The organism is Paenibacillus ottowii (genome assembly GCF_050516475.1).
GTDB classification, from domain to species: domain Bacteria; phylum Bacillota; class Bacilli; order Paenibacillales; family Paenibacillaceae; genus Paenibacillus; species Paenibacillus ottowii.
This window is the reverse complement of sequence record NZ_CP191577.1, coordinates 2,496,781-2,554,451: the sequence shown is the minus strand read 5'-3', so window position 1 is coordinate 2,554,451 and position 57,671 is coordinate 2,496,781. Positions and strand designations below refer to the sequence as shown.

42 protein-coding genes and 3 pseudogenes (1 of these 45 running past the window's edge) are annotated in these 57,671 nt (G+C 43.4%); 32 read left to right on the top strand and 13 right to left on the bottom strand.

The window, feature by feature from the left end; all coding sequences use genetic code 11:
* The 3 genes in view from ACQQ6X_RS12075 to ACQQ6X_RS12065 are tightly spaced (at most 29 nt apart) and all read left to right on the top strand, a layout consistent with a single transcriptional unit that may run on beyond the window.
* On the top strand, nt 1-5,054 hold the 3' portion of the coding sequence (locus tag ACQQ6X_RS12075) for an amino acid adenylation domain-containing protein (protein WP_430493584.1). 2,713 nt of this gene lie to the left of the window's left edge; the window shows 5,054 of its 7,767 coding nt (coding positions 2,714-7,767); its start codon lies beyond the left edge, outside the window; the stop codon is at nt 5,052-5,054.
* Nucleotides 5,055-5,064: 10 nt separating this feature from the next.
* On the top strand, nt 5,065-17,613 hold the full coding sequence (locus tag ACQQ6X_RS12070; RefSeq protein ID WP_305165510.1) for a non-ribosomal peptide synthetase: 12,549 nt from the start codon (nt 5,065-5,067) through the stop codon (nt 17,611-17,613).
* A gap of 29 nt (nt 17,614-17,642) precedes the next feature.
* Nucleotides 17,643-18,950, top strand: a complete 1,308-nt coding sequence (locus ACQQ6X_RS12065; protein ID WP_305165509.1) for an MFS transporter — start codon at nt 17,643-17,645, stop codon at nt 18,948-18,950.
* Nucleotides 18,951-19,031: 81 nt separating this feature from the next.
* Here ACQQ6X_RS12065 and ACQQ6X_RS12060 read toward each other — a convergent pair whose 3' ends face one another.
* Genes ACQQ6X_RS12060 through ACQQ6X_RS12050 form a run of 3 tightly spaced genes read right to left on the bottom strand, consistent with a single transcriptional unit; the run spans nt 19,032 to nt 21,609 of the window.
* Nucleotides 19,032-19,730 (bottom strand): DUF4097 family beta strand repeat-containing protein, encoded by a 699-nt coding sequence (locus tag ACQQ6X_RS12060; protein ID WP_305165508.1) that lies wholly within the window; start codon nt 19,728-19,730, stop codon nt 19,032-19,034.
* A gap of 35 nt (nt 19,731-19,765) precedes the next feature.
* Nucleotides 19,766-20,701 carry an ABC transporter permease gene (locus ACQQ6X_RS12055; protein WP_305165507.1) on the bottom strand — a complete coding sequence of 312 codons (936 nt, stop codon included), beginning with the start codon at nt 20,699-20,701 and terminating at the stop codon, nt 19,766-19,768.
* On the bottom strand, nt 20,698-21,609 hold the full coding sequence (locus ACQQ6X_RS12050; protein ID WP_305165647.1) for an ABC transporter ATP-binding protein: 912 nt from the start codon (nt 21,607-21,609) through the stop codon (nt 20,698-20,700). The genes ACQQ6X_RS12055 and ACQQ6X_RS12050 overlap by 4 nt, the downstream gene beginning before the upstream one ends.
* A 146-nt stretch (nt 21,610-21,755) precedes the next feature.
* On the opposite strand from ACQQ6X_RS12050, the gene ACQQ6X_RS12045 reads away from it, so the two are divergent.
* The 16 genes from ACQQ6X_RS12045 (at nt 21,756) to ACQQ6X_RS11970 (ending at nt 37,745) form a co-directional block, all read left to right on the top strand.
* Nucleotides 21,756-23,540 carry a helix-turn-helix transcriptional regulator gene (locus ACQQ6X_RS12045; RefSeq protein ID WP_305165506.1) on the top strand — a complete coding sequence of 595 codons (1,785 nt, stop codon included), beginning with the start codon at nt 21,756-21,758 and terminating at the stop codon, nt 23,538-23,540.
* Nucleotides 23,541-24,026: 486 nt separating this feature from the next.
* Complete coding sequence (locus ACQQ6X_RS12040) at nt 24,027-24,473, top strand: tellurite resistance TerB family protein (protein ID WP_149035551.1); 447 nt, start codon at nt 24,027-24,029, stop codon at nt 24,471-24,473.
* Between the two features lie 28 nt (nt 24,474-24,501).
* The gene (locus ACQQ6X_RS12035; RefSeq protein WP_063210873.1) at nt 24,502-25,095 is read left to right on the top strand and encodes a TerD family protein; all 594 of its coding nucleotides are present in this window, start codon (nt 24,502-24,504) and stop codon (nt 25,093-25,095) included.
* 46 nt (nt 25,096-25,141) lie between these two features.
* On the top strand, nt 25,142-25,717 hold the full coding sequence (locus ACQQ6X_RS12030; RefSeq protein WP_305165505.1) for a TerD family protein: 576 nt from the start codon (nt 25,142-25,144) through the stop codon (nt 25,715-25,717).
* Between the two features lie 32 nt (nt 25,718-25,749).
* Nucleotides 25,750-26,331 (top strand): TerD family protein, encoded by a 582-nt coding sequence (locus ACQQ6X_RS12025; RefSeq protein WP_025717139.1) that lies wholly within the window; start codon nt 25,750-25,752, stop codon nt 26,329-26,331.
* Between the two features lie 101 nt (nt 26,332-26,432).
* Nucleotides 26,433-27,668 (top strand): TerD family protein, encoded by a 1,236-nt coding sequence (locus ACQQ6X_RS12020; RefSeq protein ID WP_305165504.1) that lies wholly within the window; start codon nt 26,433-26,435, stop codon nt 27,666-27,668.
* Nucleotides 27,669-27,694: 26 nt separating this feature from the next.
* Complete coding sequence (locus ACQQ6X_RS12015) at nt 27,695-28,429, top strand: TerC family protein (RefSeq protein WP_305165503.1); 735 nt, start codon at nt 27,695-27,697, stop codon at nt 28,427-28,429.
* A 166-nt stretch (nt 28,430-28,595) separates the two neighbouring features.
* Nucleotides 28,596-29,783, top strand: coding sequence for an HpcH/HpaI aldolase/citrate lyase family protein (locus tag ACQQ6X_RS12010; protein WP_305165502.1), 1,188 nt, complete (start codon nt 28,596-28,598; stop codon nt 29,781-29,783).
* 52 nt (nt 29,784-29,835) lie between these two features.
* On the top strand, nt 29,836-31,182 hold the full coding sequence (locus tag ACQQ6X_RS12005) for a phosphoribosyltransferase family protein (protein ID WP_305165646.1): 1,347 nt from the start codon (nt 29,836-29,838) through the stop codon (nt 31,180-31,182).
* Nucleotides 31,179-32,330: a cysteine protease StiP family protein gene (locus ACQQ6X_RS12000; RefSeq protein ID WP_064795732.1), complete on the top strand. Its 1,152-nt coding sequence runs from the start codon at nt 31,179-31,181 to the stop codon at nt 32,328-32,330. Before ACQQ6X_RS12005 ends, ACQQ6X_RS12000 begins: the two co-directional genes overlap by 4 nt.
* Nucleotides 32,327-33,154 carry an HAD family hydrolase gene (locus tag ACQQ6X_RS11995; RefSeq protein ID WP_305165501.1) on the top strand — a complete coding sequence of 276 codons (828 nt, stop codon included), beginning with the start codon at nt 32,327-32,329 and terminating at the stop codon, nt 33,152-33,154. The genes ACQQ6X_RS12000 and ACQQ6X_RS11995 overlap by 4 nt, the downstream gene beginning before the upstream one ends.
* Nucleotides 33,155-33,179: 25 nt before the next feature.
* Nucleotides 33,180-34,211, top strand: coding sequence for an ATP-grasp domain-containing protein (locus ACQQ6X_RS11990; RefSeq protein ID WP_305165500.1), 1,032 nt, complete (start codon nt 33,180-33,182; stop codon nt 34,209-34,211).
* A gap of 58 nt (nt 34,212-34,269) precedes the next feature.
* Nucleotides 34,270-34,947, top strand: coding sequence for a hypothetical protein (locus ACQQ6X_RS11985; protein ID WP_305165499.1), 678 nt, complete (start codon nt 34,270-34,272; stop codon nt 34,945-34,947).
* A 90-nt stretch (nt 34,948-35,037) separates the two neighbouring features.
* Nucleotides 35,038-36,138 (top strand): toxic anion resistance protein, encoded by a 1,101-nt coding sequence (locus ACQQ6X_RS11980; protein ID WP_149036200.1) that lies wholly within the window; start codon nt 35,038-35,040, stop codon nt 36,136-36,138.
* A gap of 337 nt (nt 36,139-36,475) precedes the next feature.
* A complete protein-coding gene (locus ACQQ6X_RS11975) occupies nt 36,476-37,024 on the top strand; it encodes a hypothetical protein (protein ID WP_305165498.1) in 549 nt (182 codons plus the stop codon).
* Between the two features lie 43 nt (nt 37,025-37,067).
* Nucleotides 37,068-37,745 carry a vWA domain-containing protein gene (locus ACQQ6X_RS11970; protein ID WP_305165497.1) on the top strand — a complete coding sequence of 226 codons (678 nt, stop codon included), beginning with the start codon at nt 37,068-37,070 and terminating at the stop codon, nt 37,743-37,745.
* Between the two features lie 313 nt (nt 37,746-38,058).
* On the opposite strand, the gene ACQQ6X_RS11965 is transcribed toward ACQQ6X_RS11970, so the two are convergent.
* The 4 genes from ACQQ6X_RS11965 to ACQQ6X_RS11950 form a co-directional block, all read right to left on the bottom strand.
* Complete coding sequence (locus ACQQ6X_RS11965) at nt 38,059-38,439, bottom strand: DUF3899 domain-containing protein (protein ID WP_305165496.1); 381 nt, start codon at nt 38,437-38,439, stop codon at nt 38,059-38,061.
* Complete coding sequence (locus ACQQ6X_RS11960) at nt 38,439-40,082, bottom strand: peptide ABC transporter substrate-binding protein (protein WP_149035561.1); 1,644 nt, start codon at nt 40,080-40,082, stop codon at nt 38,439-38,441. Before ACQQ6X_RS11960 ends, ACQQ6X_RS11965 begins: the two co-directional genes overlap by 1 nt.
* A 204-nt stretch (nt 40,083-40,286) precedes the next feature.
* Nucleotides 40,287-41,237 (bottom strand): ABC transporter permease, encoded by a 951-nt coding sequence (locus tag ACQQ6X_RS11955; protein WP_305165495.1) that lies wholly within the window; start codon nt 41,235-41,237, stop codon nt 40,287-40,289.
* A gap of 1 nt (nt 41,238) precedes the next feature.
* A complete protein-coding gene (locus ACQQ6X_RS11950; protein ID WP_305165494.1) occupies nt 41,239-42,165 on the bottom strand; it encodes an ABC transporter permease in 927 nt (308 codons plus the stop codon).
* Between the two features lie 321 nt (nt 42,166-42,486).
* On the opposite strand from ACQQ6X_RS11950, the gene ACQQ6X_RS11945 reads away from it, so the two are divergent.
* Genes ACQQ6X_RS11945 through ACQQ6X_RS11935 form a run of 3 tightly spaced genes read left to right on the top strand, consistent with a single transcriptional unit; the run spans nt 42,487 to nt 44,724 of the window.
* Nucleotides 42,487-43,254, top strand: a complete 768-nt coding sequence (locus tag ACQQ6X_RS11945) for an amino acid ABC transporter substrate-binding protein (protein WP_305165493.1) — start codon at nt 42,487-42,489, stop codon at nt 43,252-43,254.
* Between the two features lie 42 nt (nt 43,255-43,296).
* Complete coding sequence (locus ACQQ6X_RS11940; protein WP_017426315.1) at nt 43,297-43,956, top strand: amino acid ABC transporter permease; 660 nt, start codon at nt 43,297-43,299, stop codon at nt 43,954-43,956.
* Between the two features lie 15 nt (nt 43,957-43,971).
* Nucleotides 43,972-44,724 (top strand): amino acid ABC transporter ATP-binding protein, encoded by a 753-nt coding sequence (locus ACQQ6X_RS11935; RefSeq protein WP_063210847.1) that lies wholly within the window; start codon nt 43,972-43,974, stop codon nt 44,722-44,724.
* A 340-nt stretch (nt 44,725-45,064) separates the two neighbouring features.
* On the opposite strand, the gene ACQQ6X_RS11930 is transcribed toward ACQQ6X_RS11935, so the two are convergent.
* The 3 genes and pseudogenes from ACQQ6X_RS11930 to ACQQ6X_RS11920 all read right to left on the bottom strand — a co-directional run.
* On the bottom strand, nt 45,065-45,334 hold the full coding sequence (locus ACQQ6X_RS11930; protein ID WP_305165492.1) for a DUF6809 family protein: 270 nt from the start codon (nt 45,332-45,334) through the stop codon (nt 45,065-45,067).
* Nucleotides 45,335-45,710: 376 nt separating this feature from the next.
* Nucleotides 45,711-45,948 (bottom strand): annotated as a pseudogene (locus ACQQ6X_RS11925) (GNAT family N-acetyltransferase); the annotation flags it as partial.
* A gap of 76 nt (nt 45,949-46,024) precedes the next feature.
* Nucleotides 46,025-46,114, bottom strand: a pseudogene (locus ACQQ6X_RS11920) (AraC family transcriptional regulator); the annotation flags it as partial.
* 73 nt (nt 46,115-46,187) lie between these two features.
* Here ACQQ6X_RS11920 and csaA point away from each other — a divergent pair.
* Both csaA and ACQQ6X_RS11910 read left to right on the top strand, forming a co-directional pair.
* Nucleotides 46,188-46,520 (top strand): chaperone CsaA, encoded by a 333-nt coding sequence (csaA, locus tag ACQQ6X_RS11915; RefSeq protein WP_305165491.1) that lies wholly within the window; start codon nt 46,188-46,190, stop codon nt 46,518-46,520.
* Nucleotides 46,521-46,625: 105 nt separating this feature from the next.
* Entirely contained in the window at nt 46,626-47,099 is a 474-nt protein-coding gene (locus ACQQ6X_RS11910) for a DinB family protein (protein WP_305165490.1), read from the top strand.
* Nucleotides 47,100-47,228: 129 nt separating this feature from the next.
* On the opposite strand, the gene ACQQ6X_RS11905 is transcribed toward ACQQ6X_RS11910, so the two are convergent.
* Nucleotides 47,229-48,167, bottom strand: coding sequence for a DMT family transporter (locus ACQQ6X_RS11905; protein WP_305165489.1), 939 nt, complete (start codon nt 48,165-48,167; stop codon nt 47,229-47,231).
* 109 nt (nt 48,168-48,276) lie between these two features.
* Here ACQQ6X_RS11905 and ACQQ6X_RS11900 point away from each other — a divergent pair, with 109 nt between their 5' ends.
* The 6 genes and pseudogenes from ACQQ6X_RS11900 to ACQQ6X_RS11875 form a co-directional block, all read left to right on the top strand.
* Nucleotides 48,277-49,164, top strand: coding sequence for an AraC family transcriptional regulator (locus ACQQ6X_RS11900; RefSeq protein ID WP_305165488.1), 888 nt, complete (start codon nt 48,277-48,279; stop codon nt 49,162-49,164).
* A 170-nt stretch (nt 49,165-49,334) separates the two neighbouring features.
* Nucleotides 49,335-49,928: a Crp/Fnr family transcriptional regulator gene (locus ACQQ6X_RS11895; protein WP_149035573.1), complete on the top strand. Its 594-nt coding sequence runs from the start codon at nt 49,335-49,337 to the stop codon at nt 49,926-49,928.
* A gap of 24 nt (nt 49,929-49,952) precedes the next feature.
* Nucleotides 49,953-50,912 (top strand): aldo/keto reductase, encoded by a 960-nt coding sequence (locus tag ACQQ6X_RS11890; RefSeq protein ID WP_152382178.1) that lies wholly within the window; start codon nt 49,953-49,955, stop codon nt 50,910-50,912.
* Between the two features lie 50 nt (nt 50,913-50,962).
* Nucleotides 50,963-52,171: an MFS transporter gene (locus ACQQ6X_RS11885; RefSeq protein ID WP_305165487.1), complete on the top strand. Its 1,209-nt coding sequence runs from the start codon at nt 50,963-50,965 to the stop codon at nt 52,169-52,171.
* 123 nt (nt 52,172-52,294) lie between these two features.
* Nucleotides 52,295-52,750 carry a DinB family protein gene (locus tag ACQQ6X_RS11880; RefSeq protein ID WP_305165486.1) on the top strand — a complete coding sequence of 152 codons (456 nt, stop codon included), beginning with the start codon at nt 52,295-52,297 and terminating at the stop codon, nt 52,748-52,750.
* 73 nt (nt 52,751-52,823) lie between these two features.
* Nucleotides 52,824-53,310 (top strand): annotated as a pseudogene (locus ACQQ6X_RS11875) (MFS transporter); the annotation flags it as partial.
* A gap of 156 nt (nt 53,311-53,466) precedes the next feature.
* Here the strand turns inward: ACQQ6X_RS11875 and ACQQ6X_RS11870 are convergent.
* Nucleotides 53,467-54,294 (bottom strand): HAD-IIB family hydrolase, encoded by an 828-nt coding sequence (locus ACQQ6X_RS11870; protein ID WP_305165485.1) that lies wholly within the window; start codon nt 54,292-54,294, stop codon nt 53,467-53,469.
* Nucleotides 54,295-54,378: 84 nt separating this feature from the next.
* Here ACQQ6X_RS11870 and ACQQ6X_RS11865 point away from each other — a divergent pair, with 84 nt between their 5' ends.
* The gene (locus ACQQ6X_RS11865) at nt 54,379-55,362 is read left to right on the top strand and encodes a LacI family DNA-binding transcriptional regulator (RefSeq protein ID WP_305165484.1); all 984 of its coding nucleotides are present in this window, start codon (nt 54,379-54,381) and stop codon (nt 55,360-55,362) included.
* Nucleotides 55,363-55,449: 87 nt separating this feature from the next.
* Here the strand turns inward: ACQQ6X_RS11865 and ACQQ6X_RS11860 are convergent, their stop codons facing one another.
* A complete protein-coding gene (locus ACQQ6X_RS11860; RefSeq protein WP_305165483.1) occupies nt 55,450-56,364 on the bottom strand; it encodes a LysR family transcriptional regulator in 915 nt (304 codons plus the stop codon).
* A 591-nt stretch (nt 56,365-56,955) separates the two neighbouring features.
* Here ACQQ6X_RS11860 and ACQQ6X_RS11855 point away from each other — a divergent pair.
* The coding region (locus ACQQ6X_RS11855) for a dihydrodipicolinate synthase family protein (protein WP_430493583.1) at nt 56,956-57,671 on the top strand (716 nt) is incomplete at its 3' end.

Genomic DNA, 57,671 nt, shown 5'->3' with positions numbered 1-57,671 from the left:
ACGAAACGTATTTATGTGCTTACATTGTTTCTGATCATGAACTCTCGACACAGGAAATACGATCTTATTTGAAAGCGTCTCTGCCTTTGTATATGGTACCTGCTCATCTGATACAGATTGCTACGATACCTCTTACGCCTAATGGAAAGGTGAACCGAGGAGCGCTTCCTGAGCCCCATCATGTGATTCGGGAGCAGGGGGTTGTAGCTCCTCGTACAGATACAGAAACTCGTCTAGTACGTTTGTGGGAGGATATTCTGCATGTGAGCCCCATAGGTATACACAGCCATTTTTTTGAACTGGGCGGACATTCGCTGAAGGCTACAATACTTATCGGGAAAATTATTCGAGAATTCCAGGTCGAGTTGCCTATGCGTGAAATATTTGAGTACCCAACTGTGGAAAGCATGAGCAAACTCATTGAACGCACAATCGGGAGAGGGGCAGGTACATTTACCGAAATTGCTCTACTTTCTGATCAAACCTATTATCCGGTTTCCTCCTCGCAAAGACGTCAGATGATATTGCATCAACTTGAAGGAGCGGAACTGGTTTACAATATGCCTTCTGTCATGCTCGTTCAAGGCCATCTGGATCAGGAGCGGTTGAAAACGGCTTTCAACACTCTGATTCACAGGCATGAAGCGTTGCGCACTTCTTTTTCATGGATCAACGGAGAGCCGGTTCAAAGCGTACATGACGAAGTAGAATTTGAATTGAAAATTCATAGTTTGACCAGCAAAGAAGATTCAGAGGAACAGCATATAGAAACGGTACTAAGTGAATTCGTCCAACCGTTTGACCTGAGCCGTGCCCCTTTATTAAGAGGCGAGCTGATCCCGTTGGCAGAGAACAAAAATATGCTGCTGGTTGATTTACATCATATTATTTCGGACGGCGTTTCTATGTCTATTATTATGGATGAATTTGTAAAGGCATATGATGGACAGGCGCTTTCGCCTCTATCCGTTCAGTACAAAGATTATGCTAACTGGCATAATGAGCAAATAAATCATGGATTTATTAAAGAGCAGGAATCCTACTGGCTGGATCTCTTTAAACATGAGCCGCCTGTACTGGAGCTACCAACAGATTTTCCAAGGCCGTCTATTCAAAGCTATGAAGGTAACACGGTATCTCGAATTCTGGGCGATGATATAACAGAGCCACTTCATAAACTCGCAGCTGAAGCTCAAAGTACATTGTTCATGATTTTACTGGCTGTATATAACATTGTTTTGTCCAAGCATGCACGACAAGACGACATTGTCATCGGTACGCCGGTTGCTGGGAGGAGACATCCAGATACGGAAAAGATCGTCGGCATGTTTGTCAATACGTTGGCACTGCGTACTAGCCCTTCAGCGGAGAAGAGTCTTTCAGCTTTTCTGGATGAAGTTAAGGAAACGGTTTTATCTGCTTTTGAACATCAGGAATATCCCTTTGAGCAATTGGTCGAAAAGCTTGCGCTGCGGAGAGATGTGAGCCGAAGCCCGATCTTCGACACCATGTTTGTCATGCAAAATACAAAAGGACAGCCGCTACAATCTAGTGGGTTGGAATTCAAACCGTTTCCGTTCAATCCAGGTGTATCCCGATTTGATTTAACCTTAAGTGCGGAAGAAACAGGTAGCTACCTTCATTTGAATTTGGAGTATAACAGTGCTTTGTTCCAAAAAGACACTGTCGAACGCTTCTTGGATCATATGGTGGTGGTGTTAAGGTCTTTTGTCGCTAATAGCACACAGACCATAGGTGATACAGATTTGTTAACAGCAGTAGAAAAAGAAGTGATTTTGAAGGGGTTCAACGGGACGGCCGCGCCTTATCCAAAGGAGAAGACGATTCATCAATTGTTTGAAGAGCAGGTGGAGCGAACACCGGAACATCCGGCAGCGCTTTACAAAGATCGGCAATTGACGTATCAGGAGCTGAATGCCCAAGCGAATCGGGTGGCTCACGTGCTGCGGAAGAAAGGGGTCGGGCCCGACCAGATGGTGGGCATCGCAGTTCATCGATCACTAGAGATGATTGTCGGCCTGCTGGGGATTTTGAAGGCAGGTGGAGCGTATCTGCCGCTACATCCAGAGGACCCGGAAGAACGACTGGGATTCATGCTGGAGGATAGCGGGGCGTCCATCCTGCTGACCCAGCGGGATCAGTTGGACCGCCTTCGTCCGCACGGAGCTAATCGCGAGTTGATCGCTATTGAAGATCTACTGATGGACGGGATGGAGCTTACAGGAGAAGAGTGCGAGAAGAACCCGGAACCTGTTAACCGCTCGACCGATTTGGTGTACGTGATTTATACGTCAGGCTCCACCGGCAAGCCGAAGGGGGTCATGATTGAGCACGCTTCGCTGATCAACCGTCTGCACTGGATGGAAAAACGAATTCCGTTTGGAGCCGAGGATGTGATCCTGCAAAAAACGCCATACACCTTTGATGTATCGTTGTGGGAGTTGTTCTCGTGGGCGATTCAGGGAGCGACAGTATGCTTTCTGGAGCCAGGAGGCGAGAAAGATCCAGCAACGATAACCGAAACGGTGGAGGCCAACGGGGTAACAGCGATCCATTTTGTGCCATCCATGCTGGGAGCATTCCTGGAGTATATCGAGCACAGCGGAGCCGCTAGGAAAATGCGTAGTGTCCGGCGAGTATTTGCCAGCGGGGAAGCGCTGATGACAGAACATGTCCGCCGATTTAACCGCTTGCTGGGAGCTGAAGGAGCTACGTTGCACAACCTGTATGGACCGACGGAGGCAACGGTAGAGGTGGCGTATTACGACTGTCCAGCCGAGCAGGAACCGGAGAGCATCCCAATCGGGAAGCCGATTGATAATGTGAAATTGTATATTTTGGACAGCAAAGACCGATTGCAGCCGATAGGCGTACCGGGCGAGCTGCACATTGGAGGGGACTGCGTAGCCCGGGGATATGTGAATCGGAAAGAACTGACGGAGGAGAAGTTCGTAGCGGATCCATATTGTGCAGGGGGACGGATGTACCGGACGGGAGACTTGGCGAGATGGCTGCCGGATGGAAACATTGAATATATGGGTCGGATTGACCATCAGGTGAAGATTCGGGGATACCGGATCGAGCTGGGTGAGATTGAAGCGGCAATATTGGCCTATGAAGGGGTACAGACGGCAGTAGTGCTTGCTCGTGAGGACCGTTCTGGGGGAAGTTATTTATGCGCCTATGTTGAACAGGCCCAGGAGTTTAATGTACAAGCGTTAAAGGCTCGTATTAAAGAAGTCCTACCCGAGTACATGGTGCCTGCTTATATAGTATCTATGGAAGCTATGCCTTATCTATCGAGTGGTAAGATCGACAGAAAAGCATTGCCTGAGCCTGATCACAGTCTGTCGATTGAGGTAGATTATATTCCTCCTTCCAATACGGTCGAAACGTTGATGGCGGAAATCTGGCAAGAGGTTCTTGGCTATGCTCCGATCGGAACGAATCATAACTTTTTTGAATTGGGCGGGGATTCGATTAAAGCTATTCAAATTTCCACACGTCTAAGTAAGCATGGATATCGCATGGAAATTAAGGACCTTTTCCGTCATCAAACAATAGGTAGCCTGATTCCAGATCTAAGAGCAGTCAGCGTTCAAGCCGAACAAGGGATTATTGAAGGAGAGGCTGAGCTATCCCCTATCCAACGATGGTTTTTTGAACAAAAGTTCACGGAATCAAACTATTGGAACCAGGCTGTTATGTTGTATAGCCAAAAGGGATGGAAGGAAGAACTGGTAGATCAGGTGTTGTCTAAGCTGACAGAACATCATGATGCCTTACGAATGACATATACAGCGCATCAGGACAACATTATTCCCATCATTCATGGTACAAATCGAAAGGCATATGCTCTTACTGCTCTGGATGTAAGCCATGAGTCATCCATTGAAGAGGCAATCCAGACCCTCAGCGAAGCGATTCAGCGACGCATGAATTTGGAAGACGGTCCGCTTGTGCAAGCAGGGGTGTTTCACACGGCTCAAGGTGATCACCTACTACTTGTGATTCATCATTTGGTGGTAGATGGAGTTTCTTGGAGAATTCTATTGGAAGATTTAGAACAAGGATACATGCAGGCGCTTAATAATGAAGAAATCCTCTTTCAGGCGAAGACCCATTCATGGAAAGATTGGACCCATCGCCTTGGTGATGATGCAAAGGGTGGGCGTCCAGCTCGTTACAAGCGTTATTGGGAGAATGTAATCCGTCATACCAATAAACCGCTTCAAAAAGACTATCCGGTCGCTGACAGAAGAGGGAAAGACCTGAAAATTTGCAACGTAAGGCTTTCCAAGCAACAAACAGATCGTCTGCAGAAGGATGTTCACAAGGCGTATAGCACGAATGTAAATGATCTACTGTTGACAGCCTTTGGACTGGCATTGAGAGACTGGACTGATGATAATGAGTTTACCATTTTGCTGGAAGGACACGGACGCGAACAGATTTTTGATGATATAGATATAACCAGAACGGTCGGCTGGTTTACTACGATGTATCCTGTTCATCTGGATATGAAGCATAATGCCGATTTATCTTATCAAATTAAGCTGACCAAGGAAGCGTTACGACGTGTTCCTAATAAGGGCATTGACTTCGGAATTCTGGAATATATGTCCCTACACCATTTGAAAAGTACTAATCAGGAACATTTTGCTCCTGAAATCCGATTTAATTATCACGGCCAAATTGATTCAAGTTCCGTTGCGCCTTTATTTGTCGAATCAAAGTATTCTCCAGGCCGGACGGTAAGTGAGGAAAACGAGACACCATTTGTGCTTGATGTTAATGGCAGTATCGAACACGGGATATTAACCCTCGGGATCGAGTATAGCAGTCGTGAATATGCTGAATCGAGTATTCAAAAATTGGGGGATTTCTTGCAAAGTCGTTTGCTAGAAATTATTGAACATTGCTCTGAAAAGAAGGAGAAGGAATGGACTCCTGCAGATGTGAGCGATGAGAATCTTTCAATTAGCGATTTGGATGAGATTATGGCCTACTATAAAAATAATACATCTTCCTAGGCGGTGGATTATGAGTAAAGATCTGCAAATTCAAAATATATTCCGATTAACCCCGATGCAACAAGGAATCTTGTTCCATAGCTTACTAGATCAAACTTCTTACGCCTATTTTGAACAAGTGAGTCTTACCCTGAACGGCTTACTCGAGGTAGAGCTTCTCGACCGAAGTCTTTCTGTTCTATTTGAGCGCCATGAGATATTGCGCAGCAATGTTTTTCACGCCAATATTGAAGAGCCTAAATTGATCGTATTCCAGCAGAAGCATCCATCAATTCACTTTGAAGACATTTCCTCACTGGCGCAATCTGACCAGGTGGCCTATATAGAACAGTTTGTGCAACGTGATAAGGCCAACGGATTTGATATTACCCGGGATGAATTATTCCGGGTTTCCATCTTGCAATGTGCGTCTAATGTATACAAGCTGGTCGTTAGCTTCCATCACATCATTATGGATGGATGGTGCTTAGAAATCGTTTTGAAAGAATGGTTCCAGATCTACACATCATTGCAAAAGAATGAGCCAGTTCAGCTAGGGGAGGCTCCTTCCTATGAAAAATACCTCAAATGGTTGGACAAGCAGGATACAGATACAGCGCTTATGTTTTGGGAGCAATATTTGGATGGTTTTGAACAGCAGAGCATCTTGCCTACAAGTGGTAAAGGGAGCCACGTTGATTACGATCCACAGCAGCAAGTCTTTAGCTTTGATCCGCAATTAACAGGTCAGTTGGAGTCACTGGCCAAAGAACTCAAGGTTACGTTGAGTACATTGTTTCACTCCATCTGGGGTCTGTTGTTGATGAAATACAACAATACCCGCGATGTAGTATTTGGCTCTGTCGTTTCTGGTCGTCCGTCAGATATTCCGGGAGCAGAAAATATGGTAGGCCTATTTATCAACACTATTCCAGTGCGTATATCGAGTGAAGAGGATCATCTTGCCTTTTCGGATTTCGTCCAGGACGTACAACACTCGGTTATGGAGGCTGGACAACACCATTATGTGCCCCTTGCTGATATTCAGGCGGGTAGTTTGTTAAAGAGTAATCTATTACATCATATTTTGGCCTTTGAAAATTTTCCGGGTATGGAGGAAGCCTCTGATCACGAGAACGAAAACAGTTTAGCGGTTTCGGAGATGGCTGGTTTTGAACAGACTAATTATTCCTTCAACCTTAACGTTGTCCCCGGTGAGAAACTGCTGATGAAATTCAGCTATAACGGTCTATTATACGAACCAGAATATATAGAACGATTAGGCCAACATGTTGAGGAAATCGCCCGCACTGTAGTTTCGTCTGCAGATGTAGTTTTGAACGAAATAGATATTATTTTGCCAGAAGAAAAAGAAGTGATTTTAAAGAAATTCAACGGAACGGACGCTCCTTATCCAAGAGAGAAGACGATTCATCAATTGTTTGAAGAGCAGGTGGAGCGAACACCGAAACATCCGGCAGCCCTATACAAAGATCGGCAATTGACGTACCAGGAGCTGAATGCCCAAGCGAATCGGGTGGCTCACGTCCTGCGGAAGAAAGGGGTCGGGCCCGATCAGATGGTGGGCATCGCAGTTCATCGATCACTGGAGATGATTGTCGGCCTGCTGGGGATTTTGAAGGCAGGTGGGGCGTATCTGCCGCTACATCCAGAGGACCCGGAAGAACGACTGGGATTCATGCTGGAGGATAGCGGGGCGTCCATCCTGCTGACCCAGCGGGATCAGTTGGACCGCCTTCGTCCGCACGGAGCTAATCGCGAGTTGATCGCTATTGAAGATCTACTGATGGACGGGATGGAGCTTACAGGAGAAGAGTGCGAGAAGAACCCGGAACCTGTTAACCGCTCGACCGATTTGGTGTACGTGATTTATACGTCAGGCTCCACCGGCAAGCCGAAGGGGGTCATGATTGAGCACGCTTCGCTGATCAACCGTCTGCACTGGATGGAAAAACGAATTCCGTTTGGAGCCGAGGATGTGATCCTGCAAAAAACGCCATACACCTTTGATGTATCGTTGTGGGAGTTGTTCTCGTGGGCGATTCAGGGAGCGACAGTATGCTTTTTGGAGCCAGGAGGCGAGAAAAACCCGGCAACGATAACCGAAACGGTGGAAGCCAATGGGGTAACAGCGATCCATTTTGTGCCATCGATGCTGGGAGCATTCCTGGAGTATATCGAGCATAGCGGAGCCGCCGGAAAAATGCGCAGTGTCCGGCGAGTATTTGCCAGCGGGGAAGCGCTGATGACAGAGCATGTCCGCCGATTTAACCGCTTGCTGGGAGCCGAAGGAGCCACGTTGCACAACCTGTATGGACCGACGGAGGCAACGGTAGAGGTGGCGTATTACGACTGTCCTGCGGAGCAGGAACCGGAGAGCATTCCAATCGGGAAGCCGATTGATAATGTGAAATTGTATATTTTGGACAGCAAAGACCGATTGCAGCCGATAGGCATACCGGGCGAGCTGCACATTGGAGGGGACTGCGTAGCCCGGGGATATGTGAATCGGAAAGAACTGACGGAGGAGAAGTTCGTAGAAGACCCATATTGCGCAGGGGGACGGATGTACCGGACGGGAGACTTAGCGAGATGGCTACCGGATGGAAACATTGAATATATGGGGCGGATCGACCATCAAGTTAAAATTCGGGGCTACCGGATTGAGCTGGGTGAGATTGAAGCAGCCTTACTCGCATACGAAGGTGTCAGGGCGGCTACAGTGCTTGCCCTTGATGATCGAGCTGGCGGCAAATATTTGTGCGCATATTTCGAAAGTGGAGAAGGTTTGAATACATCTATTTTAAGGGCACATTTGAAGGCACTCATACCGGACTACATGGTGCCAAGTCATTTCGTTCGGCTAGATGTTATGCCGCACCTGTCCAGTGGCAAGGTTAACCGTAAAGCGCTACCCGAACCGGATCACAGGCTGCGAACCACCAGCTATGTTGCACCGAGAAATGAAACGGAAAGAAAGCTAGCGGAGATTTGGGAGAAATTGCTGGATATATCCTCCATCGGTATACATGACGACTTTTTCGAACTGGGCGGACATTCACTAACGGCGACTCGACTCATGTCCCGAATCAATAAGTTACTGCAAGTTGAAATTCCACTCCGTGATATTTTTGCACATCCGACCATCGAAGAAATGAGTGTTTTAATCTGCGGACCAGAAGTTGCAGCTGGGACGATGATTGATATTGCTCCTGCCGAGCTACGTGATTCTTATCCGGTGACATCCGTTCAAAAGAGACAAATGATTTTACATCAGTTTGAAGGAGCAGAAACAGCATACAATATGCCTTTTGCCTTACTGGTGGAGGGAGAGCTGGACATCCAGCGGCTGGAGCGAGTGTTCAGGGATCTAATAGATAGGCATGAGGCATTGCGGACATCATTTGAATGGGGCACAGAGGAGCCAGTACAAAAAATTCATAGTGAGGTTCCATTTCAACTGAGTCTCCAACAGACTGATAATAACGGAATAGAAGCACAGGACAAACAGATTCAAGCGATATTCCAAACGTTCGTAAGACCGTTTAACTTAGGTCAGGCTCCTTTGTTGCGAGCGAAGCTGGTCCGTATTTCGGACAATAGGCATATTTTAATGGTAGATATGCACCATATTATTGCAGATGGTGTTTCCATGAGCATTTTGGCTAATGATTTCACAACACTGTATCACGGGAACTCACTGCCACCACTGCGTATTCAATATAAAGACTACGCCGTTTGGAACAGTGGGTGGATCAAAGAAGGACACTTGATGAAGCAGGAACAGTACTGGCTAGACTTGTTTTCGGACGAGCTTCCTGTTCTTAATCTGCCAACTGACTTCACAAGGCCTCAAGTTCAAAGCTTTGAAGGTGATCGGTATTCTTTTCAAGCTGACAAGAAACTTAGTGAAAGTCTACAGCAATTTGTTGCAGAGAATCGGACCACCTTATTTATGGTATTGCTATCGGCTTACAACGTATTGCTGCATAAGTATTCAGGCCAGGAAGATATCGTGGTAGGGTCTCCAATAGCAGGTCGGAATCATACGGATTTGGAAAATATTATGGGGATGTTCGTCAACACACTTGTGCTACGTAACCATCCAGCTGCTGACAAAACGCTCAAGCAATTTTTACTGGAGGTGCAAAAAAGCAGCCTGGAAGCATTCGAACATCAGGACTATCCAATAGAGGATCTCGTAGATAAGCTCGAACTTCACAGGGATTTAAGCCGAAACCCTCTGTTTGATACAATGTTCTCTCTAGAAAATACCGATTCGGTAAGCCCGCAAGCTGATGGGATATCCATATCGCCATATTCTGTTGAAGTTGGCATAGCCAAAGTTGATTTAACGTTAACCGCAGAAGCGGGTCAAGAGGGACTCTCATTCCGAATTGATTATTGTAACAAGCTGTTTCACAAAGAAAGTATTGAGAGAATGTCGAAGCATTATTTGCAGATTTTGCAGACTATTGTGGACGCTGCGGATCTCCGAATTAGCGACGTAAATATGGTAACTGCATCCGAAGAAGAGATCCTGTTAAGGAAATTTAATACGGTAGCCGCTTTTAATGAGAAAGAAAACCGAAAATTGCTGCATCAGCTCTTTGAAGAGCAGGTAGCGAAGACGCCGGAGCGTGTTGCAGTATCGTTCGAGGAACAGCAATGGACTTACAGCGAGTTAAATGACAAAGCGAATCAGCTTGCCAGAGTGCTTAGAGATAAAGGAGTACAGGCCAATACGCTTGTAGGCATTATGGTAGAGCGATCTTATGAAATGATAGTCGGAATCCTAGGGATTTTAAAGGCTGGGGGTGCGTATGTTCCTCTGGCACCAGATTATCCTGCGGAGCGAATTAGTCTGATGCTATACGATTGCAAGATAACACTATTATTGGCTTCCCATCAAGTTCTGACTGAATCAACTTTCATAAAAGAGGCAGGAGCAGATGGGTTTGCCGGGGAAATCCTTGATTTGGATCAGCTCGATACAATTGTTAAGGATTCGGATTCTAGTAACTTGCCTTATGTGAATGAACCGAATGATTTGGCATATGTGCTATACACCTCTGGCTCAACAGGTAAACCAAAAGGGAATCTGACCATGCATTATAACGTGGGAAGATTGATTAAAAATTCTAATTATATTGATCTTACGGAACAGGATATTCTCTTGCAGTTATCTAACTATGCCTTTGATGGATCGGTTTTCGATATATTCGGTGCTCTGGTCAATGGTTCTAAGCTGGTTCTCTTACGTAAAGAGAATATGCTGAATCCAGAAAAATTGTCTTCTTTAATTCGAAATGAAAATGTTTCGGTATTTTTTATTACTACTGCCTTGTTTAACACGTTGATCGAAACCAATATTGAATGTTTTACTACAATTCGCAAAGTACTTTTTGGTGGAGAGCGGGTTTCGCTACCGCATGTGAGTAAGTTGTATGAACATATCGGACCCAATAAAATGCTGCACATGTACGGTCCTACCGAAAGTACGGTCTTTGCTACCTGTTATGGTGTAGATCAGATTCATGAACGGAAAGGTACAATTCCGATTGGAGCTCCGATTACAGGTACTACTGTGTACATTCTGGATAAAAGTCTTAAATTGCAGCCTATTGGTATACCGGGAGAGCTTTGTATAGCAGGGGATGCACTATCCCAGGGCTATTTGAACCTACCTGATTTCACAAAAGAAAAGTTTATAGACAATCCATTTAATCCAGGCGAGAAAATGTACAAAACAGGTGACATTGCAAAATGGCTTCCAGATGGAAATATTGAATTTGTAGGCCGCCAAGATCATCTGGTGAAAATTAGGGGGTTTCGGATAGAGCTTGGTGAAATTGAAAATCAACTGCTATCTCACGAACGCATTAAAGAGGCAATAGTTGTAGCTAAGCCGGATCAATCCGGCCAAAACCGTATTTCTGCATATATTGTGACAGATGGGGAATTAAATACTTCAGCTATTCGCCGTTACTTGGCGAAGTATTTACCAGATTACATGCTGCCATCCAGCTTAATACTGCTGGACAGTTTGCCGCTGAATGCTAACGGCAAGGTGGATCAGAAGAAATTGCCAGAACCTCATATCAACTTAGACTTAAGCACGCTGTATGAACCGCCGACAAGCCCTACGGAAGAGAAGTTGATCAAAATTTGGGAAGGCGTGCTGGGACAAGAGGGAATTGGAATTAGTCACAGTTTTTTTGACCTTGGAGGAGACTCTATTAAGGCCATTCAAGTTATCGCAAGGTTGAGTCAAGAGGGATTAAAGCTGGATATGAAGGACATATTTCAGAACCCTACTGTTCAGCAAGTAGCACCATATGTCCAACGTCGTTCCAGAATCATTGACCAGAAGGTGGTAACAGGTGAGGTACAGCTAACTCCAATCCAAAGATGGTTCTTCGAAAATGTACAGGATGATCGGGACCATTTTAATCAAGCTGTTATGCTGTTTACTAGCGGTGTATTTGATGAAGAAGCCCTAAAAACTGCTTTGGAGAATATTATTATTCACCATGATGCCCTACGAATGGCGTATGAGATCGGTCAGAGTTCTGTTAGCCAATACCATACGGGAACGAAGTTAAAGCCTCTTCATTTAAATATTTATAATCTACAAGGAAATAACGATGCTGAAAGCAAGATTGAGGAAGAGGCTAGTCGACTACAGGCTACCATGGACTTAAGAGCAGGCGAGATTATCCGGGTTGGCTTGTTCCAAACAGATCAAGGTCAACATTTGCTGATTGCTATTCACCATTTAGTTATTGATGGGGTCTCCTGGCGAATCTTATTAGAGGATTTGGAGAGCACATATACCCAGGCATTACAAGGTGAGGCTATCACTTTGCCGGATAAAACAGACTCTTTTCAGTATTGGTCTGACCGGCTTGCAGAGTATTCGAATAGTCGGGCTTTACTAAAGGAGAAGGCATATTGGCAGCAAATTGAAGATGTCCAATGTGAGTCTCCATTTCCTCAGAAGAGAGCAGTTACTGACGAGGATGGAGTGAAAAAAGAAAGAACGAGTATAGCTGTCCGGTTGGACAAGCAAGATACACAGCTACTGCTTGGAACTGCTCATCAGGCCTATAATACCGAAATTAATGATTTATTGTTATCAGCACTTGGATTGGCTATTAAGCAATGGGCGGGTAGTAAAATCTTCGCTATTAATCTTGAAGGACATGGCAGGGAAGAGATTATGGAGGAGATTGATATTACTCGAACCATAGGCTGGTTTACTTCGATGTTTCCTGTTGTTCTGGATATGAGGGATAGTGAAGATATTTCATCTGTTATTCGGCAAACTAAGGAAATGATTCGGCATATCCCTAATCGAGGGATTGGATACGGAATTCTGAAGTACTTGACCGATGTGGAGCATATTCAAGATATAGATTTTAACATACAGCCACAAATCAGTTTTAATTATTTGGGACAATTTATGGATGGTACGCAAGAGGGAAGCTTTGAATCGTCACCGTTATCTCCGGGACGTTCTGTTGGTGAAGGGGCAGAAGGCCATTTTACACTGGAAATCAACAGTATTGTTTCCCAAGATCAACTGTTACTTGAATTTGGGTATGTTCGTGACGATCACGAAGACCATGCTATTGAACAATTATCCCTTATGTATATTGAGCATTTAAAAATGTTACTTAATCACTGTACAAGCCTTTCACAGAAGGTTCTAACACCATCTGATTACCAAGACCATACTCTCTCTATTCCTGAGTTAGATCAGATTCTCAAACAGTTTGGTGGGACTGAACAGGTAGAACATATTTACCCGTTAACACCTATGCAGCAGGGAATGCTGTTCCATTACATGATGGAGCCGGAAACCACAGCTTATGTGGAACAAGTCGCGATTGAAATTGAAGGTGAACTACAGCAGGAACTTCTGGTACAGAGTTTTCAAGAATTGTTGGCAAAATATGAAGTATTGCGTACAAATTTTGTGTTTACTAGTATACATGAACCTCGGCAAATCGTGCGTAAACATCAACATGCAGAGTTTCAGTTTTATGACCTTACCGGGATGAATGAGCAAGAAATCACCGCTTATCTTGAGGATTACAAAAAACAGGATCTTCTACGTGGATTTGATTTATCCAATGAAGCACTAATACGTATAAATGTATTAAAAACAACTCCTGATAAGTTCCTTATGACGTGGACCTTCCATCATATGATTATGGATGGATGGTGCGTAGGAATTGTCTACCACGATTTTATGAGTATGTATCTAGAATTGAAAAATGGTAGACCGCTTAAGTCTGAAACAGCTCCTGCTTATTCAACTTATATTCATTGGCTGGAAAAGCAGGACAAAGAGGAGTCCATACAATATTGGAAACAGGCTTTGGATGGATATATGCAATGTGCAGTTATACCAAAGACGTCCAAATTGCAGGCTAAAGAAAGTGGTTACCAGACGAGTCAGCTGGAATTTTCGTTAGACCAAACATTGACACGACGATTAACAGAGATTGCATCTCATAATCGGATTACGGTCAACACGTTGTTCCAATCCATATGGGGGGCATTGCTCCAAAGATATAACAATACCAACGATGTAGTATTTGGAGCCGTAGTTTCAGGGCGACCGCCAGTAATCCCAGACATTGAGAGCATGGTAGGTATTTTCATTAATACGATTCCCGTGCGAATTTATGGCGAGGAGAATGAAAGCTTCATTGAAATGGCCAAGAGAGCTCAACAAAGCTCTATTGAATCTGTTAAGTATGAGTACACATCGTTAGCGGACATTCAGTCCATATCCACACTGAAGCAAAGCCTGTTAGATCATATTATTGTGTTTGAAAATTACCCTGAGTATGGCGAAGAAGAGGCGCTGCAGAAGCACAATCTGAAAATCCATGTGCGAGATATGGCCTTTTATGAACAGACAAACTATGACTTTAATCTTATTGTTTCCCTAAAAGAAGAACTGAACATTAAATTTCTGTACAACGCCGATACCTTAAGTAGAGAATTTGTGGAACGTATAAAAAATCATTTAAATGGCGTGGTCCGACAAATCGTGGATAATCCGGAGATGAGTATATCCTCGATTGAAGTAACTTCTTTACCAGAGAAAGAAGTGATTTTGAATGAATTTAACAATACGACGGCGATCTATCCGCGAGAGAAGACAATCCATCAATTGTTTGAGGAGCAGGTGGAGCGAACACCGGAACATCCGGCAGCCCTTTATAAAGGACGGCAACTAACGTATCAGGAGCTGAATGCCCAAGCGAATCGGTTGGCTCATGTGCTGCGGGAAAAAGGAGTAGGACCTGGTCGTGTGGTGGGGATCGCGGTTCACCGGTCGTTGGAGATGATTATCGGACTACTAGGAATCTTGAAAGCAGGTGGAGCCTATCTGCCGCTGAATCCAGAGGACCCTGAAGAACGACTGGCTTTCATGCTGGAGGACAGTGGAGCATCCATTTTATTAACCCAGCAAGAGTTAGCGGAGCAGCTTCGTTGTCATGGAACAACCCGGGAACTGATCGCTATCGAAGATATGCTGGTACAGAAAAAGGAGCAAACAGGAAGAGAAAAGAATCCGGAATCGATCAATCGCTCGACGGATTTGGTGTATGTAATTTACACCTCGGGATCTACGGGTAAGCCCAAAGGAGTCATGATTGAGCACGCCTCTCTGATCAATCGTCTGCACTGGATGCAAAAGCGGATTCCGTTTGGAGCGGAGGATGTGATCCTGCAAAAGACACCGTATACCTTTGATGTATCGTTGTGGGAATTATTCTCGTGGGCCATCCAAGGGGCAACGGTATGCTTTTTGGAGCCGGGAGGAGAGAAGGACCCGGCAACCATAGCTGATACGGTTGAGGCTAATCGGGTAACGGCGTTGCACTTTGTGCCGTCAATGCTGGGAGCGTTTCTGGAATACATGGAACACAGCGGAGCAGTAGGGAAAATGCACAGTGTACGGCGTGTATTTGCCAGTGGGGAAGCGCTAATGACAGAGCATGTGCGACGGTTTAACCGTCTGCTAGGAAGCGGCGGTGCCACGCTGCACAATCTGTATGGCCCAACGGAAGCGACCGTGGAGGTGGCGTATTATGACTGTCCTGCCGAGCATGAACCGGAGAGCATTCCGATCGGGAAGCCGATTGATAACGTAAAATTGTACGTTTTGGACAAGAAGGACCGTTTGCAACCGATAGGTATACCTGGGGAACTGCATATTGGAGGCGACTGTGTAGCCCGAGGATATGTGAACCGGGAGGAATTGACGAAAGAGAAATTCGTAGAAGATCCATACGAGCCGGGAGGACGGATGTACCGAACAGGAGATCTGGCCAGATGGTTGCCGGATGGAAATATCGAATATATGGGCCGAATAGATCATCAGGTAAAAATCCGCGGGTATCGGATCGAACTGGGTGAGATTGAGGCGGCTTTGCTTGCACATGATGGAGTTCGGGCAGCGGCAGTGCTTGCCCGTGCTGATGACCGAACAGGGGCTCCTAGTTTGGGTGCATATCTTGTTGCCGAACCTCATGTGACAACGGCAATGTTGCGGCAAAATCTATCTGTCTCAGTTCCGGAGTATATGATTCCAGCTTATTTTGTATTCTTAGATCAGATGCCGCTCACGTCGAGTGGTAAGATTAATCGTCGTATGCTATTAGAAATTGAGCTGGAGTTTGGCACCGGAACGGAATATGTAGAGCCCAGCAGCGAGTTGGAAAAGGAACTAGTTGAGATTTGGATGAGTGTACTCGGCATTGAAAATGTGGGTATCGACGACAATTTCTTTGAACTGGGAGGACATTCTTTAACGGCTATTCAGCTTGCATCCAGGTTACAGGGGATTTTGAATAGTGAATTACGGCTAAGCAGTATCTATCAATACCCTACGGTCAGAGAGTTGGCACTACATGTGGAAAAAATGGAAGAGAACCATTCTGCACTTGCCCAACAATTTGATCAAATTATAGCGTTGCTGCATCAAAAGCTTAACGTTAAGGGATGGATACATCGAGAGCAACTAAATGGGAATGGGAAGTCTTATATCGTTCTGCATTTAGAAGATGGAGCCATTCCTTTCGAAAAAGAGATTATGGAACTGTTGGACATGAATTGTGATGAGTCGATCCAGCCTCATTACATCACTTGGCATGGAGAAGAAACCCTGAAACTAGAGAAGGTCAATCCTGAAGATATTAAGAGCAGATGGACAGAAAGAATTGACAGGGATCTGGATGTTTTCTCCAAAGCTATTCTAAGCTCAGGAGTAATAGAGAGACTGCCTGTTTCTCCAACACAACGCTACCATCTCCAACATAGTGATATTTCCGGTACAATTATTCCACTAGAAAAACATATGAACATGGTAAATGTGGAAGAAGCGATTCTGCAGATTATTCGAGAGCAAGATTTGATGAGAAGTACGCTGTGTGAAGAAAACGGAGAATTGCAGTGGCAGGTAAGGGAAGCACCGGTTCATCTTCCTGTACCTCTGGTGGATATCTCTATGTATGATGAAGAGACACAGCAAGAGATTCTGAATAACATCATCTGGCCTTATTTTTATAAGAAGCATGAATTGAGCAACGCACTCTTATATCGGATATTGATGGTGAAAAAGAATCTGAAAGATTACATGCTTATATTGCCTTTTTCGCACTCGATCTTTGATTTTATGAGCAGTGAGATAATTAAGCACCAGTTCAACACTTATTATGAAAGTGTACGCGCTGGAAAGGAAACGCCTAAAGGGAGCAAAAATCGTTACTCTGATTTTACAGCTCATATTATGGAAGGGCCTCAGGGTGTCGATGATTTGGAACTAGTCACTGCCTATAGTCTAGATCAGTTTGATCGTGCAATGGGTCGTATAACCGATTTTGTCGATCAAAAAGCAGTACTTGAAGGGCATACAACCGTTATTTGGGATTTGAAATCTTCCGAGAGAGCAGTTCACTTGGACACCACTAGTCACTGGGAGATCGCATTCTTTACGTTTACTGCTTTTTGTAAAATGTATTTCGAGCTTAGTCAGGTTCCAATTTGGGTAACGCAGTATGGACGAAACTTTGGAGAGAAGCGTTACTACGATATTATTGGCGAATTTGTGGATCATATCCCGATACTAACTAATCTAGATCAAAGCCTTATATCTCTAGAACAACAGGTTCGTCAGAATGTTCAATGGGCAGCTGAACATAATATCAGCTTTGCCAACTTAATGTATAACCCGGATGTACAGAACGATTATCCTTTATCTGGAGGATACTTGCAGCAGGCTTTGGATAGGATGCCGATTGTATTTAATTTCCTTGGTGAGCTGAGAAGTGAGCATCAACTCCTACAAACGGTGGATCTGGGTAATGTCAATGTCGAAGGAAGAACACGAATCTTATGCGAAGTGTGGCATGATAGCGAGTCTAATTTGTTTGCGGCACTGACTTTACCTTTTTCAGAAGACGAAAGTATAGTACGGAATCATTTACAAAGTGCCTTGGAGCAATTGGAAAGACGCTGGGCAACCGTTCTGTAACTCTTGCCCTAACCGAATAGGGGGATCTCATGAATCAGCCAAAGGAATTCGCGTTTTATGCTCGCCGAAATCTATTTATTTTTACTGTGACCAGGCTTATATCCGAGCTAGGAAGTTCGATTTTTAAGTTTGCTTTAAGTCTATATATTTTGGATATCACCGGATCGGCCACTGTATTTTCAATGGTGTTAAGCTTGTCCATTCTGCCCGGAGTATTTGTCAATATTTTTGCAGGTGTAGTTATAGACCGGAGCAATAAGAAGAAAGTGCTTGTCTTAACCGAAATATTAAGCGGCATAGCGTTACTAATCTTTTTACCCATTTTCTTGTTGGACTCAACCAATGTTATGCTGCTTGCCGTGTTTTCCGTTATATTAAGCCTGATTCAATCATTTACGTTCCTAACGCTGAACGCCTCAATTCCTAACTTAGTGGAAAGAGAAAACGTTCATAGCGTAAATTCTTCCTATCAAAGTATAGGAGCAATCATAAATGTACTTGGCCCGATACTGGGTGCAATTACTTATCGAGCTTGGGGTTTGGAAACGATTGTGATGATTAACGGAATAACGTTTATTTCGGCTGGATTAATGCAACTATGGTTACAATTTAGGAAATCTGATGAACAAACGGTATCCTCAAGTTATTTAGACAGTGTCAAAGATGTGTTTGCGTATATAAACAAGCAAAAAGCCATAATGTATTTACTTGTCATTTTTGTCGGTATCAATTTTATGCTCGCTCCATTAGTCCAGGTTGTACTGCCGTTTGTGACTTATCAGGAACTTCAACTTTCAGCTCAGCAACTGTCTGTTATTCAAGGAGCCTGGTTTGTAGGAGTCATTGCGGGGGCCATTGTGGTTTCACGTCGGAAAATACATCAATTTGTTATTACTAAAATATTCATCCTGTTTCAGCTTCAAGCCATCTTATTCCTAACATGGTGTTTCCCATTGTTGTTTCCCTCAACAGCAGGAAGTCTGATACAGATGACGTTCATCTTCATGATGATTTTGGCAGTAACCGGATTTTTTAATTCGATGAGCAATGTTCCTATGATATCCTATGTGCAGCTGTATACTCCAGAACATATCAGAGCCGGGGTGTTTGGTGTAATCAGCTCGATCACTATGCTAGCAACTCCGCTCGGAATCGGGCTGTACGGAATACTATTAGATCGAATCCATTGGGTATACCTTCCTCTGGTATCGGGAATAGTTGCTCTGGTGATGGGTATCATGGCCCATAAGAACAAAGCACTGCGTAACTTTTTCAGTCAAAATGCGGAACCAGTCCTTAATAGCGTAGGTGAAAAAGAACGAGTATCAGCATTATAACCTGAATTTTCTGCTCATGTGTGATTGAAGGACCTGATGTTAATGGAAAGGCCAACTTAAGTTGGCCTTTTGGTCTTTCGGTTATTTTTTGCTCTGAGTCACTTTCCCCTTCACATCACCGATGCTTACTTTTCCATTTCCGCTCTGAATAATGACAACATCTTTTGCAACTTGATCAATATCCAGAGAGCCGTCACCTAACTCAATATAAGCAGTACCCCCTATTTTATCTGCTTGGATATGTCCGTTTACATTTTCTATATTGACATCGGACGAGCTATTTTGAATAGTAATTCCTCCATCTCTGTTGGTTAAATCAATGGCTCCACCGATTTCCTTAAGTGTGATATTACCATTCACATTTTCGATGCTTACATCCGAGGCTAAATTCGTTACTTGAATATCTCCATCTCTATGCGGATGTTTAATTTCTAGCTTCATTTGTTCCGGAATGGTTAACTTGACATCAACCGTTTGGGGTCCTGTTGACATGAATTGGCCCTCGAAAAAAGTATTAAGCGTAGCTACACCATCTTTTCCCTCCAAACTTAATTTTAGCTTATCCATGTTGCTGCCGTTAGCAACGACGCTAGCTTGTATTTTATCAATATTCTTTTTTCCGACAACTTCAATCTGACCGTTGCTATTATCTAAAACTAAGCTGGAAATACCGGCAGACGATAACTCAAGTTCCTTGTTTAAAGATGTTGCAGGTTTGGATGAACAGGCCGCAGTTAACAGTAACATTGAGATCATTAATAAAGTAGTGAGCCATTTCATTTCAATCACTCCATTTCAAAATAATTAGTATACATTTAGATTACATCCCGTTTTGTAAAAATAGGGTATGAAACGAGATGCATAGCGACAAGATGAATTAGAAGGAGGAACAGTGAGAAGCCTAGGGTCATTCCTTCCACTGGCGTCGTTCCAAAAAAATAAGGATTGAGATCTGTACTGGAAAATACAAAATATTTTGTCCAAGGCCATCCATTCATGGTGATACTCAAGACGAATCCTGCTATAGCTGCCAGCATAGAGAATACAATAGAAAATGTAACACTGCGGAATGCTGCAGAAATCATAAATGCAAATGTCAATACGATAATCATAAAGGGTATATTAAATAAAAACCCTCCTAACAAGGCTTGAATCATATTTGCCTGCTGAATGGTTTGATCCTTGACGAATAAGTAGGGATCGCCGATCCCCTTAAAGCCAAACATTAAACCACCAAAAAATATGGCAGCCAGAAAAGTGAGCAGAACCAAAAATATCCCAAACAAGAGAGTTGAAATATATTTAGAAAAGTAAATTTTAGAGCGTGTAGCTGAACGTGTCAGTAAAAATTTGATTGTGCCAGCAGAAAACTCAGAGGCTACAATGTCGCCGGCCACGATAAGAGCTAAAAGAGAGATACCTACAATTAAATTTCTGGATTGACTGACTGTAAAACTCCAAGCATTGGATTGGGGAGCAATGTTATGGTCCAAATAATACTGATTCATCAAAATTTTTTCTGCTGCCATTTTTTTCTCAATGGGTAGAGCATCTGACTTTGCTGCATCTCTCGTTAGCTTCGAATTTTCATGCTGTAAGAGTGTTTTCCACCCTTCATTGTATTCGGTCATACCAGAACTTTTTAAATTGGCCATCTGGACTAATACATACAAAATAAGCAGTATGATAATAAACCAGGTCCGTTTACGCTTATAAATCTTCATGTTTTCATTGCGAATTAACTGAATCACTTTTCAATTCCTCCTGTGATTTCAATGAATTTATCCTCTAGTGTCTGTTTCATGATCTGAACGCTGTATATGTTCACCCCCGTATCCATAAGTTTTTTTGTAATACCCGGGATTTGATCCTTTGTAATGTCAACTTGTAGCGTTTGTTGATCTGCAATAATTTCTTTCCCCGCCAGCATGGACTGGAAAACCGGAAGAGCCAATTCGGGTCTGTCTACTTCAAACCGAACAGGAGCAAGCCGATTATCCATCATTTCAGCTACATTATGGATACCAATCAGTTTTCCCTTATTTAAAATCGCTACCTGATCACACATCAGTTCCATTTCAGCCATAAGATGACTAGAAATAAGAACACCAACGCCCTCTTTTTGAGAAAGATTGATTAAATGCTCCCGAAGCTCTCTTATTCCTGCTGGGTCTAGACCATTGGTGGGCTCGTCAAGCACAAGTAAGGAAGGGTTGTGGGCCAGTACAACGGCTAAGCCAAGCCGCTGCTTCATGCCTAGAGAATAAGTTCCCACTTTCTTATCAATGCTGTCCTCAAGTCCAACTAATGAAATCACTTCCTGAATTCGTTCCGAAGAGACCCCCGGGGACATTCTTGAAAAATGAATCAGATTATCATAGCCGGATAAATATTTGTACAGATCCGGATTCTCGACGATCACCCCTACATGTCTCATTGCCTTTTCGAAGGAGCGATCGATATCTTGGCCATGGATAAATACCTGGCCCCCTGATTTTGAACTTAAACCTACGATCATCCGAATAGTGGTCGTCTTGCCCGCTCCATTTGGGCCAACAAGGCCCATGATTTCCCCCGCCTTTACATCCAAGGACAATCCTTCAACAACGGTTTTCTTCCCAATCTTTTTACTTAAATTACGAATCTGTAATAGTGACAACAACGATTCCCTCCCCGCCAACAGTTTGATTGTCTAAAAAGTATCAAAAGTGCAGTCATACTCCCTAGTGACAAAATGTCATGACCTTGTTATGATGTGAAAAGATTGAAAAAATTACCTTAATTTAAGAAGAATGGGGTACTTACATGTTTGGATGCAATATGCGCTGGTCTTGGCAGGAATGGATTGTTGCTGTATTCCGAATCTTGTGGTTGATTTGCTTTGTCTTGCTATCGTATCAAGACCGCCCATCTTTCCCTTTCACTGTTGTATTTATCTCTGTTCTCGTTTGCTATTCATTACCTTTGTTTATTGATCGAAGCCATTACCGCTGGTATTTGATGGCTGAAGTATTTCTAGTGGGTGGAATTTCTCTGCTATTTGCTCATCAATATGGGCTTGTCCGGCTATTTTTGCCAGCTGTTTTTACGATTTCGTTTTATAGCCGGGGCCGGTCGCATGCGGTAACTTTTCCTCTTGCGTTGGTGATGTTTTGCCTGGGAGGAAGAGGGGCCTTTCAATGGACGATAGAGGACGTATTCCAGAACTTAGTGGATGCTTCTTTTGTATACGGTATTGGTTTCGGATTACAAACAGCATTTCGTTCTATAGACCGGATCAAACAAAAACTCGAATTAATAAAAAAGCAGTATCAAACACTTGAGCAGTATTCAACTCAGGTCGAACAGATGACACTATTGGAAGAAAGATATCGCATGTCTCGCGAGCTTCATGACTCGATTGGTCATACATTCACTTCCATTATCTTAGGTATGGAAACATTACGTCCTTATATTTCTTCTAAAGAGGGGATTGAAAGATTGCAAGCTGTTCTTCAACTTGGTCGAACAGGGCTCGAAGATATCCGAAAGCAAGTTCATCAGATGGACCCTATGGAGGAAGCTCCCTCTTTGGATCTATCCTTACTGAATATAATTAATGAATTCAAAAAAAATACGGCTATTCGTGTTGTGTTCAGAACGATGGGGGAGCCGCTTCCTGTCATAAAACAGTCAAAGCTGACCTTGTACCGCTGTTTACAAGAATTATTGACTAATGCCAGTCGACATGGGTATGCCAGTTCTATCCAAGTGCTTCTTCACTACGATCGTAATCAGATCATTTTGCAGGTGCAGGACAATGGGAAGGGAAGTAACGAAATTAAGCTCGGGTTTGGGCTTTCAGGAATGAAAGAACGGCTTTCGTCTCTTCAAGGCAAGTTATATATTCATTCTAAAGAAGGGGAAGGAACGATTGTGACCTGTTCTTTACCATTGCTTGAGGATCCAGATGTTAGCAATCCAGAGATCAAGGTATTGTTGGTCGATGATCAATTACTAATTCGGGACAGTTTAGGCCTGCTTCTCAAAAACGAACCTGATTTTCGAATTCAAACGGCAGAAGACGGAAACGTTGCTGTAGATCGATGTGCCAGCGATCCGCCAGACGTCGTATTAATGGATGTACATATGCCCCAGATGGACGGTATTACTGCGACGAAGTTAATTAAAGAAAGCTGGCCTAACATACGTGTAATTATGATCACAACCTTTGATGACATTTCCTATGCTACAAAATCACTGGCTTTGGGAGCTGAGGGTTATGTACTAAAATCAATTGATCCAAGAGAACTGGCAAATACGATACGGCTAGTGCACCGTGGAGGAACAATGATAACCCAAGAAGTAGCAAGTACATTGTTTCAGCAAATGACGGGGACGATGAAGAACCCTTATGGGCTGACAGAGCGGGAACTGGAAATTCTGCATTGTTTAACTGAAGGACACCGTTATAAAGCAATTGCAAGCAAGGTTCACTTGTCTGAAGGGACTGTCCGAAACTACATTTCAACCATATACTCAAAAATGCAAGTGCAGAGCCGTGACGAAGCAATTGAAAAAGCTAAAACAGAGCTGCTTACAGACTTTTGATAAAAATAAGATATGTAGACGCATGTGTTACTTGTTCAAACAACCTGAAAGAGATATCCTTATTAAGCAGAATTTTTTAGCTTCGGAATTAAAAGAGTAGCTATATATCACAGACCTAATAGATTGAATTGAAAATAGCGTCGTCCTAAATTGGTCGACGCTATTTTTGCATGCTTTTGATCCACAAGTATACGCAACGTTTACCTTAGCAAAACCGTATATGTAGAACAGCGCTGTATTTTATTGATATCCATGGAAGTCTATCATTCTTCAAACTTGCAATCGCCCTATCAAATGGGGGATAATGGAAGGGACACATTTTCGACAGAAAGTAGGGCTAAAGATAGAGAAGATACCTATAAAAAGTAGATCGGATTTACCGCATTTTTGTATATTATTGTAGAATAAGATCGTAATTCAGGTTATAGTAAAGGAAGAAATTAACTAGGATATATTATACCCAAATACGTAATTGTGGAGGGAAATATGAGTACATTTAAAAATTGGTTGAACACAACTAAAAAAGAACTTGGTGACCAGGTTAAGAAATTTAAGAATAAAGATTTTATGGAAGCTGTCGTTGCTGGTTGTGCATTAGTGGCATTTGCTGACGGCACTATTAGTCCGGAAGAAAAAACAAAAATGGCCGGATACATAAATATCAGTGAAGAATTGAAAGTGTTTGATATGGGAGAGGTTATCAACCGTTTCAATCACTATGTAGCGAACTTTGAATTTGCACCTGAAATTGGCAAACAGGAAGCATTGAAAGCGATTGGTAAACTGAAAAGCAAACCTGAAGTAGGCCGACTTGTCGTCGGTGTATGCAGTGCCATTGGTGCAGCTGACGGTGACTTTGATGCCGATGAGCGGCGGATTGTTGCTGAGATTTGTGGCGCGCTTGGTTTGAACCCATCTGAATTTAGTCTGTAAATTTTATGGAAGGGAGGTGTGTTAATCAGTGGCTGTAATTAATCTGGTCAAGGGCCAGAAAATTGATCTGACCAAGGGAAACACAGGACTAACCAAAGTTATAGCCGGATTGGGATGGGACCCAGTACAGTCCAAAGGATTTTTTGGCTTCAAGAAGCAACCCAATATTGATTGTGATGCTTCTGCCATTTTGCTGGATGCCAACGGGAAACTAACTCAATCGGACAATGTAGTATGCTTCCATAATAAAAAAAGCCCATGCGGCTCAGTCGTGCATTCCGGTGATAATCTGACCGGAGAAGGTGACGGCGATGATGAACAAATTATGATTGACCTGGCACGGATTCCGGCCAATATCGATAAAGTGCTTGTTGTTGTGAATATATATGATTGCGTCAACCGGAAACAGGATTTCGGCATGATCGAGAAAGCGTATATCCGCATTCTGGATGGTGCGAATTCCAAGGAACTGGTGACGTTTAATTTATCTGATAACTTTGAGGGGATGACTGCGCTGATCTGCGGGGAGCTCTATCGCCATAATAGCGAATGGAAGTTTGCTGCAATCGGGGCAGGTACCCATGCCGTACATATTGATGTGCTGGCTGAGCGTTACATGTAATTTTAGATTGCTCCTACAAAACTTATGAGAAACGGGGTACTTACTCATGGCAATTAACTTATCCAAAGGTCAAAAAATTGATTTGACGAAAACAAATCCAGGTTTGTCCAAAATCACAGTTGGTCTCGGCTGGGACACCAATAAGTACGATGGCGGCAAAGATTTTGACTTGGACGTATCCGTATTTTTGGCAAATGCAGACGGCAAAGTGGAAACGGAAAAGAACTTTGTCTTCTTTAATAATCCACAAAACGAAAACGGTTCTGTTGTTCATACCGGAGATAACCGCACAGGTGAAGGTGACGGGGATGACGAGCAAATTAAGGTTGACCTGAACAACGTACCTGCTAACGTAGAAAAGATCGCTTTTACGATTACAATCTATGAAGCTCAAGAACGCAGCCAGAACTTTGGACAGGTGTCCCGTGCTTATGCCCGTATTGTAAATGAGGCAAACAACGAAGAATTGGTTCGCTTTGATTTGGGAGAAGATTTCTCAATCGAAACAGGCGTCGTGGTAGGCGAACTGTATCGCCATAACGGTGAGTGGAAGTTCAATGCCATTGGCAGCGGCTACCAGGACGGTCTTGCTGGGTTGACACGCGATTACGGTTTAGCTTAAAAAAATCTAAACAAAGAAGGCAGGTATGTAGTATGACCATTAGTCTTTCAAAAGGACAACGTATTGATCTGACCAAAACGAATCCAGGCTTGACTCGTGTTGTTGTGGGTCTTGGCTGGGATACCAATAAATACAGTGGTGGCGCTGAATTTGACTTGGATGCTTCGGCTTTCCTGCTGTATGAGGACGGTAAAGCGAAGGCAGCTGACGATTTTGTATTCTACAATAACCCAACAGGTGGAGCAGGTGCTGTTACTCATACTGGCGATAACCGCACGGGTGAGGGCGACGGGGATGACGAGCAAATTATTATTGATTTTGCAAAGGTTCCAGCAAACATCCACCGTATCGGGATTACCGTTACGATTTACGATTATGAGGCACGTGCGCAAAACTTTGGACAAGTGTCCAATGCTTTTGTACGTGTGGTAGATGCGGCAACGGATCGTGAAGTGCTGCGCTACGATTTGGGTGAGGATTTCTCCACCGAAACAGCTGTGGTATTTTGTGAATTCTACCGTCAGAATGCGGACTGGAAATTCCAGGCTATCGGTAGTGGCTTTGCTGGTGGATTGGGTGCGCTTGCTAAAAACTATGGCTTGGACGCTCAATAATATCCATTTGGGGTGGTGTCCAAAGGGCGCTACCCTTTCTTTTTAAGCCATTGAATTGGCGTACGCTGAAAACGACAAACGGACAGAAAGGTGACACACTCATGGCTGTTATCGTAGTAAAGGGGCAGAAGGTGGATTTAACCAAAACGAATCCGGGTCTGAGCCAAGTCAATATAGGGATCGGTTGGGAGTCCTCAGCGGCTCTGGAACTCGATACTTCTGCATTTTTGCTGGGCCCTGGAGGGAAAGTATCGGGCGATGAAGATCTGATCTTTTACAATAATCCGACCACATCCTTTATCACTTATTCAGATGGACAACAGTTGGGTGACAAAAAACAATTTTCTGTGGACCTAACCAGAGTACCTGCCCATATCGAGAAGATCGCGTTTACGCTGACCATTTATGATGCGGATCAGAAACGACAAAATTTTGGACAGGTTCAAGGTGGATTTATACGTTTTGTTCATCCGGTTAATGGAGAGGTTCTGCGATTTAATTTGGATAGTGGCTTTACAGTCGAGACGGCCATTGTAATAGGTGAGCTATACCGCCATAACGGTGAATGGAAATTTAACGCGATAGGCGCAGGCTTTTCCGGTGGATTGGATGCGTTGTGTGCAAATTTCGGCATTGAAGTGGAAAATAATCCGGCTCCTCCGACGCCAGCACCAACACCCCCACCTGCACCTCTTGTTCCAAAGCCAGAGCCAGCTGCAACTCCAGTAAATCTGAATTTGCGGAAAATAGAGCTGAAGAAAAAGGGCGACACCATTAACCTGAAAAAGGGCTCAAGCGGATTGGGTGAAATCCTAATCAATCTGAACTGGAATCAGGTGCAGCAGAGCAAAGGATTTTTCAGTCGTGGCTCCAAGAGTGTCGATCTGGACCTGGGCTGCTTGTATGAGATGAAGAACGGGGATAAAGGGGTTGTTCAGGCGCTTGGGGAAGCATTCGGTTCTCTCCATCGCTTCCCGTACATTGCCCTTGATGGTGACGACCGGACAGGCTCTGTGAAAACAGGGGAAAATCTCCGCATAAATGGGGCTAAAATCTCTGAGATTAAGCGAATTTTGGTGTTTACCTTCATTTATGAAGGAGTCACGAACTGGTCACAAGCAGACGGGGTGGTCACGCTGTACCAGAAGGACGGACCGGACATTATTGTTCATATGAACGAACATGACAATCGCAAAGGGATGTGTGCGATTGCGATGATCCAAAATGTGAATGATGAAACGTTCAGTATTGAGAGACTCGTGCAATTCTATGGCGGTCATCGTGAACTTGATCGGGCATACAACTGGGGCATGCGCTGGACGCAGGGTAGTAAATAAACTGAATTATCGGAGGCACTCTTTTCATGTTAAATGATTTATTCAAAAATATCAGTGAGAACTACGGTCATTTCTTTTCATGGAGTGATGTGGTAGGCACGCTTACTGACCCGGTAAGTTGGGGGATTATTGGTACTCTCATTTTGCTGGAAGGTCTTTTGTCAGCGGATAACGCTTTGGTTCTCGCAGTTATGGTTAAGCATTTACCAAAGGAACAGCAGAAGAGAGCCTTATTTTACGGGATTTTAGGTGCGTATTTGTTCAGATTTCTGGCCATCGGCTTGGGTACCTTCCTGATTAAATTTACACTGATTAAGGTACTGGGTGCTGCTTATCTGCTTTATATCGCTTATAAGGGCTTGTTCAAGTCCGAGGGTGATGGAGAAGTGAAGAACAAACCTACTTCTTTCTGGAAAACCGTATTAATGGTCGAACTGATGGATATTGCCTTCAGTATTGACAGCGTCATTGCCGCTTTTGGGGTGAGCGAGAAAGTATGGGTTCTGTTCATGGGTGGTATACTCGGCGTTCTGATGATGCGTGGTGTCGCACAACTGTTCCTCAAGCTCATTGACAAATTTCCGGAACTGGAACAGACAGCCTTTATTATGATCGCCATTATCGGGGGTAAAATGCTGGCTGCTGCTTTTGGCTTTCATATGTCGCAAGTATTATTCTTCGGCATTTTGATTGCCGTCTTTGTAGGCACAATGATTCTCAGCTCGGCGAAAAGAAAGAAAAAGGCCGACAAAGAGGCTTAATGTACAAAGTATAGCGAAATCCCTCCTGAAACTAAGGGGGGATTTCTTTTATACCCGAAGCACAGGGCTTCAATCAGGCGAGATAAAGCTAGAGGAGGGAAGGGCCCTGAAATATTTTAATGATTTAACCTCTGAGGAAGTAGAAAGCATCTTTTGTACTCCACCATTGGAGTTTCATAACCGTTCACCCAAAAGTATATTAGCTTATGCGATAGGGGCAGCTCTGTACATGCCGGCGACCCGCTTGGAAGTAGCGGAAGAGATCAAAAATGGAAAGCATGCAGGACTAACCACGGTCATTTTAGATTTGGAGGATGCTATAGGGGATCAGCAGGTCGAACAGGCCGAAGAATCCCTGGCACAGCAACTGCTTCAACTATTAACCTATGTGCGCACGGGTATGATGAGTGAACAACAATTACCTTTGCTGTTTGTACGTGTTCGCTCTGTGGAACAGCTGAAACGACTGCTGAACAGCTTGGGCGAAACCTTGGTGCTGCTCACGGGCTTTGTCCTCCCCAAGTTTTCTTCTGATCATGGACGGGCGTATTTTGCCCTCATAGCTGAATATAACCGGAATAATCATACAGGGGCAGGAGACGCAAGCCACATGCCTGTGTTGTATGGATTGCCGATTCTTGAAAGCTCTAAAATTATTTATCGGGAAACCCGCTGGGAAGAGCTACTGTCGATTAAAGAAATTTTGGACGAATATCAGGAATATGTGCTGAATGTACGAATTGGGGCAACTGATTTCTCCAGCTTATATGGACTGAGACGCAGCCCGGATATTACGATTTATGAAATCGCCGTCATTCGGGATTGCATCGCAGATATTATGAACTTGTTCGGACGCGTGGACTCGGATTATGTCATTTCCGGTCCTGTCTGGGAATATTTCTCTCACCGAGAACGCATCTTTAAACCTCAATTAAGAGTGTCACCCTTTGAAGACGCATTTGGGAAACCAGGGCGCCACTTGCGAATGGACTTCATCTCAGATGCGGTGGATGGGCTGATTCGAGAGGTCATGATGGACAAAGAGAACGGAATTATCGGCAAAACGATTATTCATCCGTCCCATATTAAGCCGGTACAGGCCATGTATGCGGTGACTCATGAAGAATATATGGATGCACTTGAGATTGTTGAGCGCAACGACGGTAGTCTGGGTGTATTCAAGAGCACCTATGCCAACAAAATGAACGAAATCAAGCCTCATTTAAATTGGGCTCATCGTATTATAAATAGATCAAAAGTATACGGGGTGTTACATGAACAACAACATTTTGTCAGTCTCTTACCCAACCACGAAAACACATCTGCTGCCAATTCTAGAGCGGTTCAGCGTTAAAATTACGGAAGCTCATAATCCATTCCGTCTTCCTGTGGACAAGCTGTTTGCGATGGCGGCACGAGTCAACAAAAAGCGTTCGTTTTTGTTTGTTAGCAAGGTGCTCGGCAAGCATATTCCGGTAAATCCATACACTTCTCTGTTAAGTGGGGCAGCACTGGCAGTCCTGCTATATAAAGAGCTTGTTCCACAGTCAGGACAACAGATGGATGAACTGATTCAAGAGGCCGTGAGAGGACTTCTTGACTCGAATTATGCGAAAGAGGCCTATGAAAAGCTGATGAATGAGCGTTTGATTTTTGCTTTTCCGGAGCCAATCAAGTTTGTTGGTTTTGCCGAGACGGCTACAGCCCTCGGGCACAGTATGTATCGGTTGTTTGATGACGGTGCTACATATATTCATACGACACGCGAGGATATTCCGGACCTTCGGCCTATTATTCGGTTTGAAGAAGAGCATTCGCACGCTGTGGATCATCGTTGCTACGCACTGAATGAGGATGCTTTTGCTGGAGGTGGACCGATTGTGCTGGTAGATGATGAGATTACGACGGGAAAAACAACACTTAATATTATACGGGATATTCAGGAGCATTTTCCGCGCAAACAGTATGTGATAGCTTCGTTATTGGACTGGCGGACAGACAGCGACGAACAGGCTTTTGCCGATCTGGAAGCAGAGCTGGGCATCAGGATTACGCCTCTAAGTTTGCTCAAAGGAAAGATAGAAATTCAGGGAGCACCGATACTGGACCACAGAGAATATGCCGGACAGACCGGGAACGCAGAGCATGCGGCCACTAGTACTGTGGAGGTTAATCAAGATTTTCCTGGAATAATTGACTGCCATCTTGAAAAGGATGCTTCCACTTTTGAGCGAGTATCACACAGTTCCCTATCAACCGATGGATACGTCAATACAGCTCCTTATCTTAAATATACTGGTCGTTTTGGTCTACAATCCGCCGACAATCCAGCATTGGATGCAGAAATCGCGCGCACAGCTGAACGACTGAACCAACTTCGTTCAGGACAACGCACACTGGTAATGGGTACGGGTGAATTCATGTACATTCCTATGCGCATTGCTGCGGAGTTAGGTCCGGATGTTTCTTACCAATCGACGACACGCAGTCCGGTATATCCCCACCAGGAAGAAGGGTATGGCGTCGCTTGTGGTGTGACCTATCCTTCACCTGAGGACAGCACGGTACGCAATTTTATTTATAATGTAGAGCCCGGTCAGTATGACGAAATATTCGTTTTGCTGGAAAGAGAGTCGGACCCTGAGCGAATGAAGCCCATGTTGGATGCATTGAGCCGTCTGCACTGCAATAAAGTGCATGTCGTTTATTTTAACGGATTAACTAAGCAGGAGAATAAAGGAGCGCGGATATGAAGCAAGCACTCATGGAGCAAATACAGCAGAAGAACATTCATCCGCCCGTACCGCTAGGCAGTTATCCTGCCTCGGATGTTACTTTTTTATTGAAGGATTTGAGCCGGGTTGCGTTGGAAAAAGGAACGGAGGATCGCGAAGAGGCGATACAGTCTGGAGTCCATTATTCAGAAATGCTGCCCGTGGAATACCAACCCACAGCAGAGTATATTGAATTGTTTCACCAAACGCTTGCCCAATCTGCCCAAAAGGTTGCATTAGCAGCAGCTTCTGTGGCTGAGATGATTGTGAGAAAAAGAGGCCTAAACACGGCGATTGTTTCTCTTGCCAGAGCGGGAACGCCTATTGGCATCCTGATCAAGCGTTACATTGACTGGAAGTATGGCGTATCTATGCCCCACTACAGCATTTCCATTATTCGTGGCAAAGGCATTGACCGGAATGCTATTTTATATATTTTACAGCAGCATGGGCTGGGGATTGAGCTTCAGTTTGTCGATGGCTGGACGGGGAAAGGCGCCATTCGTCAGGTGTTAATCGAGGCTTGCCGTGAAATGAATGCAGATTACGGGCTGCGCCTAAATGATGATCTGGCGGTGCTGGCTGATCCGGGCAGCTGCTCGGAGACCTTTGGTACACGAGAAGACTATTTGATTCCGAGCGCTTGCCTCAATTCAACCGTATCGGGTCTGATGAGCCGGACGGTATTACGCGACGATCTAATAGGTCCGGACGATTTTCACGGGGCTAAATTTTATGAATCCTGGCGGTCAGTGGATCAGTCCAATACGTTTGTGGACACGGTATCCGAGTACTTTCAAGCCGTGGCTGAAACGGCGGTTGCACATGCGGAACAGATGACATTGAATCCGCCTGCCGTGACGTGGCAGGGCTTACGGGATATAGAGGCGATTCAGCAGGCATTTGGTATTCGGGATATCAATCTGGTCAAACCGGGAGTAGGGGAGACGACTCGCGTATTGCTCCGCAGGGTGCCGTGGAAAATTCTGATTGACCGTGAAGATAATCCGAATCTTCAGCATATTATGCTGCTGGCCAAGGATCGTGGAGTGCCCGTTGAGGTATTTGAAGGATTGACCTATTCCTGTTGCGGAATCATCAAGCCGCTCAAGGGAGGACAAGAATGATCTACGCAAGTGATCTGGATCAAACACTGATTTATTCCAAACGCTCGCTTGGCGTGCCGCTGGAATCCCCTGGTCTGCAGCCTGCGGAACAGATCGACGGAGCGACGTCGGCTTTTATTTCTGCACAAGCTCTGCAATTGCTCAAGACCCTACCAGCAGATGTCATGTTTATGCCTGTGACGACCCGGACCATGGAGCAATATAGGCGAATCACCGTATTCCAGACGGAATTGATTCCCGCCTATGCCGTGACGAGTAATGGCGGAAACATCATTGTCGGAGGCGAGGTGGACCGAGAGTGGAATCGACGTATTCACGAACAAGTACGCCGTGATGGTGCTCATGCGGAAGAAGCACGCCAGGTATTCGGACAGGTGCTGCATGAGGACTGGGTCGTAAGCGAGCGTTTTTGCGATGAATTATTTTATGCTTTCGTGATCGACCGGGATCGAATGCCGCTGGAGCAGGTGCTGGAGCAGGCGCGGGTGATGCAGGAAATGGGCTGGGAGGTATCCATTCAAGGCCGTAAAGTATATCTGGTGCCTGCGGCCGTGAATAAACAGGCAGCCGTGGAGCATATCCGCAACCTTACCAATGGGGGAGCTGTGGTTGCATCCGGTGACTCTCTGCTGGACCGTTGTCTGCTGGATTATGCCGACTATGCGATTGCGCCGCGTCATGGTGAATTGTATCGGGAACAGCTGCGGGATCAGCTAGAGGTCAATTACCGATTTACGGAAGTGTCGGGGGTTTATGCAGCGGATGAAATGATGGAATATGTCTATGAAGTGCACGGGAGCGTGTCAGCGGCTCGTACTTCATGACTAAAATAATAGGGGACGTGGCGCTGTGAAGAAGGTCAAAGTGTATTTTAACCGCTGGTTTTCGGTGGTGTATCATTATATGAATGCTATTCGTAACAATGAGGACGGTATTCCGTTCGAGATCTATGCCACACACTCTGATCCGCAGCACATGGCACTACAGGCCAGTGATGTAGCTGAAGTAGAGCCGCGCACGAGCGGTGTGGAGTACGCACAATTTTGTGCTGATTTTTGTAGACGGCACCAAATTGATATCTTTATTCCGCGGTGGAATATGCTCGATATTAGCAAGCATCTTTATTTGTTCGACGATATCGGGACAGAAGTAATGGTATGCAGGGATACCGAACTGCTGGCGCAATTGATGGAAAAGGATCTGTTTTATGAATCCATTCGTCAAAAGGGGATTGTCGCGATTCCCGATTATGCCATTGCCAGCAATGCCGAGCAGTTTAAACAGGCATACGAGTCATTAATAGCACTTGGGCACAAGGTATGTTTTAAGCCATGTAATGCTGAAGGTGGAATGGGCTTTCGTATCATTGATAATGAACGTAATCCACTGGAGGAACTGTTCGGGCATGCACTGAATCATATTTCGTTCGAGGAAGCACATCGCGTATTGTCTTCCACAGAGAAGTTCCCCAATTTGATGGTGATGGAACTTCTGGAAGGATACGAATACAGTATCGACTGCTTGGCTGACCGAAGCGGAAAATTGTTAACAGCCGTTCCGCGTCGGAAGGCAGGTGGACGTTTACGGCTATTGGAGCAGCATCCTGAGCTGTTAAAAGTGGCACAGAAGGTCGCTGAAGCGTATCGCATTCCGTACAATTATAACATTCAGGTGAAATATAACGGCGAGCAGGCCAAGTTGCTGGAGATCAATCCGCGGATGTCTGGAGGACTTCATGTCTCATGCTTGTCTGGTATCAATTTTCCCTATCTGGCGGTAAAATCGGCTTTGGGTTATGAAATCGGTTCACTACACCCACAATATGATATTTTAGCCAGTCATATCGAGCAGCCAATCACGATACGCCAATCCTTACATTGACATAGATAAATATTGTTTTCTACAATATGGTAAGGGTTTACGTCAGGAGGTACAAGCTATGACTTCTAAAATGTGGGGTGCCACGATTGCTGTGGTCAGCTACCTGATTGCGCTTTTACTAAGTTATTGGTTGCCGTTGTTTGTGTGTTTGGCGATTCCGATCATTTGTATGGGAGGATACAGCCTCATCATGGCTGTTCGTCATCCTCGTCCCAATCTGACCGGTTCTGTGATCCCGGTGGAAGAGAGGGCTGGTGAGGGACGACAACATGAAAAGGAAGCTACTGCTCTACGAGAGTCTATAACAGGACAAGTACGTTTGCCAGACCAGATGAACAGTGAATTTGTTCAGGTTGTGGAGTATCTAGAGGTGCTGGAGGATATGGTGATCTCCGAGGGACAGAAAGATGCGCTTGATAACGAGATTGTCGAGAAAGCACTGGCTCTATTTGCACGTTTGCAGCGGGTCATCCCGCTTTTGCACGAATTGAAAAACAGCGAAGTGAATCACACAATTCGGAGATTGATTTTGAAGGACTTGAACGGACTGATTAACCCGTTTCTTCGTCTCAGTGGTGATGCCAAACGAACCAACCGCAGGACGCTACTAAACGGATTGCGAGATGTAGATAGCAAAATATCTGTAATTGTATCCACGGTGGAACATAAGGATCTGATGGAATTACAGAGCAAAGCAGAGCTTATTCACCAGCGGTATAGCAGTTCCGAATTGTAGGCGATTTTAAATTTAAAATGCAGCAGAGCTGCTCTGAATAACACTGATTTGCCTCGGTTTAGCAGTTGTTTTCAGAATAGGAGGTAGCGTATGGCGACCCCATGGGCTGAATTGAAAAAAGAAGACGAACAAAAGGTGACTGAGGAGGCTTCACAGCTGATTCAAAAGGTATCGCAAAGCGATGTTATGAGTCTGGATACCTTAATGGATGATATCGGTAAGCTGGGGGTTAAAACGCAGGAGCGGGCAGGACAAACCCTTAAAATGTTGGATCGTCCAGTAAACGACCTCATGTCTGGTGATCGGGCTGAGGTATCGAATATGATCTTAAAACTCCGGGATGAATGCGAAACGCTTCAGCAGAGTAAAGATGTAGGTTTTTTTGGCAAGCTCCTGCGTAAAAGCCCGTTGAAAAACTACATTTACAAGTATCAGTCGGTGAAGACGAACATCGAAAAAATCATTACTGCTTTAAGAGATGGCAAGGATAATCTGGAAGAAAACATCGTCAGCATGCGGCAGTTGAAGAAGGCTTCCATTGAAGAAATTTACAATTTGCAAACGAAGATTGCCTTTGGTAATCGCTTGAAAGAGCTGTTTGAAACCGAGATTGCCAAGCCGGAAAATGAAAATCGCAAGCCTCATCTGGAGCGGGGACTGCGCAAGGTGGTTACTCGCACACAGTCGATGACTGAAATGATCTTGTTATACAATCAGGCGATTGCAGCAACGGATATTATTAATGATAACAATGATAAACTGATTGACTCCGTTAATAATGCGATTGATAAAACTTCGAATCTAATCACCGTATCAGCTATGATCGCGATGGCACTGGCGGATCAAGATAAAATTATTTCAGCCGTTGATGCCACTAACCGTACGATTGAGGATCAATTCAAGGAAAATGCGAAGCTTCTCAAAACGACGACCGAGAGAACAACAGATTTGCTTAGCAAGCCGTCTATGTCATTGGAGGCTGTGAATCAGGCAATTGGCGATTTGGTATCTGCTTTGGATTTGTCTGAAAAATCGAACCGTCGAATTATTGAAAGCTGTCATGATTATACAAGTAAAATGACAGCAATCAATGCTAACCTTAGCCAGCGTTTGGGGATTGAAGGAAAAGAACAATCCCAACCGCTGAAGGGTAACCCTTCTACTGAGGGGCTAAGCTCATTTTTGAACTGATAGCTAATTTATGAGAACACAATAATATATGAAAAGACGCCATGGTGAGTCCAAACGGCGTCTTTTTTTGGTTTGCCAGCGGACCCTAAAGGACATGATAAACATAGATAACATTTTCGTGCATAAACTCTTAAAAAGTGAACTGACAAAGGAGAGAATGAACGTATGATGTCCTTTATTTTGGGCTGTGTCATCGTCTATTTGCTGGTGGCTGCCAGTAGTGAAAAAGCAGATTCCATTGCGGAGTTAAATGATTCTGTGAAATAAATTTTTTTATTGAAAATCATGCATTTTCTGATAGGATAGAGTTAAATATTGGAATCCCAAAGGAGAATGCATGCTGGAATTTTCATTTGAAATCATCGACGAATCGAAAATCAACATTGTATATCAGTATGGAAGCAGCAGCTTCAATTTTAATTTATTTTTTAACTATGGTGTGTGGACGCTGCATCCTTTTGACGGGATTCTGCTACAGAACAAAGAAATGTGCCGTCTGATCGTTACAGATCTGTTGAAGAACAAAGATTTTCATGTCATGCTGGCACGCGAAAATATTTTATTGTCCACCCTGCGTACCTCGATTGATCTCAATCCCGAAACTCGGGGAGATCGATACCAAGAACAGGAAGTTGATGAGCTGTCTGAATTTGCCGAGAAACATAGCTTTGAAGATGTGCTGCAAATCGAGCAGGATTCGATCCGCGAGCGTGTAGATTTTTTCCAAAACATTATCCAAAGGATGTATATGGAGGGATTCGGCCCGGAGGATAATGATTTTAACAAGGTACAAGCGATCCTCCGCATTTATAAGACTGCACATGACCAACTCGGAGAATTGAGCGACTATCCCCTCAGAGGCGACGATCGGCGACGCAGATGGTAGATTAGACGGACTAGTGAAAACATCATAGAGGAGCGTGGGGAACATGAGCGGTATTTCTTTACTTAAAAAGAATGCGCAATTGGTACTGACTAAAAAGAATCTAACAAATGTGACCGCAAGAGTTGGATTAGTGCTCGATATTTCTGGATCTATGAGAAGTTTGTACAAAAATGGAACCGTCCAAAAAGTGTTGGAGAGAATTGTTGCTGTAGCAAGTTCTTTGGATGATGATGGGGTACTGGATGTGTGGGTGTATGATCACCGTTTTTCACGGTTGCCAGCCGTTACCGAAAATGACGTTGACAACTATGTTGAAAAACATATTTTGTCCAATGATTATTTGCCCAAGTTTGGTAGAAATGATGAGCCTCCAGTGATGCGCGATGTCATTGCCAAGTACACTAAGGAAGAACCCTCTTCAGATCCGGCTTTTGTTATTTTTATTAACGATGGCGGTGTGAAGCGTGGCAAAGGGGATAACATTGACAACGCGGTCATTGATTCATCAGGAGAGCCAATTTTCTGGCAATTTATCGGTGTGGGTGAATCCGACTTTGGCGTATTAAAGAAGCTAGACAACATAGAAGGCCGTGTGGTAGATAACGCTAATTTCTTTCAAATACAAGATATTGAATCTATGGAAGACAATCAACTGTACGAACTATTACTTAACGAGTTCCCGTCATGGCTGCAAGAAGCGAAGGAAAAGCGTATTTATTAAGGCTAATAAGTCTTGTAGTACTATGAGAAACTTTTCAAAGTTATATAAAAAATGAAAAAAGAGAGAGCTCCGCTAGCAAACGCTTTGCGGAACTCTCTCTTTTCATATTACCAATCACTAAAACGTATAGAAGCTCTATTGGCGGTTGCTAGCGGAGCGGGCAGAATTGTTCTGGAGAAGCGAAGCGTTCGCTTTTGTCCCCGGATTTTAACCTTTACAGGTTTTAGTTTAATAGAAATCCGGGGGCGGTGGCGATCGGAAGAACAATCTGCACGCGTAGCGTCCACCAACCGCAAGAAAGCTTCTCATTTCCTTAACTCATCCCCATTAATACCACCGAGCAAAGTAAAAGCCCCGCCCCGCACCCCGAGGTATATACCCTGAGGTGGCGGAACATGGATGTTTTCCAGGCTGACAGAGATTCATCGGAACGCAAACGTTCATTTTCCTCCTGTAATGCCTTGGATTGCCGAATGAACAACTGACCGATGTCGGCAAATCCCCGCAGGAAGAGGGTGAGAAAACCACTTTGCAGAACATGGAAGATCGCACCGATCACCAAGCCCAGCAATCCTAACAGAAATAGTAGATTCGCGGTAGCCAGGTTTTCACGACCATACATGAGATGGGGGGCGGCGTATAGAAATCCTAAGGTGCCGACAATCAGGGCAGTAATCCCGAAACGTAAAATCATTATTTTTCGACCCGTTTTGCAAAACGTAGATCTGGGTTCGAACGAGCATCAAATACGATACCTTGAATTTTAGGGCTGATTAATGCAGTATCCGCAGAGAACTGAATTGGAATGATCGGCAGATCTTCCATCAATACGTCTTCCGCCTGATGAAGCTGTTCAAAACGTTTTGCCGGATCAAGCTCAAAGGTTGAAGATTCGATCAGCTTGTCGTACTCTGGATTGCTCCAGTTGGTAAAGTTGTTCGAATTTTTGGAAGTATAATGCCCCAATACGCCAAGTGGATCAAGGAAGTTTCCTTCCCAGCCCATACGAGCAATCTGGAAGTTCTTTTGTTTAAAGGTATCAATATACGTTTTCCATTCCTGATTCTCCAGCGTCACTTCAATCCCCAGATTCGTTTTTAGCATTTCCTGAATGGCTTCAGCTACTTTTTTATGCTTGTCCGACGTGTTGTATTTGAAGGTGATCGGAGGCAGCTTGGTCAAACCTTCTTCTTTCAGACCTTCAGCCAGCAATTGCTTTGCTTTGGCCGCATCAAATTCATAGTATTTTTTCGGTGCTTCATCACGGAAGTCCTTGCCGGACGGTGTTGTTGTCCCGTATGGAACATATCCGTATGCCGGAGTTTCGCCGCCTTTGGTTACGTTGGTAGCCAGTGCTTCACGGTCAATGGCGTAGGCAATGGCCTGTCTGATTTTTTTATTGTCAAACGGCTTTTGTTTTACGTTGAAAGAATACGTGTACACACTAAAAGACGGGTGCGATAGGAATTCCTTGTTGCTCTTTTCCTGATCCAGTGTATCTACCGGAAGGCTCAGGATCAGATCCAGATCGCCTGTTTTGTACATTTGATAATAGGTTGTGGAGTCTTGAACCATTTTAAAGTTAATCGTTGCCATTGTAATGGCATCTTTGTTCCAGTATTGATCGTTTTTCGTCAGCGTAATTTGTTCGTTATGCTTCCATTCCTTGGCTACATACGCGCCATTGCCGACAATTGTGTTAGCTTCTGCTGCCCATTTGTCGCTCTTCTCCACCACAGCTTGGTTCACGGGTAAATAGGCGTGACCGACAGCAATCGTTGGGAAGAAGCTCAGCGGTGATTTTAACTCAACGACAAGTGTTTTATCATCTTTAGCTGTAACACCTACGTCTTCAATTTTACCCTTGCCCGTGTTGTACGCTTCGGCACCTTTGATGTAATAGAGGGCAGAAGGATCGTAAGCAGCTGTTTTCGGATTCAGTACCCGTTTCCAGGAGTATTCAAAGTCCTTAGCTGTCAGCGGGTCACCATTCGACCATTTTGCGCCGTCACGAATGGTAAAGGTGTACGTTTTGCCGTCAGGAGATACATCTACTTTGCTGGCAGCACCTTCTACGATTTTACCGGCTTTGTCGTATGTATACAGCCCTTCATACAGGTTATCAATGACAAAATAGGACGTTGTATCTGATGCGAAAGCAGGGTCCAGCGTGTAAGGCTCGCCACCAGCCAGATTGGCTGTAATTTCTTGCGGGACATCTGCTTGAGACGCAGCGGACGAGTCGTTGCTTGCTGTCTTGTCCGCATTGCCAGAGCATCCTGCCAAAGCCGTTACGGCCAAAAGTAAGATGATTGTCATCCAATGCATTTTTTTCATCGTCGTTTTCCTCCATTATTATGGTTATTTATTGAAAAATAAAGTACACCGTACCGGGAGCTATTCATCCTCCTTTCCGGCAGGTATGCCTCGTGTGCGCACCACTATAAAGGAATTGCCATTTTTTCTGCGGTTCGGCGAGAAGCTGTAGAAGCTGCGGACCATAGTGACACCCCTTTCTTGTCCAATTGGATATCTCTGTTGTTAATGCTGTGAACGCGGATCAAGTGCATCCTGAAGCCCGTCTCCAAGTGTGTTGAATGCCAGCATGGTGAGCGATATCATCAGTCCGGGAAAGAATAAGCGCCACCATTGACCGCTTAAAATAACGCCGAGTGAATCGTTAGCCATCGTCCCCCAGCTTGCCGAAGGAGATTGAATCCCCAGACCGAGAAAACTCAGGAACGATTCGGCAAAGATAGCCGACGGAATAGTGAACGTCAGGTTCACAATAATGATGGCCGCTGCATTCGGCAGCAGATGCCTGAAAATAATGCGTGAATGAGATGTCCCTAAGCTGCGGGCAGCCAGCACGTACTCCTGCTGCTTGAGCTGTAGGATTTGCCCGCGTACTACCCGGGCCATGCCGACCCATCCGGTAATAGATAAAGCAATAATCATCGTGAGCAGGCCAGGCTTCATAATGACGAGCAGCAGAATGATGACCAGCAGATAAGGGATACTGTATAAAATTTCAATAATACGCATTAGGATATTGTCAATTCGGTCGCCCATTTTGCCATGCCCTGCACAATAACCAGCTACACAACCGACAAGAATGCCAAGCACCAAATCAATGGCAGCAGCGGCAAAACCAATCATAAGTGAGATTCTGGCCCCAGCCCATGTCCGTGCCCATACGTCTCTGCCTAGATCGTCCGTGCCAAACCAATGTTCTTTCGAAGGAGAGAGATTCGTCTTCAAAAGGGACTGATCACTGGGTGCATAAGGGACCATGGAAGGCCCGACAATCGCCAGCACCATAATAATGATAAGAAGGGAAAGCCCCAACAGAGCAAGCTTGTTGTTGAAAAGTCTGCGAAGCCGATCCCGCCATGGTGACTCTTGGGGTCTGGTTAATGTGGGGGCGGGCATCTGACTGCGGTCTACAAGACTAAACAGGCTGTCTTTTTCGACAGTAGGTGCTGCTTTCATGTTAATCTCCTTTGCTGACTAATTTGATCCGCGGATCGACAAGGCGATAGGAAATATCAATTAAAAATAAAGTGACAACCAGAATGGCGCTGTAGAAAATGGTCGTACCCATAATGACTGGATAATCCCGGTTAAAAATACTGTCTACGAAATATTTACCGATGCCGGGTATGGCGAATATTTTTTCGACGACAAAGGTACCTGTAATCACAGAAGCGAATAGTGGTCCGATAAAGGACAGCACCGGAATCAATGCATTACGTAGACCGTGACGAATAACCACTGCCCAGGAGGACAAGCCTTTTGCTTTGGCGGTGCGTATGTATTCCTCATGCATGACCTCCAGCATACTTGTCCGCATAAAACGAGCAATAACGGCAAGAGGTGAAACAGCGAGAGCTAGCGATGGAAGCACTGTATGCTGCCAGGTTCCCCATGAGGCAACTGGGAGCAGATGCCATTTGACGGCAACATACTTGATTAACAGCGGTGCCAAAATGAAGCTGGGTACAGAAATACCAACAATGGCAATAAACATCGAAATATAATCCAGCGGTCGATTATGGTGTAAAGCAGCCAATGTTCCGAGCGAAATACCGGCTATAATCGCAACCACGATGGATTGAATGCCCAGCAGTGCAGAAGGTGGAAAGCCTCTGGCGATAAGCATATTTACGTCGGTTGTTTTCGATTGAATAGACGGCCCCATATCCAGCACGAGCAGATTTTTGAGATACAATACATACTGCACAGCGAGCGGCTTGTCCAGATTGTACCGAGCACGCATATTTTGCAATACGGTCTCTGGAATGGTCTTGGAATCGTTCGAGAACGGATCTCCTGGAATGATGTGCATGATAATAAACGTTAAAGTGACGATAATCCATAACGTAATGAGCATCGTGAAAAGACGTTTTAAAATGTACATGGGACATTATTTCTCCTGTCTATCAAGCTGATTTACATTCTGTTGCTACCAAATTTCCGGAAATATATAAAAGCTTATAAGAATACTAGGAAAAATAATAAAACGGATAAGCTAACATGTCAAGGTAAGGTTTTACATTATAGAACACAGGTCAAATTTTCGTCACAAGTTTTCCATTTTTATAAGGATAAGATTCCGCTGATTCCTCTCGACGAGTATCCTGCGGTATGGTATGATGATACTCTGATAACGTGTTAACGAACTAAAGCGTTTGCCGCCTATTCTTAAATACGGGGGTTACCATTGTTGGAGGGGAATAAGATGAGAAAAGCAGCCATGTTTACGATGATGATTGGGTTGATTATGATCGTGCTGGCCGGATGTTCCGGCGGTAAGGATAACAGCAAGTTGATTATTGGGATTGATGATAAATTCGCGCCGATGGGCTTTAGAAATGAAAATAACGAGTTAACCGGTTTTGATATTGATTATGCGAAGGCGGCCGGGGAACAAATGGGCAAACAAGTGGAATTTCAGCCGATTGACTGGTCTGCCAAAGAATCCGAGCTGAACAGTGGACGTATTGATCTCATTTGGAATGGATACACCATTACGGATGAGCGTAAGGAAAAGGTGCTGTTCACGAAGCCATATCTGAAAAATAGTCAGGTAATTGTTGTTCCGGCTGCTTCCGGTCTTTCCAAGCTGGCTGATCTGGCGGGCAAAACGGTGGGACTTCAAACGTTGTCCTCAGCAGCCGATGCATTGGATGCAAATCCGATTAAAAGTAAATTGAAGCCAGTGTCCGAGTATCCGGACAACGTTCTCGCTTTGACGGATTTGAAAACCGGTCGCCTGGATGCTGTTGTCATTGATGAGGTTGTTGCCAAGTATTATATGTCTAAGGAACCAGGGACGTATAAGCTGCTTGATGAATCACTGGCTCCTGAGGAATACGGCATTGGCGTGAAAAAAGGGAACGAAGAGCTGTTGACGCAACTGCAATCTGCTTTGGGTGAGCTGCATAAGAACGGAAAAGCGGCTGAGATTTCAAAAAAATGGTTCGGTGAAGATAAAGTATTAAATTAATACGTAATGTATATTGAACTAAGGGTTTAGGAGTCGAAGGTTATGAGTATGGAATATATTTTACGAATTATGAAGCCTATGCTTGAAGGGGCACAGATGACGGTTATTTTATTTTTTATTACGCTCATCTTGTCTATTCCGCTGGGATTTATCGTTACGCTACTGGCTAAAAGTCGGTTTAAGCCTATTGCCTGGCTGATGCACACGTACATTTATGTTATAAGGGGTACGCCGCTTTTGCTGCAATTATTGTTCTTTTGCTTTGGTTTGCCGATGTTGCCTGTTATTGGGGAATATCTGGTACTTGACCGGACAACGGCAGCGGTACTGGCGTTTGTACTGAATTATGCGGCTTATTTTGCAGAAATTTTTAGAGGCGGGATGTTGTCGATTGATAAAGGGCAATACGAAGCTTCGCAAGTGCTGGGCTTGAGCAAGTCGCAAACGCTGATCAGAGTCATTGTGCCGCAAATGGTACGGATTGCTTTGCCTGCGGTAACCAATGAGGCGACGACCCTGGTGAAAGACACGGCTTTGCTGTATGCAGTAGCGGTACCGGAACTTCTGCATTTTGCGAATACAGCTGTAAACCGCGATTTTACGATTGTGCCTTATGTTGTAGCGGCAGTTATTTATTTGTTGATGGCTTTGGTGCTTACTATATTCTTCAGAGCGCTGGAAAAACGTTTTAAATTTGAGTAAAAGGAATGTCGGGATATGAACACAAACGCAATAGAAGTAACCGATTTGAAAAAATCGTTCGGCCAGCTCGACGTTCTGAAAAGAGTGAGCTTTAATGTTAAGGCGGGCGAGGTTGTAGCTGTCATCGGTCCTTCAGGTTCAGGGAAAAGTACCATGCTCCGTAGTTTGGTACACCTGGAAGATGTGACGGGCGGGACGATTCGCATCCATGATAAGGCACTGGTGGAAAACGGTCAGTATGCTTCGGCAGGCGATATTAAGAGCATAACTACCGGGATGGGCATGGTATTTCAGCACTTTAATCTGTTTCCTCATTTGACAGTGCAGGATAACCTGGAACTGGCTCCAAAGCTGGTGAAAAAGGTGAGCAAGGCTGAGCTGCGGCGCCAGAGCACCGAGTTGCTGGCTAAAGTCGGCTTGGCGGATAAAGCGGATGCGTATCCGTCACGATTGTCGGGGGGCCAGAAGCAACGTGTGGCGATTGCCCGGGCAATGATGATGAATCCTGATATTTTGCTATTCGACGAGCCGACCTCAGCCCTTGATCCCGAGCTGACAGGCGAGGTGCTGCGAGTGATCAAAAAGCTGGCTGAGGAGCACATGACGATGGTCATCGTGACCCATGAAATGAATTTCGCAAGAGATGTGGCGGATCGCGTTATTTTTATGGACAACGGAGAAATTGCAGAATCTGGTACACCGGAGCAGATTTTTGGCAATCCGCAGCTGGAACGGACCAAGGTGTTTTTGAATCGGGTGGGGGATTAAAAACATAGTTGTTCCGAGGGGAGGCGCTGCGCGTGCAGATTATTCTTCCGATCGCTGTTGCAACGGGATTTTTTCATTTATATGACACCTGGTAAGGTTAAAATCCCGTTGCAAAGGCGAACGCTCCGCTTCTTCAGAACAATTCTGCCCGCTCCGCTCACCGACCACCTGTATAGGTACTATGTTTTTAAGCAGGAAGTGTGAGTAGGAATAAGAGAAAGGGAGATGGCAAAGCGCCATCTCCCTTTTGTAGTTGTAGGGCGTGCTGTAAACTGGGCTTATTTAAGCTGATAAAGTGCTCTTTTCTCCATCATTTTCCTTATCGTTTATGACCAGCAACTCATTCTTTCTCACTGCTAAATACTTCAATCATCGTTAATGCCCCCGTCCGATAACCGTGGATGAACGCTGCTGCGGAGTGCAGGGAAGTTGACTCGCTTAATAAATCAAGCATGACTTCAATTTGCTCAAAATCGACTGCCGGTAATTTATTTTTCAACATCTCCATAAGATCGCTAATTTTTTGATTCACTTTTTGAGATTCAGGGTCGGTTGACTTTACTTGTTCACTGGGACGCCATTTTCCATAATACATATCCTCCAAAATCATTTAAATCATGCCTCTCTATGAATACTGTTGTGTTAAGTCTTTGTCATCACGTAAATCCATCATCCAAGCAAAGTTTACTACATATGGAAGCTACATATTGATATTTATGCGTTATTCGCATAAAACTTTTTTAGTATACAAGCCGAGTTAAAAATGTACATGGGATGCCGCTACGCGGTCGTATTTCTTAATCAAGCTAAAAAGTTTGAAATCCGGGCACAAAGGTGAACGTTATCGCTTGAACAGCACTATTCTGTCCGCTTCGTTTCTTGTTCGACTTGGTGCTGATTTCTTACAAATCTCGCAAACGACCTATTATAATTAAAACGTCCCATTATAACCGTATTGTGGTACTTACCGTCGGTAAGAATTTTGTCCTTTACAGCAACTAAAAATAAATTTCTTGGTTTTACAGCGTCCATTTGTATGATTTGTCTGAACCTTGATGTATCTATAATAAATGCTACCCCTTGCTCTCTATCTAAAATTTTCTGTCTCTCCATTAATCTGTAATCTTAATCAGATAAATCTGCCGCATCTTTGTCGATTGCTGATCTAACGGTATAATGTAGCCCATTCACATAAAATTCTCTCTTTTTGCAGTTGCAGGGTATACCAATGGATCTAATATCGGTTACTTCAATTCTTAATTCATGAATCATTTCTAAATTTGCGGAATTCTTTAGGTGTTTAATTATATTGTTTTTTAAAAGACTGAATGAAGTGATTTACGTGATTGAAGCCCACTCTGTGGGCTATTTCAGTTATGGTATATTGTGTTTTGCAAAATTATTAAAATTGTTTACGGATTATTGTAAGATTTAAGAAAACAATGGATGAGGAGAATACTTACATGGCAACGATTGACGATTTTTTGAAACTCGATATTCGGGTTGGAACCATCATTAACGCTGAGTTTTTTGCAGAAGCCAAAGTACCTGCCATTAAACTTGAAATTGATTTTGGACAAGATATTGGAATAAAAACATCGAGTGCACAAATTACAAAAAGATATGTAGCTGAAGAAATGATAGGGGAACAAATCATAGCTGTAGTCAACTTTCCTCCTCGACGAATAGCAGGCTTTAAGTCAGAGGTATTAGTCCTTGGCGGAATACCCGAAAAGGGGGACGTGGTTTTGTTGAAACCAGATATTAAATTACCTGATGGAACACCCATCGGATGATAAATCGTTCCTTTTTCATCTGTATCCTTTTCATAAAAGAAGGTAATGGGTTGCAAGTATAGAATTACTACCTTAGGAAACTACTAAATTTTGGAGGTTGGTAGCATGTCTGTAGTAGCTCAATATCTTCAGGAATGGCTGAGGCACAGATTGGTGTTGCAAGAATTGGTTAAAGTGATTCCGGATGAACATATTGACTTTAAACCCTGGGACAATGCGATGCCTATGGGTTCCCTAATTGTTCATATAGCCAGTTCTATGGAAATGTTCGTGAAAACTGTAAAAAATGGTACCTTCACTCCACCGACAAAAATAGATCAATATCACACAATAGCCGATGTAGGCAGCATAGTCGATCAATTGACAGAGGAAACAATTCGAGAATTGAAGGAATTAAATGCTCAACAGCTAGAAAAGGAGATTGAATTTAAAAACTTCCTTGGCACGGGGAGCTTCTGGCTATCCACGGCGAAAGACCATGAGATTCACCATAAAGGCCAATTATTTACGTATGTACGAATGGTTGGAGTACAAAATATACCTTTTATGATTATGCAACCTCCCCAAAAAACAAATTAACGTTCGGATGTATCATTATACGAAACCCAAACGGTAGCTTCATATATGAGACGGCAGCCATGAAAACGGCTGCCGTTTTCTGCTCCATTAACGAGCAGTTTTACCCTAATGCCTACCCGTAAAATTTACTCACTCTGAAAGCGAGATATCTTCTTTTGATTGGTTATTTGAAGAAGGCTTTTTATTGAATGCTAATAACAAGATCAGCCCGATGATACATAATACACCCATCCATTGGAAGAAGCCAAAAGGCTCTTTTAACCAAAATACAGTTGTTAGAACAGCAGCTAGCGGTTCCAAACTACTTAGAAAGCTTGTTTCTTTTGGTGATAGACTTTGTAAACTTTCTATATAGAACCAAAATGCGATCATTGTACCGAAGATGATAACGAATGCTAGGTATAAATAGGTTTCTGGTGTCAAGGTTTTAAAATCGACCTGCCAAGGAGGATGGATCAAGCTTAATCCCAAACCGCCAATGATCATAGCCCAACCTACAATAACTAGGGAATCGTACTGCTTCAAAAGAGGAATGGCGTATAAGGTATAAAAAGCCAGGGCTATTGCTGATAAGATCCCCCAAACGATTGCGACCGTCGGGACAGATAGTTGAGAAATGGAGCCGTTTGTTAATAAGAAAAAACACCCCACTAAAGCCAGAAAAATAGCTGACAGATCCTTTCGTGTGAAGACAATGTGCCTTCGCAGAACTAAATAGATGATAATCATTACAGGTGCTAGATACTGTAATAGTGTCGCAACAGCAGCATTACCACTTTGGATCGAGGCCATATACGTATATTGGACCGCTAGCATACCCACCAAACCGTAGACAATGAGTTGAAAAGTGGTTCTTTTATTTTTCCATACAGTCCATATTTGTGAACGTTCCTTTACCAAAAATTGTACAGCCAACAGTAAGACACCAGCCATGAGTAAACGTACCGTTACAAGCCAATTGACATCAATTTGTTGAAAGAGTTTTTTGGCAACGGTCCCGCTGACACCCCAAAATATAGCTCCTGTGATAACAAGAAATAATCCTGTCCTTCTAGCTGATTTGTTCATGAATATTCTCCACCTTGAGATATAATAATAGTGTTATAATAGGTGAAAATTTTTTTGAATTATACTTGAATATGATAAAAAAATATAAATATATTGAGGTTGTGATGATTTGCAAATAAAAAACTTCATGGTTGATCAAAACCTAAAAGAACTAACTGAGCATCGGACAGTCGTACTACCGATTGCATGTTATGAAACAACGATTAACCAAAATATACATGGACATATACCTCTTCATTGGCATGATGAAATTCAATTTGTTCTGGTTGTAAAAGGGGAAGCGATTTTTCAAATTAATGAAGACAAACGAATTGTACGACAAGGTGATGGCTTATTTATAAATAGTGGCTGCCTACATATGGCGGAAGATCAGAATGAATCGGGTTGTGTGTATATCTGTTTAAACGCTTCTCCTCATTACGTTTTATCACCAGAGCTTTACAGCCCCTATGTAGCCCCTTATATTCAAGCAACTAACTTACCTTATGTATATATAGATTCTAATGAGCTCTGGGGGAAAAACATCTTAGATGCCATTTTTAAAATCAATCAATGTATTCAACAAAAATCACCATACTTTGAGATGGATATTACCATGCATTTAACAATGATCTGGAAAAATTTGGTCATGAATGGCTTTAAATTAGAATATGACCAGACGGAAATGGTAAAGAGTCAGCGGATCAAGCAAATGTTAAATTGGATCTATTTACATTACACTGAAAAAGTCACATTAGATGATATTGCGAAAGCTGGTCAATTGAGCCGTTCTGAATGCTGCCGATATTTCAAACGAGTGTTAAAGATAACTCCGCTGAATTATGTCATGGATTATCGAATTCAAAAAAGCTTGGTCTTACTGCAGCAAGCAGAATCTAACGTTACAGAAGTTGCCTATAAGGTCGGATTTAACAGTACAAGCTATTTTATAGAAAGATTCAGAAAAGCAATGAACATGACACCCTTAGCCTACAAAAAATCAAAAATGGATGATTGATAACCCATGGATGAACGCTGCTGCGGAGTGTAGGGAAGTGGACTCGCTTAATATACATATTATTATCTTTTGTTAATTACAAGGTGTAAGTATGGAAATATAATCTAGACAGATGTTGCAGAATTCTGAACGCAACCAAATATAAAGTATGGGAGTGAAGGAGGAAACAGATGAAGGATGAATTCGCTCAAATCCAAAATTCAATTGAACTGCTTATGCAGGATAAGCTGCCACAAGAGGTCGTTAACCATGCAATGAATAAGTTTACAAAAAAGAAAATTGCTAAAGGAGATTTATTAGTTCATCAGGGAGTTGTACAAAAAGAAATATACTTTGTTATCTCCGGTTTATTAAGAAGCTTTTATATAGATGTTAATGGGGATGATATCACAAGATTTTTTTCAAAAGAGGGTTCAGTGCTTTGTTATGAAATATTGTTTGATCATAAACCTTCAAACCGTTGTATCGAGGCTTTGGAGGATAGTGTCGTTATGGCCATGTCATGTAATGATTTCAAAAAATTAATAGAGAATCATATATATTGCATGAAAGCTTATACAAAATTATTGGAACGTAAGTTGGAATATAAAATTCAAAGAGAGAGCAGTTTTTTATTAAAAAGTGCAACGGAGAGGTATTTGGATTTTAGAAAAAGGTATCCCCAGTTGGAGAAGCGTATCAATCTAGCCTATATCGCCTCTTATATCGGAATTACACCCGTGTCGTTGAGTAGAATCAGAAGGGCGATTGCGGAGGAAATTTAAAATTTGGAAAGCGAGGAGTTCATCATGAAATATGTAACCATGAAAAACGACAAAATACCAGCTATTGCACTGGGAACGTGGTCATGGGGCACAGGTGTTAACGGTGGAGACCGGGTTTTTGGAAATAACTATACTGCGGAGGAATTGAGACCTGTTTATGAAAAAGCCGTTAAACATGGTTTTACCTTATGGGATACTGCAGCCGTATATGGTTATGGCGCATCGGAAACCATTTTAGGCCATTTCATTAAGGGAGAACAAGATATATTGATTTCTACTAAGTTCACACCCTTCGATGGCCAAGAGCAAAACATGAGGAAGTCATTAAAGGAAAGTATGGAGAGACTTTGTAGGGAAAATATTGACCTTTATTGGATTCACAATCCCCGGAATGTTGAAAAATGGACACAAGAAATCATCCCCCTTGCAAAGGAAAATAAGATTAAACACATCGGGGTATCTAATCATAACTTGGATGAATTGAAATTGGCTGTTAGCATTCTGGAAAAAGAGGGCTTGGAACTTGCAGCCGTTCAAAATCACTATAGTTTATTATATAGGGAATCAGAAGAGGCAGGTATTATCGATTGGTGTAACGATAATCATATCGTTTTCTTCTCTTATATGGTCCTGGAACAAGGAGCACTAACAGGCAAATATAATGCTAATCATCCGTTCCAGAGCAATACAAGAAGAGGAGAAGCCTTTAGTATAGAAACCCTAAGAAAACTTCAAAATTTAATCAATGTGATGAGCGAGATTGGAGACAAATATAAAGTTGGACCGGCCCCCGTAGCAATGGCTTGGGCCCTTGTAAAGGGGACTGTACCCATTATAGGAGTTACCAAAGAAGCACATATTGACGATGCATTAACTGCTATAACTCTTACACTAGAAAAAAAGGACATTCATGATCTAGAAGACGCAGCTATGGAGACAGGTATATCCGTTAGGGGCGCATGGGAAAAAAGTATGAAAAAATAATTTTGCATTTATAATGAACGCTCTTTGTATTTGGATGGAGGTATATCATCATGAATTCTTTAGCCGAACGCAAGTCTATTCCCACCTGGCTCACATTTTTGCTTGCCGCTTCTTGTGGAATTATCGTGGCCAATCTTTATTACGCGCAGACACTGGTTGGACCAATTAGTGAAACTACCCGATTGTCCTCATCTGTTGCTAGTCTGATCGTGACGATTACGCAAATTGGGTATGTGCTTGGTTTGCTGTTTATAGTTCCGCTTAGTGATCTTGTTGAGAACCGCCGCCTCACTGTTATTTCTTTGGTCGTAGTGGTCCTCGCGCTAGCCGGTGCTACCTTTGTCCACAACGCAGGAATTTTCCTGGCCGCTTCCCTGTTCATTGGCCTTGGCTCGGTGGTCGCCCAAATTCTTGTTCCCTACGCCACTTATTTATCTTCAGAAGAACAACGTGGACGAGTAGTCGGCAATGTCATGAGTGGCTTGCTGCTTGGTATTATGTTTGCCCGACCGTTGGCCAGCTTTGTAGCCAGCTTATGGGGATGGCAAGCGATCTTTGCTTTTTCAATGGTTTTGATTGCCCTGCTTACCCTTGTTTTGTCCCGTGTGCTTCCACAACGGAAACCGACACCTACATTAAATTATCGACAATTGATTCTATCGCTTGGCTCCCTATTTGTCCGTACACCCGTTCTACGTCGCCGCGCTTTCTATCAAGCTTGTCTGTTTGGCGCCTTTAGCTTGTTCTGGACCGTTATTCCTCTGCATCTGGCGGATCACTTTGGCCTCTCACAGCAGGGGATTGCATGGTTTGCCTTAGCTGGTGTGGGTGGCGCTATTGCCGCACCTATTTGTGGCCGTTTAGCCGACAAAGGCTGGACCCGGGCTTTAACCGGCACATTTCTGGTGGTAGCTGTTTTTTCCTTCCTGCTAGCCGTACTGGTAAAAGGTCATTCTGTTGTGAGTTTACTGCTGATGGTTGTCGCTGCAATTACACTGGATATGGCTGTTTCGGGCAATCTGGTATTGGGTCAACGCGCTATTTATTCGATTGGCAAAGAATCAAGAGGACGCTTGAATGGACTGTTCATGTCGTTATTTTTCTTGGGCGGTGCAGCTGGCTCTTCCTTGGGCGGCTGGGCATACGCCCAAGGTGGCTGGCAGACTGCAGCTGGTTTGGGTACAGTTCTCCCGGCTCTGGCCCTGCTGTACTTCCTGACTGAACGAAAACCCGTTTTTAGCAAGCTCAAACAAAGCTAAAAGCTGTATGCCTCCCGGGGAAACACGACGTCGCTTTATCAGGTAATTAAAAGTTTGAAGTCGTTAAACTAACGCGATACATTAGGTATAAGTAATCGATGAAAAGAAGAGGGGGAGACTGAAATGAAGACAATCAAGTGTATGATGGACCACCTATACTGGGCGGACGGACGCATCATGGACGCGCTCGAGGAGAGTGAGACGAGGAACAAGGACCTTCTGAAGCTGGTTCGGCATGTTGCGGTCGCGGAACGAGTCTGGCTGGACCGATTGCAGGGCAAGGGCAGTGCGAAATATTCGTTGTGGGAGGAAACGGAAGACCTGACGGCGATCCGGACGATGTTCGAAGAAAACGCCGAGCAATATCGCATCTATATCGAAGGGCTCAAGGAATTCGAACTGGATGAGATGATTGACTATGAGAACCAGAGCGGGGTTTCGTTCCGAACGTCCGCTCGGGACATCTTGTTGCAGGTCCTCTTACATGGGCAATATCACCGAGGACAGATCAACCGGGCACTTCGGATTGAATCGGCAGAGCCTGCCCAAGTCGATTACATCACGTTCACGAGACTCTAAAGGGGCCTAATAATTAACATAAAATCTAAAGTCGTAGGAAAAGTTATGGTTATAATGGAGATGTTATAAAAGCTTATTAAGTGTTCTTCCATTACTGATTATCTATCAAAAGGTTCCGGCAATCAAAGAAGAAGAAAAGGTTACCCTCAGAATGCAGCTCTCTATTTTAAGAAATCCAACCATTTTGACGGCCTTGGTTATTACGTTATTTTATGTCGGCGACTCTTCTTTTATTCGCTCTAGCCGGAGTCAATCTCTGGGTATTAATCTTGGTATTAATGATTTTCATGTTAGCAACGTGGAGCATTTCCCCGGCCCAGCAACTATATCTGGTTACTCCGGCGCCTCGAAATCCGGACATTGCTCTTAGCGTAAATACTTCGTTCATCCAATTTGGTTTTGCACTGGGATCTGGATTAGGCGGGCTAGTCATCAGTCGTACATCTGTCCTATATTTGAATTGGCTGGGTTTTGCCGCTGTAAGCATAGCTTTAATTCTTGCCATCTTACTATTTAATAAAATGAGCAGTGGAACTAAAACTCCTATAGTTACTAAATAAGAAATGGACTGGACTAAGGTGAAAACTATTCAATACAAACAAGAAGGCAGCCAATCAAAGTGATTAGCTGCCTTTGTTTAACTAACGGGCAGGATAGAGTGACTTTTGTATAGAAAATTAAAAAAGAACGAATCAAGTTCGTACGCAAAATCTGAATTACTCCCCAAAGAAATTTCTGCATACATGTAAAATTCCCTCGGCGTAAGGGTAAGGGGCAACGTTGTTGTGGCATGACTTTGCCTCTGCCGTTGCATTCTGGAGAAGATATCCATGGGCAACCATCTGAAGCATCTCGATGTCATTTCCACTGTCACCGAAAGCCAATGTTTTGGACAGAGGGACCTGACTATAATCTATCAGGAATTGCACAGCTGCTTTCTTTCCAGTTCCTGCGGGGATAAAATCGACATCATATGCATGCTCAGGATCACCCGCCTTGGGATTGCAAATATTGATATTAATTCCGATTCCATGATTTGCAGCCAGATGCCTGATGATACGTATATCATATTGGGTTTTGACTGCTGATACCGGATAATAATAGTAGTTCATTTTGTATCCGGTTTGCCCAAATTGAGTCTGTTCGTCAAGAACAATGTTGAATATTGATTTTAATTCGCTAATTAAATCTTCTACATCCCTTCGAGAGAATCCGGAGCCCCTTGTGATCTTTGCCCATGAAGGAACAGTGACCAGTTGTCCGTCAGGCGCGACTTCCCACATCTCTGTGCCCAGATTGCTCGCTATAAAATGGGGGAGCTGCGTCATACCGGCTATATTCATTTTTGCTTGTATTTGCTGAACACTACTTCCGGTGACCCAAGCTATCTTTACCTGATGATTTCTGGCAAGCTGCTGGAGGTATTGTTCCAGTTCGTACACCATTTTGAGTTGTTCAGGCAAACATTCATGCGGGTAATACGTTTCGTCAAAATCAAACAATATCAGATATTCGGTTACAGTGGGGGTATATATGACTTTCATGAGTGTGACTCCTCCCATAGCTTGTTAACGATATCATAGTTGCAGGGAACGTTCCCAGGTCAATACTTAAATGAGGTGTTAATTTTGCCCACCATAATTGATATTTCACGTGTAAGCGGTCTCTCTAAGTCGACGGTATCACGTGTGTTAAATAACCATCCTCATGTATCTATTGAAAGCAGACAAAAAGTACAAAAAGCCATTACGGAGCTGGGATATGTCCGCAATACGCAGGGGGTTCAGTTGCGTTTACAGGCCAGCAATCATATCGGTGTGCTTGTCCCGGATGTGGAACATCCCTATTTCAGTCAGCTTGTTAGTGCATTAAGTCGATCTTTAGGCTCAATGGGGTATCAACTTGTCATCTATCAGACCGAATTATCTCGGGAGTATGAACGTGATGTGTATACCCGATTGGCACGCCGAGAAATGGATGCCGTGGTTATTGCTCATTCCCATTTCTCGGAGAGAGAAATTAAAGAATATATAGGTTCTCACATTGGAGTCATATGCAACGAAGCGATGGACGGAGAGTTTCTCGATGTCTTCCGATTGGATGAAGAAGATGCAGTCTTTCAAGCGACAGCATATTTGCTGTCCAAGGGGCGCCGTCATCTGTTTTTCTGTATGGATCACCTGACACAACTGCAGGAGAAAAGATGGAATGGGTTTCAACTGGCTCACCAACAATTCGGTCTTGTCTGTACGAAATCACAATGTTATACGGGTCTGATGACTATGGAAGATGGGTATGCCTTGGGGGAACAATTATTTACTTCTGATCAATTACCGGATGGAATGATAACAGGTAGTGACTTTGTAGCTACTGGTTTATTGAAAGCAGCAAAGCAAAAGGGGATATCTGTGCCTCAAGAAATGTCCGTCATCGGATTTGATAACCATCCTGTAGGATTAATGACTGATCCGGAATTGACCACATTAACCAATTGTATTCCTGATATGGTAAGGGATGTTACGGAATGTCTTGCCCGGCGATTGAAGGGGATGCGATCTGCTCCTATAACGAAAATCTACAAGACTTCGCTGATTATACGTAATTCTACTTAAAAAAAATGAAGAAAAAGAAAGATAGTGAAATATCCAGCTCTATTATTAAGAGTATATAAATAAAGATTAATAAAATGAGTGGACTGTTTAATCAGTGCCTTTCATAAAATCTTGAGTCAAATGGAGTGAAGCCTCTTTTAGAGTATTAATAAAAATACGTGTCGCAGCACTCAGGTATTTATCTTTCCTGTAGATAATTCCTATATATCGAGCAAGATTAACATTTAAAATGGGAATAATTCTGATACGAGGATGGTTAAGGTACTCTAAGTAAGGCCTCGGTAATATAGTTACCCCGATCCTATCTATAACCATATTAATTAAAGATTGCATGGTTGTTATTTCAAAGATCGGTTCTGGAATAAACCCCACGTCTTTACAAGCTTTATTTATAAGCTGTCTTATAAAATATTGTTCAGGAAGTAAAATGGAAGGTGTTGTTTGCAAGACTTCTATACCTAATTTATCCTGATTCTCTAACGGGTGTCCAACAGGCACTGCAAACGCCATTTCCTCTTTATATAAAGAAATGGTTTCTAATTCATCCCCTTTCATAGGTAAAAAAACAATGCCTATATCCAGCTTATTTTCTAACAGTTGTTTTTGAATATCCCCAGTACGTAATCCAAACACAGATATCTTAACACCAGGATATAGATGATGGAAACTACGTAATGTGGGCGGAATGAGGTAATTTTCAACGGTTAACAAGGTGCCTATAGAAATGGTTCCTCTTTGAAGACCATTTAGTTCATCTATTGAGGTTTTTGCCTGTTCCAGTTCATGAAAAATGTTACGTGTATACTTTAAGAGTAATTCCCCTGATTCCGTAAGAGCCGTCTTTTTACCAATGCGATCAAATAAAAGTGTGCCAATTTCATGTTCTAACAAACGAATTTGTTGACTTAAAGAAGGTTGAGAAATCCCTACCTTTTCTGCTGCTCTTGTAAAATGTAGCTCTTGGCACACAGCGTAAAAATATTCAAGTTGTCTTAACTCCATTCTAAAGCCTCCTGATTTAAACGGTAATAGTTCCTACCTTTGCATTTTGCAAGTTCATTAACATAAATTTCAATAGGAATCCTATAAACAATCTAAGATATTACACATTATATCATAGGTTAAACCTATGGTTATTATATAAATAATTGAATTGTACTATTAATTGAACTGTCTTAGACTATTAGTTGCACAGAGATCCAAGTAAAGTCTTTAATCCTAAAAGTATAAAAACTGTGTAAAAATTTTGCGGAGGGTGATAAGATGGGGAGTCAAAAAACAGAGATTATCTACTACAGTGAGATTTTAATAAAGAGTAGGAAGCCTGCCGTTCGAGCATGTTCATGGAAATGGAAAGATATTTATCCATTACTCAATCAATCTGTATCGGAAGACTTTCTTTAAAGTGGCCGTGGAGCATTTGTCACTCGTTCATAATAATGTAGCTCTCAATCTAGTATTTCAGGGCTAGGGTGAACATAGAACAATTTAGTCATTCAAATATACCTTTAAAAAATTATCTGAAAAGATTTAGCATTTGACCTTATGTACAAATTAGTTCTTGTAATGTATATACACTGGAGGATATAACTGATGAAAAATTTTAATGTTGCTATTCCAACTCCCTTTCGTGATGATGAGAGCTTATATTTAGAAGGATTCAATCCTATTGTTAAACATTTAACAGATAACGGGATAGATTCACTACTTGTGTCTGCTACGACAGGCGAACAAAATTCAATGAGCATTGAAGAGCGTATTCAGATTATTGATTATTTTAATCAACAAAAATTTGAAAATGTTGAACTGATGTTTGGCGTATCAGCTACAACAACAAGAAATGCAATAAAACTGGTTAAAAAGCTTGAGGAATCTGTTTTTGATTCTATTCTAATTCAGTTTCCACCTTACATTCAGCCGACACAACAACAAGCTATTTCTTATATCAATGAGCTGCTACAACATACCACCAAAAACGTTGTCCTTTATAATAATCCTTTCCGAACAGGATTTGAGCTAAGTGCTGAATCATTAAAGACTGTTATTAACCAGAAGTATTCTAACCTTGTAGGACTTAAAGAAGAGAGTGATGCCAAACGTCACCATAATACTGACTTACCAGATGATTTCATTATGTTCGCTGGTGGAGATGTAAATCTTACAGAAAAGATAATGAATGGATGTAATGGACTTTCTAGTATGGTAGGAAATGTTTACCCACAAGAAATCAAACAAATTTTTAATGACTTATTAATGAATAAACCAGTAGACCTTTGGAAGATAAAACAATTAATTAATAAAGTTACAAG

Bases quoted from the DNA above. Each gene is read 5' to 3' on its own strand.
- ACQQ6X_RS11880 (WP_305165486.1), top strand. From the start codon at position 52,295: ATGAAGACAATCAAGTGTATGATGGACCACCTATACTGGGCGGACGGA.
- ACQQ6X_RS12030 (WP_305165505.1), top strand. From the start codon at position 25,142: ATGGCAATTAACTTATCCAAAGGTCAAAAAATTGATTTGACGAAAACA.
- ACQQ6X_RS12060 (WP_305165508.1), bottom strand. From the start codon at position 19,730: ATGAAATGGCTCACTACTTTATTAATGATCTCAATGTTACTGTTAACT.
- ACQQ6X_RS11940 (WP_017426315.1), top strand. From the start codon at position 43,297: ATGAGTATGGAATATATTTTACGAATTATGAAGCCTATGCTTGAAGGG.
- ACQQ6X_RS11885 (WP_305165487.1), top strand. From the start codon at position 50,963: ATGAATTCTTTAGCCGAACGCAAGTCTATTCCCACCTGGCTCACATTT.
- ACQQ6X_RS11870 (WP_305165485.1), bottom strand. From the start codon at position 54,294: ATGAAAGTCATATATACCCCCACTGTAACCGAATATCTGATATTGTTT.
- csaA (WP_305165491.1), top strand. From the start codon at position 46,188: ATGGCAACGATTGACGATTTTTTGAAACTCGATATTCGGGTTGGAACC.
- ACQQ6X_RS11965 (WP_305165496.1), bottom strand. From the start codon at position 38,439: ATGATTTTACGTTTCGGGATTACTGCCCTGATTGTCGGCACCTTAGGA.
- ACQQ6X_RS12040 (WP_149035551.1), top strand. From the start codon at position 24,027: ATGAGTACATTTAAAAATTGGTTGAACACAACTAAAAAAGAACTTGGT.
- ACQQ6X_RS12045 (WP_305165506.1), top strand. From the start codon at position 21,756: ATGTTTGGATGCAATATGCGCTGGTCTTGGCAGGAATGGATTGTTGCT.
- ACQQ6X_RS12000 (WP_064795732.1), top strand. From the start codon at position 31,179: ATGAAGCAAGCACTCATGGAGCAAATACAGCAGAAGAACATTCATCCG.
- ACQQ6X_RS12020 (WP_305165504.1), top strand. From the start codon at position 26,433: ATGGCTGTTATCGTAGTAAAGGGGCAGAAGGTGGATTTAACCAAAACG.
- ACQQ6X_RS11995 (WP_305165501.1), top strand. From the start codon at position 32,327: ATGATCTACGCAAGTGATCTGGATCAAACACTGATTTATTCCAAACGC.
- ACQQ6X_RS12065 (WP_305165509.1), top strand. From the start codon at position 17,643: ATGAATCAGCCAAAGGAATTCGCGTTTTATGCTCGCCGAAATCTATTT.
- ACQQ6X_RS11945 (WP_305165493.1), top strand. From the start codon at position 42,487: ATGAGAAAAGCAGCCATGTTTACGATGATGATTGGGTTGATTATGATC.
- ACQQ6X_RS11975 (WP_305165498.1), top strand. From the start codon at position 36,476: ATGCTGGAATTTTCATTTGAAATCATCGACGAATCGAAAATCAACATT.
- ACQQ6X_RS11960 (WP_149035561.1), bottom strand. From the start codon at position 40,082: ATGAAAAAAATGCATTGGATGACAATCATCTTACTTTTGGCCGTAACG.
- ACQQ6X_RS11905 (WP_305165489.1), bottom strand. From the start codon at position 48,167: ATGAACAAATCAGCTAGAAGGACAGGATTATTTCTTGTTATCACAGGA.
- ACQQ6X_RS11895 (WP_149035573.1), top strand. From the start codon at position 49,335: ATGAAGGATGAATTCGCTCAAATCCAAAATTCAATTGAACTGCTTATG.
- ACQQ6X_RS11970 (WP_305165497.1), top strand. From the start codon at position 37,068: ATGAGCGGTATTTCTTTACTTAAAAAGAATGCGCAATTGGTACTGACT.
- ACQQ6X_RS11950 (WP_305165494.1), bottom strand. From the start codon at position 42,165: ATGTACATTTTAAAACGTCTTTTCACGATGCTCATTACGTTATGGATT.
- ACQQ6X_RS12070 (WP_305165510.1), top strand. From the start codon at position 5,065: ATGAGTAAAGATCTGCAAATTCAAAATATATTCCGATTAACCCCGATG.
- ACQQ6X_RS11930 (WP_305165492.1), bottom strand. From the start codon at position 45,334: ATGATTTTGGAGGATATGTATTATGGAAAATGGCGTCCCAGTGAACAA.
- ACQQ6X_RS11980 (WP_149036200.1), top strand. From the start codon at position 35,038: ATGGCGACCCCATGGGCTGAATTGAAAAAAGAAGACGAACAAAAGGTG.
- ACQQ6X_RS11985 (WP_305165499.1), top strand. From the start codon at position 34,270: ATGACTTCTAAAATGTGGGGTGCCACGATTGCTGTGGTCAGCTACCTG.
- ACQQ6X_RS11860 (WP_305165483.1), bottom strand. From the start codon at position 56,364: ATGGAGTTAAGACAACTTGAATATTTTTACGCTGTGTGCCAAGAGCTA.
- ACQQ6X_RS11935 (WP_063210847.1), top strand. From the start codon at position 43,972: ATGAACACAAACGCAATAGAAGTAACCGATTTGAAAAAATCGTTCGGC.
- ACQQ6X_RS12025 (WP_025717139.1), top strand. From the start codon at position 25,750: ATGACCATTAGTCTTTCAAAAGGACAACGTATTGATCTGACCAAAACG.
- ACQQ6X_RS11955 (WP_305165495.1), bottom strand. From the start codon at position 41,237: ATGAAAGCAGCACCTACTGTCGAAAAAGACAGCCTGTTTAGTCTTGTA.
- ACQQ6X_RS12005 (WP_305165646.1), top strand. From the start codon at position 29,836: ATGGCGGCACGAGTCAACAAAAAGCGTTCGTTTTTGTTTGTTAGCAAG.
- ACQQ6X_RS11910 (WP_305165490.1), top strand. From the start codon at position 46,626: ATGTCTGTAGTAGCTCAATATCTTCAGGAATGGCTGAGGCACAGATTG.
- ACQQ6X_RS11890 (WP_152382178.1), top strand. From the start codon at position 49,953: ATGAAATATGTAACCATGAAAAACGACAAAATACCAGCTATTGCACTG.
- ACQQ6X_RS12015 (WP_305165503.1), top strand. From the start codon at position 27,695: ATGTTAAATGATTTATTCAAAAATATCAGTGAGAACTACGGTCATTTC.